Below are 57,062 nucleotides of genomic sequence, written 5' to 3' on the forward strand. Positions count from 1 at the left end.
GTGCCCGGCCGTCCGACCCGGCGGTCCCGGCCGGGCCGCCGACCTGCCGCCGGGTGCCCCCGCGGCCGCCGGTCCGCTGTCCCGCGCGCCCCGGACCCCCGGCCCTGCCGCCCTGCGGCTCCGTGACCTCGCCGCCCTACTGCTCCGCCGCCCGCATCGCCGCGCCCACGATGCCCGCGTTGTTCTGGAGCTGCGCGGGGACGATCTCGGCCCTGATGTGCTTGATGTGATGCAGGAACCTGTGGGCCTTGCGGCTGACGCCGCCGCCGATGATGAACAGCTCCGGGGAGAAGAGCATCTCGACGTGCGCGAGGTACTTCTGCACGCGGTGGGCCCAGTGCTCCCAGGACAGCTCGTGGTCATCCTTGGCCTTGCTGGAGGCCCGCTTCTCCGCGTCGTGGCCGTGCAGCTCCAGATGGCCCAGCTCGGTGTTGGGCACCAGCGCGCCGTCGATGAACACGGCGCTGCCGATGCCCGTGCCGAAGGTCAGCAGGATGACCGTGCCGCCGCGGTCCTTGCCGGCGCCGAAGTGCATCTCGGCGACCCCGGCCGCGTCGGCGTCGTTGACCACCGTCACCGGCAGGCCGCCGAGCCGGTTCCCGAACAGGGCGCGCGCGTCGGTGCCGATCCAGCTCCCGTCGACGTTGGCCGCGGTGCGGACCGTCGCTCCGCCGGTGACGACACCGGGGAAGGTGAGGCCGACCGGGCCGGTCCAGCCGAAGTGGTCGACGACCTGCCTGACGCCGTCGGCCACGCCGTCGGGTGTCGCCGGGTGCGGGGTGAGCACCTTGCGGCGTTCCTGGGCCAGGTCGCCCCTGTCCAGGTCCACGGGAGCGCCCTTGATCCCGGATCCGCCGATGTCCACGCCGAAGATCTGCATGACTCCACGTTACGACGGGCGACGGACGGTCACGTCCCGGCCGGACCGGCTCCGCCCCGCTCGGCGGCCAGGGAGGCGGCCTCCTCGCGCAGGTCCCGTCGCAGTTCCTTGGGCAGGGAGAAGGTGATGGACTCCTCGGCCGCCTTCACGATCTCGACGTCCTCGAAGCCGCGCTCGGCGAGCCACTCCAGCACCTGCTCGACGAGCACCTCGGGGACGGAGGCGCCGGAGGTGACGCCCACGGTCGTCACGCCCTCCAGCCAGGCCTCGTCGATCTCGTCGGCGAAGTCCACGAGGTGGGCCGCGCGGGCGCCGGCCAGCTTGGCGACCTCGACGAGCCGCTTGGAGTTGGAGGAGTTGCGGGAGCCGACGACGACGACCAGGTCGGCCTCGGCACCCATCTGCTTCACGGCGAGCTGGCGGTTCTGCGTGGCGTAGCAGATGTCGTCACTGGGCGGGGAGACGAGCTGCGGGAACTTGTCCTTCAGCGCGTCCACCGTCTCCATGGTCTCGTCGACCGAGAGCGTGGTCTGGGACAGCCACACGACCTTGGAGGTGTCGCGGACCTCGACCCCGGCCACGTCCTGGGGACCGTCGACGAGCTGGATGTGGTCGGGAGCCTCGCCGGAGGTGCCGATGACCTCCTCGTGGCCCTCGTGGCCGATCAGGAGGATGTCGTAGTCGTCGTTGGCGTACCGGATGGCTTCCTTGTGGACCTTGGTGACCAGCGGGCAGGTGGCGTCGATGGTGGCGAGCCGGCCGCGGCGGGCCTCCTCGTGGACGACGGGCGCGACGCCGTGCGCGGAGAACATCACGATGTTGCCCGGCGGCACCTCCTCCGTCCGCTCGACGAAGACGGCGCCCTTCTTCTCCAGGGTCTGCACGACGTACTTGTTGTGGACGATCTCGTGCCGGACGTAGACCGGGGCCCCGTACTGCTCCAGGGCCTTCTCGACGGCGATCACGGCGCGGTCCACACCCGCGCAGTAGCCCCGGGGGGCGGCGAGCAGGACACGGCGGCCAGGCGAAGCAGTCATGCTCCCCATCGTAAGGCCGCGTTCGGGGGTCCAGAGATCGCACGCCGGGCACGCCGCCGTGAGACTGGCGGTGATCCCGTCGGTGAGCCGCGGCGGGCCGGGGCGAGCCGGAAAGGGGTCCCTGATGTCCGGCACCGGTACGACGGCCCGGCGGGCGGCCGGCGCGGGGAAGGCGCTGCGGCGCAGCCTGGGTCTGCGCGACCTGGTCGTCTACGGGCTGCTGTTCATCGCGCCGATGGCGCCGGTCGGCGTGTTCGGCACGCTGGACGCCAGATCGCACGGCGCGGTGGCGCTGGTGTACGTCGTCGCCACGATCGCGATGGCGCTCACCGCCTTCAGCTACGCGCAGATGGTGCGGGTGGTGCCCCGGGCCGGCTCGGTCTTCTCGTACGCGCGCGCGGCGCTCGGGCGGGGGGCCGGATTCGTCGCGGGCTGGATGGCGGTGCTGGACTATCTGCTGGTCCCGGCGGTGGCGTACCTGTTCTCGGGCATCGCCATGCACGCCCTGGTCCCGCAGGTCTCCCGCTGGGTGTGGACGGCGTCGGCGGTGGTGGTGACGACCCTGCTGAACCTGTGGGGCGTGCGGGCGGCGGCCCGTGTGGGCTTCCTGGTGCTGGCGATGGAGGTCGCGGTGCTGCTGGTCTTCGTGGTCTCCGCGGTGGTCGTCCTCGTGGGCGACGGTGCCCGGCGCGGCTGGCTGTCGCCGTTCACCGGCGACGGCAGCCAGGGCTCGTTCGCGTTGTCGGCGGTGCTCGGCGCGGTCTCGGTCGCCGTTCTGTCGTATCTGGGCTTCGACGCGATCGCCGCGTTCGCCGAGGAGGTCACCGGGGGGTCGGCCGCGGTGGCACGGGCCCTGCTGTTCTGCCTGGCGCTGACGGGCGTGCTATTCACGGCGCAGACCTACCTGATCGCCCTGCTGGAGCCGATGTCGTCGGCGCAGCTGGCCGCCCGGCCCGGCGGGCAGGGATCGGCGTTCTACGACGCCGTGGACACCTCGGTCGGCGGCTGGCTGCACGATCTCGTGGCCGTCAGCAAGGCCCTCGGCGCCGCGTTCGCCGCGCTGGCGGGGCAGGCAGCGGCGGGGCGGCTGCTGTTCGCGATGGGCCGGGACCGGCGGCTGCCGGGCGCCCTGTCCCGCACGTCCGGCGGGGTCCCGCGCGTGGCGCTCCTGGTCGCCGCGGTGTTCACGCTGGCCGCCGCGGTGTGGGCGGCGCGTCGCGGCGACGGCATGGACCATCTGGTCTCGGTGGTCGACATCGGTGCACTGACCGCGTTCACGCTGCTGCACGCGAGCGTGGTGGGCTGGTTCGCGGTACGGCGCCGGAACGGCGGGCCCGTCTGGTGGCGGCATGTGCTGGCGCCCGTGGCGGGGGCGGCGATCACCCTCGCGGTGATCGCGTCGGCGTCGCGGACCGCCCAGCTGGTGGGCGCGGTCTGGCTGGTGATCGGGCTCGTGGTGCTGGTGACCCAGCGGGGGCGCTCAGCCGTGGGGCCTGCGGAGCCGGGGGGCGGACCGGTCGGCGCGGGGTGAGGGAGGGCGCCCGGCAGGCGTGCGCGTACCGCTCGCCGCCCCGTGCAGAACCGCGCGGCGGCCGGTCGGCCCGGGGGCCGCCACCGGAGCCGCGCCTCCCGCAGCGCTCCGACCGCATCGCTCTCACCGCTCGGGCCGTGCCCCTTCCCGCTCCCCTCACCCGCTTCCGCCATGCCGCCCGCCGTGACGACCGCGCGCGGCGGGGCCGGTGCCGGGCGCCGCGCGTTGTCGGTGCGGCCCGTTACGCTCGCGGGCATGGCTGTCAACACGTCCGCGGACACTCCGCTCCCCGTGGGGGAGGTCTCGCGGCTCATCGGCGGATGGATCGACCGGCTGGGCGCGGTGTGGGTCGAGGGACAGATCACGCAGCTGTCGCGGCGGCCGGGCGCGGGGGTCGTGTTCCTGACGCTCCGGGATCCGTCGTACGACATCTCGGTCGGGGTCACCTGCTACCGGCAGGTGTTCGACGCCGTCGCGGACATCGTCGGCGAGGGCGCCCGGGTCGTCGTCCACGCGAAGCCGGAGTGGTACGCCCCGCGCGGGCAGCTGTCGCTGCGGGCCGCGGAGATCCGGCCGGTGGGGGTCGGCGAGCTGCTGGCGCGCCTGGAGCAGCTGAAGAAGTCGCTCGCCGCGGAGGGGCTGTTCGCGCCGGAGCGCAAGAAGTCGCTGCCGTTCCTGCCGCAGCTGATCGGGCTGGTGTGCGGGCGGGCCTCGGCGGCCGAGCGGGACGTGCTGGAGAACGCGCGGCACCGCTGGCCCCACGTCCGCTTCGAGGTGCGCAACGTGGCCGTGCAGGGCGTGCACGCGGTGCCGCAGGTGGTGCAGGCCGTCAAGGAGCTGGACGAGATCCCCGAGGTCGACGTCATCGTCGTCGCGCGGGGTGGCGGCAGCGTGGAGGACCTGCTGCCGTTCTCCGACGAGCAGCTGGTCCGGGCGGTCGCCGCCTGCCGGACGCCGGTGGTGTCGGCGATCGGCCACGAGCCGGACAACCCGCTCCTCGACCACGTCGCCGATCTGCGCGCCTCGACGCCGACCGACGCGGCCAAGAAGGTCGTGCCGGACGTCGGCGAGGAGCTGGCGCGGGTGCGGATGCTGCGCGACCGGGCGCGGCGGTGCGTGGAGGGGTTCGTGGAGCGGGAGGAGCGCGGACTGGCCCACGCGCTGGCCCGGCCGGCGCTACAGGATCCGCATCGCATGATCGACGAGCGGGCGGAGCAGGTGGCGTCCCTGACGGACCGCTCCCGGCGCTGTCTCGGGCATCTCCTGGACCGCGCCGACTCGGAGCTGACGCACACGCACGCGCGCGTGGTGGCGCTGTCCCCCGCGGCCACGCTCCGGCGCGGGTACGCGGTACTGCAGCGGGCGGACGGGCACGTGGTGCGGGCTCCGGGCGAGGTCGCGCCGGAGGAGACGCTGCGCGCCCGGGTCGCCGAGGGTGAGTTCACGGTCCGGGCCGAGGGCCCGGCCGGACGTTGACGAATCGATGCATGGGTTGGGTGGATGACCGGCAAGGTGGACGAGGCGCTCGGGTACGAGCAGGCGCGCGACGAGCTGATCGAGGTGGTGCGGCGCCTGGAGGCGGGCGGTACGACGCTGGAGGAGTCGCTCGCGCTGTGGGAACGCGGGGAGGAACTGGCCCGGGTGTGCCGGCGCTGGCTGGAGGGCGCGCGGGCACGGCTCGATGCGGCGCTGGCCCGGGAGGAGGACGCGGCACGCGAGGAGGACGAGCCGGAGAAGGCCGGGTAACGCAGAGAGCACCGCAGGTCAGGCCAGGTGCGACGGCCTCAGCGGGGTGTGACGGCTGCCACCCCGCTCTGTCCGGATGGTGGTCGGCCTCGGCAAGCCGGGCGGGAACGCCTCACGCCCACGCGTCCCGTGCCCGGCCTGAGGCCAGGTCGTCACACCACGGTCCGGCACCCGCACGCACGCCGAAGGGCCCTTCGCCATGCCGTCACGTCATGCCGTCGCGTCACGCCGTCCTCAGCGCGGCGGCCATCTTCGCCAGCTGGTCGAACGGGGCCGTGCCCGCGACCACCGTCGTCGACCCGTCACCGTCGTCCTTCAGCACCAGGGCGTCGTACCGGCCGCCGGTGTACCGGGTCCAGGTGCGACCGGCGATCTCCTGGGTCACCTCGGTCTCCTCGGCGCCCTGACTGGCGGTGTCGATGAACTCCGAGCGCTTCTTGGTGGACTGCTCGACCGCCACGTACTCCCCGCCGGGGGCCTGGAAACCGAGGTGCCAGGCGTCGGAGTCGCTCCCCCTGAAGCGGACCGAGGTCGCCTTCCAGCTCTGCGGCAGGCCCTCGGGGGCGGCCACCGGGTAGGAGGCGGCGCGGCGCGCCGTGAGCAGTTCGACGCGGTAGTCGACCCGCTTGATGTCCGGTGCGTGATCGTCGTGCGGGATGAAGAGGTAGACCACCGCCGCCGCGATCATGATGAGGCCCAGGGAGAGGATCATGTCCCGGACCGTCTTCTGCTTGCCGTTCGAACCTGCCACGCCCCTATCGTCGCAGGTGCCCGTTGCGCTCATCCGTGGGGTCCCCTGCTCATTTTGTCGGACTGACGATAGAGTCATGGCCATTACCCTCATCCGGCCGTCGTCGTATCAGAAAGGTGCGCTCCGATGACCGAACACCACCATTTGCCGTCAGAGCTCGACGTCCCCTCCGAGGCCCCCGACCGCAACCTCGCCATGGAACTGGTCCGGGTGACCGAAGCCGCGGCGATGGCTGCGGGCCGCTGGGTCGGACGAGGCGACAAGAACGGCGCCGACGGCGCCGCGGTGCGCGCCATGCGGACCCTCGTCCACACCGTGTCGATGAACGGCGTCGTCGTCATCGGCGAGGGCGAGAAGGACGAAGCCCCGATGCTCTTCAACGGGGAGCGGATCGGCGACGGGACCGGCCCCGAGTGCGACATCGCCGTCGACCCGATCGACGGCACCACGCTGACCGCCAAGGGCATGCCCAACGCGATCGCGGTGCTGGCCGCCACCGAGCGCGGGTCGATGTTCGACCCGTCGGCCGTCTTCTACATGGACAAGCTGGTCACCGGCCCCGAGGCCGCGGACTTCGTCGACATCGACGCGCCCGTCGCCGTCAACATCCGGCGCATCGCCAAGGCCAAGAGGTCCACGCCCGAGGACGTCACCGTCGTGATCCTCGACCGGCCGCGCCACGAGGGCCTGATCAGGGAGGTCCGGGAAGCGGGTGCCCGCATCAAGCTGATCTCCGACGGCGACGTCGCCGGCTCCATCTACGCCCTGCGCGAGGGCACGGGCGTCGACCTGCTGCTCGGTATCGGCGGCACCCCCGAGGGCATCATCTCCGCCTGCGCGGTGAAGTGCCTCGGTGGCACGATCCAGGGCAAGCTGTGGCCCAAGGACGACGAGGAGCGGCAGCGGGCGATCGATGCCGGGCACGACCTGGACCGGGTGCTGACCACCGACAACCTGGTCTCCGGCGACAACGTCTTCTTCGCGGCGACCGGCATCACCGACGGCGAGTTGCTGCGCGGGGTGCGGTACCGGTCCGAAACGGCGCTGACCTCGTCGATCGTGATGCGTTCGAGGTCCGGCACGGTACGGCGGATCGACTCCGAGCACCGGCTGAGCAAGCTGCGGGCGTACAGCGCGATCGACTTCGACCGGGCGAAGTGACACTCGGAGGCGGCAGGTAGGCCCCGGTGGGACGGGGGCCGGGGCTGCGGCCCGATGCGCGGTGGGGGCACGGATCGTCGGCGGTTCGCCGGCGATCCGGCGCCCGTCACCACGGGGCCGTCCGTCACCGGGGACACCGGCTTCAGGGCCGTCCGTCGCCCGGCCGGCCGTTTTCAGGGCCATCCGTCGCCGGGAACGCCCCGGCCCGGCCGGCTCTCCTTCCCGTAGCACCGGCCCCTGCGGGGCGGACGGGCCCCCGGGCCACACCCCACCCCGGGGTCGGCCGTCCGCCACGGAACCACGCCCCCCCGTGCGGGGCCGCGCCCTGGCGCGGGACCGCACCCCACCGCGAAGGCGTCGGCCGCCGCGGGTACCCCGTGGCGGATCGCGCGGTTCCACGCGCCCCCCCCTGACGGCGCCGTCCCTCCGGCGTCGCACCGGCGGCGCCCCCGGTGCGGAGAGGGCGCCCGAGGTCACGTGAAGGGGGCTCAGCCCGCCGCCGCTATGCGGCCCGCGGCGCTGGCCGTCTTCTTCAGTTCCATCTCGCGGCGGCGGCGCCGGGCCAGGACCACGCGGCGTTCCGCTGCCGTCAGGCCGCCCCAGACGCCGTACGGCTCCGGCTGGAGCAGAGCGTGCTCCCGGCACTCCACCATGACCGGGCAGCGGGCGCAGACCCGCTTGGCGGCCTCCTCCCGGGACAGACGGGCGGCGGTGGGCTCCTTGGAGGGTGCGAAGAAAAGGCCCGCCTCGTCGCGCCGGCACACGGCCTCGGTGTGCCAGGGGGCGTCTTGGTCCCGGTCGCGCGCTGGCACCCGCTGGGCCGGAACGGCGGCTACCTGCAGGGACGAATGCGGCGGTTGCAGCACGGTCTACTCCTGACGACGGCTTCGCGAGCGAGCGACGATGCACCAAGGCCTACCCGCTGTACGCGCGCCTATGCACAGAGTTCCGAACCGGCATACCCACCCTTCACAACCGTCAACGGTCCAAGCGTTTGCGCAGTTTCCTGTCGACCTTGGCCTGCACGCGGTCGAGGATGTCCGCGACGCGCTTGCCCCGCCGGGGCCGCGCCTCGACATTGCCCAGCACGGCCCACCCGTCGACGTACACCACGGGGGCGTCCGGTTCGCCGGAATCGAGCGCGTCCACCTCGAAGTTTCCGAGGACGCCGCCGCCGGTGCCGTGCAGCGAGACGTTCTCCGGGACGCGGATCTCGACGTCACCGAAGACCGAGATCGCCTTGATCATGACCTGCTGGTACTCGAAGAGTGCCTCGCTGAGGTCGATCTCGACACTGCCGAAGACCGCGTACGCATGGATACGGCGGCCCGCTCGCCAGCGGCCCTTGCGGGAGGCGGAGCTGAAGACCGCGACCACGTTGTCGTCGGGGTCGACCGGGACCACGTCCGCGGCCGGGCGGCCGGGGGTGGCGGCACGCGCCGCGCCGGCCCGGTGCGCGGCGGGCAGGTCCCGGACGAAGACCTCCAACTCCCCGACGGTCTTGGCGGCGAGCACGCCCTCGACGCGCTCGGCGTGCTCCTCCGCGGTGAGGCGGCCCTCGGCGAGAGCCTCGCGCAGGATGTCGGCGATGCGGTCGCGGTCGGCATCGGAGGCGCGGATTTCGGCAACCGGCGCGCTCTGCTTCTGAAGGTCCACGGCAGCAGCGTAGCGAAACACGATAGATCGCGACAGTCCCCCGTCCGGGGGATCCGCGGAGCGGCCCGCCGGACTTCCCCCGACCGGCGCCGAGCCCCACCTCACAGACACTGAGCCCTACCTCACAGGCTCCGCGTCCGCCGCAGGTTCTACGCTGGAGGACGCTGCCAATGGAGGCCAGCCGCAGGCGAGTGCGCCTCGAAGATGCTGCCGAGTTGAGGAATGGGCGAGATGCCGCATAGTTCCCCCCCTGCCCGCCCCGCCGCCCCCGGGTTCGCGTACACCGAACTGCTTCCCCAGGGCGAGGACACCACCCCCTACCGGCTGGTGACCGCCGAGGGCGTGTCCACCGTCGAGGGACCGGACGGCCGCACGTTCCTCAAGGTGGAGCCGGAGGCGCTGCGCAAGCTGGCCGAGGAGGCCGTGCACGACATCCAGCACTACCTGCGCCCGGCGCACCTGGCCCAGCTGCGCCGCATCATCGACGACCCGGAGGCGAGCGCGAACGACAAGTTCGTCGCCCTGGACCTGCTGAAGAACGCGAACATCGCGGCGGCGGGCGTGCTGCCGATGTGCCAGGACACCGGCACGGCGATCGTCATGGGCAAGCGCGGGCAGAACGTCCTCACCGAGGGAGCCGACGACGAGCACCTCGCGCACGGCATCTTCGACGCCTACACCCGGCTCAACCTCCGCTACTCGCAGATGGCGCCGCTGACCATGTGGGAGGAGAAGAACACCGGTTCCAACCTCCCCGCGCAGATCGAGCTGTACGCCGCCGACGGCGGCGCGTACAAGTTCCTGTTCATGGCGAAGGGGGGCGGCTCGGCCAACAAGAGCTTCCTCTACCAGGAGACGAAGGCCGTCCTGAACGAGGCCTCCATGATGAGGTTCCTCGAGGAGAGGATCCGGTCCCTGGGCACGGCCGCCTGCCCGCCGTACCACCTGGCGATCGTGGTCGGCGGCACCTCCGCCGAGTACGCGCTGAAGACCGCGAAGTACGCCTCCGCGCACTACCTGGACAACATGCCGACCGAGGGCTCGCCGCTCGGCCACGGCTTCCGGGACAAGGAGCTGGAGGAGAAGGTCTTCGAGCTGACGCAGAAGATCGGCATCGGCGCGCAGTTCGGCGGCAAGTACTTCTGCCACGACGTGCGCGTGGTCCGCCTGCCACGGCACGGCGCGTCCTGCCCGGTCGCGATCGCGGTGTCCTGCTCCGCCGACCGCCAGGCACTCGCCAGGATCACGCCCGAGGGCGTCTTCCTGGAGCAGCTGGAGAAGGACCCGGCCCGCTTCCTGCCCGAGACGACGGACGAGCACCTCCAGGCGGACGGCGACGTCGTCCGCATCGACCTCAACCAGCCGATGGAGACGATCCTCACCGAGCTGACGAGGTACCCGGTCAAGACGCGCCTGTCGCTGACCGGCCCGCTCGTCGTCGCCCGCGACATCGCGCACGCGAAGATCAAGGAGCGGCTGGACGCCGGCGAGGGGATGCCGCAGTACCTCAAGGACCACCCCGTCTACTACGCCGGGCCGGCCAAGACGCCCGAGGGGTACGCGTCCGGATCGTTCGGGCCGACGACGGCCGGGCGCATGGACTCCTACGTGGAGCAGTTCCAGGCGGCGGGCGGCTCCAAGGTGATGCTGGCCAAGGGCAACCGCAGCAAGCAGGTCACCGACGCGTGCGGCACGCACGGCGGCTTCTACCTCGGCTCCATCGGCGGCCCGGCGGCCCGCCTCGCCCAGGACTGCATCAAGAAGGTCGAGGTGCTCGAGTACGAGGAACTCGGCATGGAGGCCGTCTGGAAGATCGAGGTCGAGGACTTCCCCGCCTTCGTCGTGGTCGACGACAAGGGCAACGACTTCTTCCAGGACCCGGCCCCGCAGCCGACGTTCACCTCGATCCCGGTCCGCGGCCCCGGCCTCGGCTGACCCGCCGCACGGCGACGAGGAGCCCCCGGCACGCCCGGGGGCTCCTCGCGTCGGTTCCGCGTTCCCGCAACGGCGCGGGGCCGTCACCGCGCCCGCCGGGGTCCGGATCACGGCCGGGCCTGCCACGACCGGCGCCGCCCGTCCTGCCGGTGAGCACGGCGGCGTCACCCTCCTCGGGAAGGCCCGCTCGCGGCCGGGCGCCGTGGCGGAACACGCCGGCCCGCGGCTCGAAGAGAACCGACTCCGGCCGTACGGCGAGTTCACGGGGGGAACACACGCCGCATCCCGGATGCTGTGTCACACGGAGGTGATCGGCAGTGGCCGACGAGGAGCAGGGGTACCGCATCGAGCACGACTCCATGGGCGACATCCGGGTGCCGGCCGGGGCGAAGTGGCGGGCCCAGACACAGCGGGCCGTGGAGAACTTCCCGGTGTCCGGGCAGCGGATCGAGCGTGCGCACATCGAGGCGCTGGCGCGCGTCAAGGGGGCGGCGGCCGAGGTCAACGCGCGGCTCGGGGTGATCGACGAGGACGTCGCCGGCGCGATCCGGGAGGCGGCCGACGAGGTCGCGCGGGGGCGGTGGGACGAGCACTTCCCCGTCGACGTGTTCCAGACGGGGTCGGGCACCTCGTCCAACATGAACGCCAACGAGGTGATCGCGACGCTCGCGAGCGAGCGCCTCGGCCGGGACGTGCACCCCAACGACCACGTCAACGCCTCGCAGTCCTCCAACGACGTCTTCCCCTCGTCCCTCCACATCGCCGCCACCTCGGCCGTGCTGCGCGACCTGATCCCGGCGCTCGACCATCTGGCCGGCTCCCTGAGCCGCAAGGCCGGGGAGTTCGCCGACGTGGTGAAGTCGGGGCGGACGCACCTGATGGACGCCACGCCGGTCACGCTGGGACAGGAGTTCGCCGGGTACGCGGCGCAGGTCCGCAACGGGGTGGAGCGGCTGAACGCCTCGCTGCCGCGGCTGGCCGAACTGCCGCTGGGCGGCACGGCCGTCGGCACCGGGATCAACACGCCGCCCGGTTTCTCCGCCGCCGTCATCGAGGAGGTGGCGCGGGCCACGGGGCTGCCGCTGACCGAGGCGCGGGACCACTTCGAGGCGCAGGGCGCCCGGGACGGGATCGTGGAGACCAGCGGGCAGCTGCGGACGATCGCCGTCTCCCTCACCAAGATCGCCAACGATCTGCGGTGGATGGCGTCCGGTCCGCGCACCGGGCTCGCCGAGATCTCCCTGCCCGACCTCCAGCCCGGCTCCTCGATCATGCCCGGCAAGGTCAACCCGGTCGTTCCCGAGGCGGTCCTGATGGTCGCCGCCCAGGTCGTCGGCAACGACGCGGCGGTGGCCACCGCCGGCGCGGCGGGCAACTTCGAGCTGAACGTGATGCTGCCGGTCATCGCGAAGAACGTGCTGGAGTCGATCCGGCTGCTGGCGAACGCCTCACGGCTGCTGGCCGACCGGACCGTCGACGGGATCACCGCCCACCGGGAACGCGCCCGCGAGTACGCGGAGTCGTCGCCGTCCGTGGTGACGCCGCTCAACCGGTACCTCGGGTACGAGGAGGCCGCCAAGGTCGCCAAGCGGGCGCTCGCCGAGCGGAAGACCATCCGGCAGGTGGTGGTCGAGGGCGGCTACGTCGAGCGCGGCGACCTGACGGCCGAGGAACTGGACGAGGCGCTGGATGTCCTGCGGATGACGCACCCGTGACATCGGGCGGCGCGCGTCGCACCGGGGTGTGAACCGTGACGCGGGCCGCAGCGTCGTACACCCGTGACACCTAATATCTGTGCATGGCGGACGGTGATGCGGTGACGGCGAACGCGGGCACGGGCGGAGCGGCGGCGTTCTGGGCGCCCGGGAGCCGGATCCTGTGGCGGTACCGCGAGAACGCCGGCGCGCGCTTCCACATCGCGCGGCCCGTCACCGTCGTCCGCGACGACCCGGAGGTCCTCGCCGTCTGGATGGCGCCCGGCACCGAGTGCGTCAAGCCGGTGCTCGCCGACGGCACCCCGGTGCACCTGGAACCGCTCGCCTCGCGCTACACCAGGCCCCGGACCGTGCAGCGCGACCGCTGGTTCGGCACCGGGGTGCTGAAAGTGGCCAGGCCCGGCGAGCCGTGGTCGGTGTGGCTGTTCTGGGAGCCGGGCTGGCGGTTCAAGAACTGGTACGTGAACCTGGAGGAGCCGCTGTCGCGCTGGGCGGGCGGTGTCGATTCCGAGGACCATTTCCTGGACATCTCCGTCCACCCCGACCGCAGTTGGCACTGGCGCGACGAGGACGAGTTCGCGCAGGCACAGCGGGACGGGCTGGTCGGGGCGGAGCTGGCCGAGCGGGTCGGGCGGGCCGGACAGCGGGCCGTGGAGGTGATCCGCGCCTGGGGCCCGCCGTTCTCGGACGGCTGGGAGCACTGGCGCCCGGATCCGTCCTGGACGGTTCCGCAGCTGCCGGAGGACTGGGACCGTACGCCCGCGCACATGTCCTCATGAGACCCTTGATGCGCCCCCGGGCACAAAACGTAGGATCGTCCTCCGCAAGGGCGCACGGCAGCAACTCCCGGCGCGGGCACCGAGTCTGACCCAACGTCACCGAGGGGGCGGCAGGACGTGAGCGAGGGGTACGAGGGCACCACCGGCCGGCATGTGCGCGGACGGCCCACCCGTGGCACGGGAACACCCCCTGTTCACGCCGGAATCCCGTTCCCGGAGCGCGGATTACGGGTATCGGCACTTCGGCGGGACGAACTGCACGCGCGGCGCGCAGTCGCAGACGGACGGATTCGACACGCGTGACGGAGCACCCCACCTCCTACGAGCGTCCCCAGCCGGGCGTCGACCCCGCGGATCCCCGCGGGGCGCTTCTGCGTACCTCCACGCCCGCGCCCCCGCCGGGCGCGGCGGCGCCCTGCGCGCAGGGCCGCGGCCCCGACGGCGGCACCGGCCCCGAGCACTCCCAGCCGACGGCCGCCGAGGCGATGGGGGCGCCGCCCGCGCGAGCGAAGCCGAGCGAGGGCGAGCACCGGCCGCGTCCGGCGCCCGAGGGCATTCCCGTGCAGCCGGGCGCCGCCGTGCCCGCCGGACAGGAACGGCGCACCGGGCAGGGCCCCGCTCCGGGGCAGCCGACGCCGATGCGGCGGGACGGGGACCGGCTGAGGTTCGTCGGCGCCGCGACCCGGCGGATCGCCCGGGGCCTGGACCTGGACGAGATCGTGATGGGCCTGTGCCGGGCGACCGTGCCGACGTTCTCCGATGCCATCCTCGTCTACCTGCGCGATCCGCTGCCGGTCGGCGACGAGCGGCCCACCGGCCCGCTGGTGCTGCGGCTGCGCCGCACCGACCGGATACCGGTGGACCGGGACGCCGAGGCCGGTTTCGCTCCGCTGCCGCAGCCGGCGGCGCAGCCCGAGCCGTGGGAGCTGGCGGAACTGTCCTCGGTGGCCGCGGAGTTGTGCGAGGTACGCGGCGGTGCGGCGCTCGCCGAGGTGCTGCGCGGGGTGCGCCCGGTCTTCGCCGACGCCCCGGCGGCCCGCGCCGCCCTGCCCGAACTGCTGGGCGCGGGCGGCGACCTGGTCGTGCCCAGCGGGCAGCGCGCGATCCTGGCGCCGCTGCGCGGCCGGCGCCGGGTGATCGGCGCCGCGGTGTTCCTGCGCCGCCCCGAGCGCGTCGCCTTCGAGGCCGACGACCTGCTGGTCGCCGCCCAGTTGGCCACGCACAGCGCGCTGGGCATCGACAAGGCCGTGTTGTACGACCGCGAGGCGTACATCGCCGACGAGCTCCAGCGCACGATGCTGCCGGAGACCCTGCCCCGGCCGACCGGGGTGCGGCTGGCCTCCCGCTATCTGCCGGCCGCGGAGACCGCGCGGGTCGGCGGGGACTGGTACGACGCCATCCCGCTGCCCGGCAGCCGGGTCGCGCTGGTCGTCGGTGACGTGATGGGGCACTCCATGACGTCGGCGGCGATCATGGGGCAGCTGCGCACGACCGCGCAGACGCTCGCCGGGCTGGACCTGCCGCCCCAGGAGGTGCTGCACCACCTGGACGAGCAGGCGCAGCGGCTCGGCACCGACCGGATGGCGACCTGCCTGTACGCGGTGTACGACCCCGTGGCGCACCGCATCACCATCGCCAACGCCGGCCATCCACCGCCGGTCCTGCTGCACCTGGGCGGCCGGGCCGAGGTGCTGCGGGTGCCGCCGGGCGCGCCCATCGGCGTCGGCGGTGTGGACTTCGAGGCCGTGGAGCTGGACGCGCCCGCCGGGGCCACGTTGCTGCTGTACACCGACGGACTGGTCGAGTCGCGGCTGCGGGACGTGTGGACCGGGATAGAGCAGCTGCGCGAGAAGCTCGCCGCGACGGCGCAGTTGACGGGCCCGGACCATCCACCGCCCCTGGAGGCCCTGTGCGACGAGGTGCTGGACATGCTCGGGCCGGGCGACCGGGACGACGACATCGCGCTGCTCGCCGCCCGCTTCGACGGGATCGCGCCGAGCGACGTGGCGTACTGGTTCCTGGCTCCGGAGGACGCCGCTCCGGGCAAGGCGCGCCGGCTGGCGAGGCGGGCCCTGGCCCGCTGGGGGCTGGAGGATCTGACGGACTCGGTGGAGCTGCTGGTCAGTGAGGTCGTCACGAATGCCGTACGGTACGCCTCCCGCCCGGTCACGCTGCGGTTGCTGCGCACCGATGTGCTGCGCTGCGAGGTCGGCGACGACGTGCCGCAGTTGCCGCGGCTGCGGCAGGCGCGCGCCACGGACGAGGGCGGGCGCGGGCTGTACCTGGTGAACCGGCTGGCGCGGCGCTGGGGCGCGACGCGGCTGAGCACCGGCAAGGTGGTCTGGTTCGAGCTGAACCGGACGTAGGTCCCTCGGTCTCACATGCGAGGAGGGCGCCCCGTGTTCACGGGGCGCCCTCCTGGCGCGGTCACCGCCCTGGCAGGAGCCCTACGGGTTCTGGTCGCGGACCTGCGGGTCGAGCGGGGGGTCCGGAGTCTGGCTCGTGGACTGTGACGGCGGCGGGGAGGACGACGGCGGCGTCTCGCTGGGCGTCTCCGTCGGCGCCTCGGTGGTCGGCGTCTCGGTCGGCGTCTCGCTGGTCGGCGTCTCGGTGGGTTCCTCGGTCGTCGGGGACTCCGAGGGCTCCTCGGACTCCGTCGGCGACTCGGACGGCGTCTGGGTCACGGGCGGTTCGACCGCCGCGCCCTGGTCGGTCTCCAGGTCGAACTCGGTGACCTTGGTCTGCACGTCGAACGTGTACTCGGCCCAGATCTTCGCCGGGACGTCACCGCCGTTGATGCGGGGCTTGCCGAGGGCGTGGTGGAGGGAGACGTGGCCGTGCGGGGGTTCGGGGTCCTCGCCGAACACGCCGACCGTGGTGACCAGGCTGGGCGTGTAGCCGTTGAACCAGGCGGTGACGTTGTTCTCGGCGGTGCCCGTCTTGCCCGCGACCTTCTGCCCGTTGCGGGCGGGGTTGTTGCGCACCGACACGCGGGCCGTACCGTCGTCGACCACGCCGGTGAGCACGGAGGTGACCGCGTCGGCGGCGTCGCGGCTGATGGTCTGGTCGCCGACGGCGTCGGGCAGGCTGACTGCGCGGCCGTTGGACTCGACGGACTTGATCAGGGTCGGGGTGACCTTCTTGCCGTGGTTGTCGAGGGTGGCGTAGACGCCCGCCATCTGCAGCGGGCTGGCGCCCATGGTGCCGAGTGTCTGCGCGGGCACCGCGTCCAGCTTCTCGGTGTCCATGCCGAGCTTGCCGCCGACGTCCAGCACCTTGCGCATGCCCACGTCGACGCCCATCTGGGCGAAGACGGAGTTGACGGACTTGTTCATGGCCGTCTGGACGGTGATGTCGCCGTAGTCCGCGTCGTCCTCGTTCTCGGGGGCGAAGCCGACCTTCCGGCCGTGGTCGACCACGGGCCGCCTGCTCTTGCCGTCGTAGAAGGTGTGCGCGCCGATCTGCTCGCCGTCCTGGGTCTCGGCGCCCTCCTCCAGGGCGGCGGCGAGGACGACCGGCTTGAAGGTGGAGGCGGGCTGGTAGTCGGTGCGGGTGGCGTTGTTCGTGTAGTGGTCGAAGTAGCTCACTCCGCCGTACATCGCGACGACCGCGCCGGTGCGGGGGTCGACCGACACCGCGCCGGCCTGGGCCTTGGTGTCGTCCGGGTCCTTCTTGTCGACCGCGTCCGTCAGCTGGTCCTTGACCGCTTTCTCCAGGGACGACTGCTTCTTCTTGTCGATGTTGAGGGTGATGGTCCAGCCGCCCCGCTTGATCAGCGCCAGGGCGTCCTTGGTGGTCTCCGCGCCGCCCTGCGCGACCAGCTGCCGGGCGAGTTCGGCGTTGGCCGCCTCCACCAGGTAGCCCTTCTGGCCGCCCAGTCCGGGGGTGGGCTTGGGGTCCTTGGGCACCGGGAACTTCATGGCGGCGCGCTCGCCCTGGTCCAGCCAGCCCTCCTCGACCATGTTGTTCAGGACGTACTCCCAGCGCTTCTGGACCAGTTCCTTGCCGGTCGCCGAGGCGATGGCCCAGTCGTACTGGTTCGGGGCCTGGAGGAGCGCGGCGAGGTAGGCGCCCTGCTCGACGGTGAGCTTGTCGGCGTCGACGCGGTAGTAGGCCTGCGCGGCGGCCTGGATGCCGTAGGCGCCGCGGCCGTAGTAGCTGGTGTTGATGTAGCCGGCGAGGATGTAGTCCTTCGACTTCTCCCGGTCCAGCTTCAGCGAGATCACCAGCTCCTTCAGCTTGCGGGAGACGGTCTGCTCCTGGCTGAGGTAGTAGTTCTTGACGTACTGCTGGGTGATCGTCGAACCGCCCTGGGCGCCCTTGCCGGAGAGGGTGTTGACCAGGCCGCGGGCGGTGCCCTTCAGGTCGACGCCGGAGTCCTTGTAGAACGTCTTGTTCTCGGCGGCGACGAAGGTCATCTGGACCTTCTTGGGCACGTGGGCGAGGTCGACGATCTCGCGGTTGCGCTCGCCGTCGCGGGTCATGACCGAGCCGTCGGCGTACTTGTAGATGTTGCTCTGGAGCTTGGCGTCGGCATTGCCCTCGGGGATGTCGATCATCATGTAGAGCACGATGAAGCCGCCGATCCCGAGCAGGCACAGGCCCAGGAACGTGCCGAGGATCTTCTTCCAGGTGAACAGCCGGCGTATGCCGCTCTTGCCGCCCGCCTGCGACGAGCGGCGGCGCCCGGGTGCCGCGCGGCGGCCACCGCGCTGCCGCGCTCGTCTCTCATCCGCTCGTCCCATGGTTCGGTTCGCTCCGCTTCGTCGTCGTCCGTCACAGGAGGGGTGCCCGGTGCAGGTCAGCTCAGAAAGCTAACACCGCTGTATGTGACAAAGGCCGCCCGATGCGGTCGTTACGGACGTGACAATGAGCACCCCTGCCACAGAGAACCGACGTGCGAACGGGGTTGAAAGTTGCCCCCACCGGGAAAAGTGTTATCACTTAGCTAGTTGCATGCAAGCATGAAACGGGGGGATCCCATGACCAAGAACGCCGACATACCCGAGATGCCCGCACCACGCGTGCGGGAGTTCGCCGCGCAGAGCATCGGCGGCGGACTGGCCCTGCTCCTGGGCCTGCTCGGCCTGCTGGCCGCGGTGGCGTCGTTCATCGCCTCCTCCGCCGTCGCCGCCGCGGGCGCGAAGGCCGGCCTGGCCGTGGGCGGCGTCCTGCTGCTCCTGGCCGCGATCATCGCGATGCGCGGGCTGAACATGGTGGCGCCGGGCGAGGCGCGGGTCGTGCAGCTCTTCGGCCGCTACCGGGGCACGGTCCGGCAGGACGGCCTGCGCTGGGTCAACCCCTTCACCTCGCGCCAGAAGATCTCCACCCGGGTGCGCAACCACGAGACCGCCGTCCTGAAGGTCAACGACGCGTACGGCAACCCCATCGAGCTGGCCGCGGTGGTGGTGTGGAAGGTGAACGACACCGCCCAGGCGACCTTCGAGGTGGACAACTACCTGGAGTTCGTCAGCACGCAGACCGAGGCGGCCGTGCGCCACATCGCCATCGAGTACCCCTACGACGCGCACGAGGAGGAGGGCCTGTCACTGCGCGGCAACGCCGAGGAGATCACCGAGAAGCTCGCCGTGGAACTCCACGCGCGCGTCGAGGCGGCCGGCGTGCAGATCATCGAGTCGCGGTTCACGCACCTCGCGTACGCGCCGGAGATCGCCTCCGCGATGCTCCAGCGGCAGCAGGCCGGGGCGGTCGTCGCGGCGCGCCGGCAGATCGTGGACGGCGCCGTCGGCATGGTGGAGGCGGCGCTCGCCCGGATAGCCGAACAGGACATCGTGGAACTGGACGAGGAACGGAAGGCGGCCATGGTGTCGAACCTGATGGTGGTGCTGTGCGGGGACCGCGCCCCGCAGCCGGTCCTCAACGCGGGGACCCTCTACCAGTGACGTCCGAGTCCGAGGGGGCGGCCCCGCGCCGTCGGCCGCAGCAGCGCAAGCAGGTGCTGCTGCGGCTCGACCCGCTGGTGTACGAGGCGCTCGCCCGCTGGGCGGGGGACGAGCTGCGCTCGGCCAACGCCCAGATCGAGTTCCTGCTGCGCAGGGCGCTGGCGGAGGCCGGACGGCTGCCGCGGGACACCGGCCCCCTGCCGCGGCGGGGGCGTCCGCCTGTTTCGGAACCGTGACAATCGGCTCCGACCTGCCGCTCCACACATCACGCCACGGGCTGCGCACTCCGCGTATACACGCGATGTATACACGGAGCGTAGAGTCGTGCCATGTCCATCGGTCACACCCTTCTGGGACTCCTTGAGTCCGGGCCACGCCACGGCTACGACCTGAAGCGGGCCTTCGACGAGAAATTCGGTCACGACCGGCCGCTGCACTACGGCCAGGTCTACTCCACGATGTCCCGCCTGCTGAAGAACGGGCTCGTGGAGGTCGACGGCATCGAGGCCGGCGACGGTCCCGAGCGCAAGCGGTACGCCATCACCGAGGCCGGCGTCACCGACGTCGAACGCTGGCTCGGCACGCCGGAGAAGCCCGAGCCCTACCTGCAGTCGGCCCTGTACACCAAGGTCGTCCTGGCGCTGCTCACCCACCGCGACGCGGCCGACATCCTCGACACCCAGCGTGCCGAGCACCTGCGCAGCATGCGCATCCTCACCGACCGCAAGCGCAAGGGCGACCTCGCCGACCAGCTGATCTGCGACCACGCCCTGTTCCACCTGGAAGCCGACCTGCGCTGGCTGGAGCTGACCGCCGCCCGCCTCGACAAGCTGCGGCAGGCGGTGGTGTCCCCGTGACCGCCCCCGCCGGTTCCCTGCTCGCGGCCCAGGGCCTGCGCAAGGCCTACGGTCCCACCGTCGCCCTCGACGGCGCCGAGTTCTCCATCCACCCCGGCGAGGTCGTCGCCGTCATGGGCCCCTCCGGGTCCGGCAAGTCGACGCTGCTGCACTGCCTGGCGGGCATCGTCACCCCCGACGAGGGGTCGATCACCTATGCCGGGCGGGAGCTCGCGACCATGAGCGACGCCCAGCGCAGCGCGCTGCGCCGCTCCGAGTTCGGGTTCGTCTTCCAGTTCGGCCAGTTGGTGCCGGAGCTGACCTGCGTGGAGAACGTCGCCCTGCCGCTCCGGCTGAACGGCGTCTCCCGCAGGGAGGCCGAACGGACCGCGGTGGGCTGGATGGAACGGCTGGAGGTCGACGACCTGCGCAGGAAGCGGCCCGGCGAGGTCTCCGGCGGGCAGGGCCAGCGGGTCGCCGTCGCCCGCGCCCTGGTCACCGGCCCGCGGGTGGTCTTCGCCGACGAGCCGACCGGCGCGCTCGACTCCCTGAACGGCGAGCGTGTGATGGAACTGCTCACCGACGCCGCCCGCTCGGGCGGCACCGCCGTCGTCCTCGTCACCCACGAGGCGCGGGTCGCCGCCTACTCCGACCGCGAGATCGTCGTGCGGGACGGCAGGTCCCGGGACATGGAGCGGGCCGTATGAGTGTCCGTCAGTGGTCGCGGGACCTGTCCATGGGGGTGCGGTTCGCCTTCGGCGGCGGGCGGGAGGGCTGGACCCGGGCCCTGCTGACGGCCGTCGGCGTCGGGCTGGGCGTGGCCCTGCTGCTGCTGAGCACCGCTGTCCCGAACGCGCTCGCGGTGCGGCACGACCGCGACAAGGCCCGGGCGGACCACACCTTCAGCCAGCCCGACCGGCCGAAGGCCGACAACACGCTGATCGTCGCGGACGCCAACACGATGTTCGGCGATCGGGACGTGCGCGGCCGGCTGCTGGAGCCGGAGGGCCCGCGGGCGCCCCGGCCGCCCGGCGTGGACCGGTTGCCCCGAGCCGGGGAGATGGTCGTCTCCCCTGCCCTGAAGGACCTCCTCGCCTCCCGCGACGGCAAGCTGCTGCGCGAGCGCCTGCCCTACCGGATCAGCGGCACCATCGGCGAACCCGGCCTGGTCGGCTCCCACGAGCTGTCCTACTACGCCGGCGCCGAGGGGCTGTCCGCGCGCCTCGGCCGCGGCTCGGTGGCCCGCATCACCGCCTTCGGCGACACCGTCGCCGTGACCGCCGAGCGCACGGACCCGGTCCTGATCATGCTGATCCTGGTCGTGTTCACCGTGCTGCTGATGCCGGTGGCCGTGTTCATCGCCGCCGCGGTGCGGTTCGGCGGCGAACGACGCGACCGACGACTCGCCGCGCTGCGCCTGGTCGGCTCCGACAGCCGCACGACCCGGCGGATCGCGGCCGGCGAGGCGCTCGGCGGCTCCCTGCTCGGCCTGGTCCTCGGCGCCGGGTTCTTCCTGATGGCACGTCAGGCGGCCGGCTCGGTGGAGCTGATGGGCGTGAGCGCCTTCCCGAGCTACCTCACCCCCTCCCCCGCGCTCGCCCTGCTGGTGGCCGTCGCGGTACCGGCGGCGTCGGTACTGGTCACCCTGTTCACCCTGCGCGGTGTCGTCATCGAACCGCTGGGCGTGGTGCGCACGGCGAAGCCCGCGCGCCGCCGGCTGTGGTGGCGGCTGCTGCTGCCGCTGGCCGGCCTGGCGATGCTCTACCCGATGCTCGGGCAGGGCCGGGACAACGGCTACTTCAACCAGTACCTGGTGATCGGCGGCGTCATGCTGCTGCTGGTCGGGGTGACCGCGCTGCTGCCGTGGGCCGTGGAGGCCGTCGTCGGCCGGCTCGGCACCGGCGGCCTGTCCTGGCAACTGGCCGTACGCCGGTTGCAGTTGAGCAGCGGAACGGCGGCCCGCACCGTCAACGGCATCGCGGTGGCCGTGGCCGGGGCGATCGCGCTGCACATGCTGTTCTCCGGGGTCGAGGGCGACTACTCCCAGCCCACCGGCCAGGACCTCCGGCGTGCCCAGATGCAGGTGTCCCTGGACCGCGGCGCCATCGGCGCCGCCGGGAGGTTCCGCTCCACCGAGGGCGTGCGCTCGGTGACCCAGCTCTCCGGCATCGATGTCGGCGACCGGCGCCTCGACCCCGATCAGGGCGTTCCGCTCACCATCGGGGACTGCACGGCCCTGCGCGAGCTGGCGGCGCTGCCCTCGTGCCACGACGGTGACGTCTTCGCGGTGACCGGCGCCGAGCCCGACGAGTCCTGGACCTCGCTGGCCCGGCCGGGCCGCACCCTGTACCTCGATCCGTCCTACGAGGGCTCCCCCGGCGAGGCGATCGCCTGGAAGGTTCCCGGGACGCTCCGGCACGGGACGTCCGTGGACGGGCTGCTCGGCTTCCGCAGGGGCGGCCTGATGATGACGCCGGCCGCGCTGCCTCCCGGCGCCGCGGAACGGGCCACCACCCAGCTCTATCTGCGGCTCGACCGGTCGGTGCCGCACGCGGAGGAGTACGTCCGCAACACGACCGCCGGGATCGACCCGATGGCGGACGCGACACTGTGGTCGTCCACCAGGGAGTCCACGAGGTTCGCCTCGATCCGCACCGGCCTGTTCGTGGGCGCCGCCTGCGTGCTCGGGCTGATCGGCGCGAGTCTGCTGGTGGCGCAGTTGGAGCAGTTGCGCGAGCGCCGGAAGCTGCTGTCGTCCCTGGTCGCCTTCGGCACCCGGCGGCGCACGCTGAGCCTGTCGGTGCTGTGGCAGACGGCGATCCCGATCGCGCTGGGCCTGTTGCTGGCCTCGGCGGTGGGTCTCGGGCTGGGCGCGCTGCTGCTGCGGATGGCCGCCACCCCGGTGCGGGTGGACTGGGCGAGCGTGCTGGCGATGTCCGGGATCGGCGCGGGCGTGGTCCTGGCGGTGACCCTGCTCAGCCTGCCGCCGCTGCTGCGCCTGATGCGCCCGGAGGGCCTGCGCACGGAGTGAGCCGCGGGCCCGCCACCCCACGGGGTGACGGGCCCGCCCGCCGTCAGAGGGTGTACTCCTTCACCACCCTCCGCACCTGGGCGAACAGCATGCCCACGTTCACCGACTTGCGGCAGACCACCACCGCGATGACGTCCTGCTGCTCGTTCAGGCGGACGAACAGGTGGGTGAGGTTCTCGCTGTTGACGAGGATCTCCTGGAAGAAGTGGTTCTCGGAGCTGATGCCGCGGCGTTCCTTGAAGATGTCCTCGATCATGACGACCGTGCGCCCCTGGAACAGGTCGAGCGTGGCACCCGCGAGCAGGTCCAGCACCTCGGGCGGGTGGTTGTCGACGGTCTCGTACGACAGCAGCATCCCGGTGGACATGTCGACGACCCCCGCGGCGACGCAGTCGGGCGCCTCCGCACGCAGGGACTTGACGAGGCCGATCACCTGGTCGGAAAAGCCGGGGGACATACGCTTGGTGGCCATCGGGTCACACTCCTTCGGGGGCGGGGGCGGTCAGGATCGCGCCGATGCGGTCCAAGTGCGGACGGCTCGCGCGGTGCAGGCGGTCGACGTCCATGCCCTCGTCTCCGAGGACGACCATCAGCGCCGTGTCGCCGACCGCGTAGAACGCCGCGCAGCCGTGGCTGCCGTAGGTCACCGTGCGGCTGAGGGTCCCGCGGTCGGTGACGCTCGCAGTGCGCCGGGCCAGCCCCAGCCCCGCCGCCGCGAGCGCGGCCAGGGACTCGGGGTCGATGGAGTCGGCGGTGTCGGCCGCGATGAGCAGCCCGTCGGCGGCTGCCACCGCCGTGTCGGTGATCCCCGTCACCTGTTCGCGCAGGCCGCGCATCTCCAGCGCGAGGGCCTTGTGGTCCATGGGCTCAACTCCCGAATTTTCTGTTCGCACGCGCTCGGCGTGGTGGTTCATGTGGTGGTTCCTGTGGTGGTCGCGCGCCCTTACTGCGCGGTCGTGTTCCGCAGCCGGAAGAACTCCTTCCAGCTCGCCCCGGTCCGCCGCGACGCCAGCTCGTCCGGCTCGTCCCCGGCGGGGACACCGGGGACACCGGGGACACCGGGGACACCGGGGAGCGGTCCCGGTGGGTCGGCGGAGTCCGCCGCGACCCCGCGGCGCGGTCTGAGTGTCTCGGTGATGCCGCTCGCCCCGGGCCGGCGGCGTGGCAGCGCCGTCGGCCCGGCGGGCCGCCACGGCGGCACCGACGGCGGGGCGGGATCCCGGGGTTGTACGCCCCGGGATCCCGGCGGCAGCCGGACCGGTATCGGCAGAGGCGCGTCGGGGCACTCCAGCAGCCCCTCACCGAGCATCCGGGCGACTTCCACGGTCACCGCGTACACCGCCCGCCCCGTACGGAAGGCCAGGTCGCGGGCGGTGCGACGGCCGTCGGCATGGGTGAGCAGCTCACGCTGGAGCATGCCGAGCCGGTAGCCGGCGCGGGAGAGCTGCGCCGGCACGGGGCGTTCACGTTCGGGACCGACGGGATAGGGCAGCGCGACGACGGCGGCCAGCCGGCGGACCGCTTCCTCCAGCACCCGCGCGGGCGGCTCACCGACGGTGAGCGGCGCGCGGGGGGCGACGCCGTCGACACGTTCGAAGGAACCGATCCGTCCCGCGACGACGGCGAAGGCGGCGTCCCGCAGGGCCAGCGCGCACACCAGGCGCAGCTGCGCGGCACCGGCCAGACCGTGCGCGGCCAGCGCATCGGCCGGCCAGCTCGAACCGCCGGACTGCCGCACCAGTTCGGCCCATTCCTCGGCGCTGATCCGGCCCGAGCGCAGCAGCAGCGCGTCGGGGCCGGGCGCTCCGGGCGACTCGACCGCCACGAGGAGCCCGTCCCTGAAGTGGAAGGTTCCGCCGGGCGAGCCGGACACCCGGAGCGCGCCGGTGAACTCCTCGCGCGCGCACCCGGCCAGTGCCCCGGCCAGGACGTCGTACCCGATCTGGCCGAGGCGGCCCCGAGTTCCCTCCCCGATGCCCGCCATCACTCCCCTTGGACTTCGCACACACGCCTGACGCGTCACTCCGAGGGGGCATGTGTATCAACGGGGAGGCGGAGTTCGGCCGATTGTTCCCTACCTGCCGCTACCTGACGGAAGTTGAGACGTCCGGCTGCGCAAACGATCTGTGTGCGGTGACCATTTGACCGCTGGGAGCGCTTTCGGGAAAGGCGCTCAGGAGGGTGTGCCGAGCACCCGCACCGGCAGCGGCTCCATCGCCTCGCGCAGCGCGGCGGCCAGTTCCCCGTACTCCGCGCCGCGCGCCGCGCCCGTCCGCATGGCCAGGGCGATCCGCCGGGTCGGCGCCGGATGGGCGAAGGAACCGGTGAGCAGCCCGCTGCTGCGAGTGGTCTCCAGCCTCAGGGCCGTGCGCGGGAGCAGGGTGCAGCCGAGACCGCCGGCGACGAGCTGCACGAGCGTGGACAGCCCGGCGGCCGTGGTGGTGACCGGGGCGTCCTCGCGTCCGGCCTCCCGGCAGATCTCCAGGGCCTGGTCGCGCAGGCAGTGCCCTTCGTCCAGCAGCAGCAGGTTGAGCTCCTTCAGCGCCTCGCGGGCAATGCCCTCCCGCCCGCCCAGCCGGTGGCCCAGAGGCGTGACGAGGACGAAGTCCTCGTCGAACAGCGGCAGTTCGGCGATGCCGGGCACGCCGAGGGGCACGGCGAGCAGCAGCAGGTCGAGGCGGCCGCTGTGCAGCCCGTCGACGAGGCTGGCGGTCTGCTCCTCGTGCACCTGGAGGTCGAGGTCGGGGTAGCGCTCGTGGACGAGCCCGAGCACGGTCGGCAGCAGGTAGGGGGCGACCGTGGGGATCACCCCGAGCCGCAGCGCGCCGGTGAACGGCGCCCGGACCGCCTCCGCCTCCTCCAGCAGCGCGCCCACCTCGTCGAGCACGGCCTTCGCCCGTACCGCGAGCCGCTCGCCCGCCGGCGAGAGCAGCACCTTGCGCGTCGTACGCTCCAGGAGGGTGACACCGAGTGTCTCCTCCAGTGCGGACACGGCACCGGAGAGGGCGGGCTGACTCATCCCGATCGCGGCGGCCGCGTCCCGGAAGTGGAGATGCTCGGCCACCGCCGCGAATGCGCGGAGCTGGGAAAGGCTGGGCTGCCGCCGCTTGCTGCCGATGCTCACTCGACCCTCACTGATAGCTACGTCCGATCAACACGACCGAGTGTAGCTATTTCACTAATCAATGCACCCTGTGCCAACATCAACATCGTCCAACCCATGGGAAACACCGCCAAAAGCGGTGTTTCCCCGCTGCAAGGAGAGCGCGTGCTCACTGTCGGTGACAAGTTCCCCGAGTTCGAACTGACGGCCTGTGTCTCGCTGGAGACGGGCAAGGAGTTCGAGAAGATCGACCACAAGACCTACGAGGGCAAGTGGAAGGTGATCTTCGCTTGGCCCAAGGACTTCACCTTCGTGTGCCCCACCGAGATCGCGGCCTTCGGCAAGCTGAACGACGAGTTCGCCGACCGCGACGCCCAGGTCCTCGGCTTCTCCGGCGACTCCGAGTTCGTCCACCACGCCTGGCGCAAGGACCACGACGACCTGCGCGACCTGCCGTTCCCGATGTTGGCGGACTCCAAGCACGAGCTGATGCGCGACCTCGGCATCGAGGACGAGGACGGCTTCGCGCAGCGTGCCGTCTTCATCGTCGACCCGAACAACGAGATCCAGTTCTCCATGGTGACCGCGGGCTCCGTCGGCCGTAACCCCAAGGAGGTCCTGCGGGTCCTGGACGCGCTCCAGACGGACGAGCTGTGCCCGTGCAACTGGAAGAAGGGCGACGAGACCCTCGACCCGGTCGCGCTGCTGGCCGGTGAGTGACGCATGTCCCTCGACAGCCTCAAGGCCCGTGTACCGGACTACGCCAAGGACCTGAAGCTCAACCTGGGCTCCGTCATCGGCAACTCCGACCTGCCCGAGCAGCAGCTGTGGGGCACCGTGCTGGCGACCGCCATCGCCTCACGCTCCGCGATCGTGCTGCGTGAGCTGGAGCCGGAGGCGAGGGCCAGCCTCAAGCCGGAGGCCTACACGGCGGCCAAGGCCGCCGCCGCGGTCATGGCGATGAACAACGTCTTCTACCGCACCCGCCACCTGCTGTCGGACCACGAGTACGGCAACCTGCGCGCGGGCCTGCGGATGAACGTCATCGGCAACCCCGGCGTCGACAAGGTCGACTTCGAGCTGTGGTCCTTCGCGGTCTCCGCGGTCAACGGCTGCGGCATGTGCCTGGAGTCGCACGAGCAGATCCTGCGCAAGGCCGGCCTCGACCGCGAGGTCGTCCAGGAGGCGTTCAAGATCGCCGCGGTGATCCAGGCGGTCGGCGCGACGCTGGACGCGGAGGCGGTCCTGGCCGAGTCGGCCGAGTAACCCTCCCGGCCCCGCCACGGCCCCCGTACGCCCGACCACCCTCCGGGCGCACGGGGGCCGCTGCCGTCCCTCCGACCCCACGTGCGCGACCGGCGTGACCGGGGACCGCTCACCCCGGCCCGCAACGTCCGGTGCGGTGCTCCGCGGGCCGGGACGCGCCCCTCGTCGCGGACGTGCCCGGGTCGTGCGGCGGCGCGCCGCGACGGCCCTGCCGGACGCCGCGTGCCGCCGCCCCCTCCCCGTACGGCACTACGCTGGGAGAGGGGAAGCCAGCGTCACCCAGGAGAGGCCGGCCATGAACGGACCCGAGGAGCAGACGCAGCGGCGGACGCCGTCCGGCCGTCCGGACCGGGTCACCGTGGTCGCCGCGGACGAGCGCCGTCCGGGACCCGGGACGCCGGGGATGGAGCGGCAGGAGGCCTTCGCCACGGACGGCATGTGGTCGGGGCTGGTGCGCACCGAGCCGGGCACGGTCTCCGGCTGGCACCACCACGGCGCGTACGAGACCGTCGTCTACCTGCTGTCCGGCGCGATACGCGTCGACTTCGGCCCGGACGGCGCCGAGAGCGTGACCGCCCGCCCCGGCGACTTCCTCCGGGTACCGGCGGGAACGGTGCACCGCGAGGGCAATCCGTCCGCCGAGCCCGCCGAGGCACTCGTGATCCGGGCGGGCACCGGTCCGTCCACGTTCAACGTCGACGGACCGCCGCCCGCCTGAGACCTGCCAAGACCTGCCACGGGCTCCGGCCCGTCACCCGGCCGCGGACGCCCCGCCCCGCGGACGCCCCGCCGGCCGCCCGACGCGACCTGCGGCACACCGGCACTGCGGGCCGGTCCGGTCCGAGCCGGTGCGGCTACCGCTCGGTGACCGGCACGCTGCCTACCCGTCCCCCGCTGCTGCTGCCCCCGCCACCGGTGTGCCCGCCACCGGTGCCGGTCCGGGGGCCGCGTCCGAGGAGGTGGCGCCCCTCGGGGGCGGGGACTGTCGCAGGGCGGGTCCACGGGAGTAGGCCCGCAGATAGCCGACGACGGTGTTGGTCACCGCCACCAGCGGCACGGCGACCACCGCGCCGCCGATGCCCGCCACCATGCCGCCGGCCGTCACGGACAGCACCACGGCCAGCGGATGGACCCGAACGGCCCGGCCGAGGATGAACGGCTGGAGGATGTGCCCCTCGATCTGCTGCACCGCCAGGACGACCACGAGCGTCATCACGGCCGTGAACACGCCCTGCGTCACCAGCGCCACGACCACCGCGAGCGCACCGGAGGCGACCGCGCCGACCAGCGGGATGAAGGCGAACAGGAAGATGAAGACGGCGAGCGGGACGGCCATCGGCACGTCCAGGAAGTAGATGCCGAGCCCGATGAAGATCGCGTCGATGAGGGCGACGATCACCGTGCCCCGCACGTACGCCGTGAGCGTGGCCCAGGCACGCGGTCCGGCACCGGCCACGCCCGGCCGGGCGGCGGCGGGGACCAGCTTCAGCGTCCACTCCCAGATGCGCCGGCCGTCGTAGAGGAGGAACAACGTGCAGAAGACGGCCAGCAGGATGCCGGTGAGCGCCTCGACGACGACCTGGACACCCTCCAGCCCGGCGGAGGTGATCTGGTCGGTGTTGGCGCCGATCGCGTCGCGCAGGTTCTTGGCGATCTGGTTGATCTGCTTGTCGGTGACGTGGAAGGGGCTGTTGAGCAGCCACTTGCGCAGCTCGTCGATGCCGTCCTGGACCTGGTCGGAGAGGTTGTCGATGTTCTCCATGACCTGCCAGGTCACGAACCAGCCGATCAAGCCCATGATGACGAAGCCGAGTATGGCGGTGAGCGCCGTGGCCGGCCCGCGCGGTACACCGACCCGCCGCAGCCGCGCCACCGTCGGCTGGAGCAGCGCGGTGATCAGCAGCGCGGCGACGAAGGCCAGGACGACGAGCTGGACGGCGCTGATCACCCGCATCAGGACCCAGACCGTGCCCGCCAGGACCAGCAGCCGCCAGCCGGCCTCGGCGGCGACCCGGACGCCCCAGGGGACCGCCCGCGCGGGGTCGGGGCGGTCGGCGACCGCGGGGGTGTGGTCCGGCGGCGGGGGCACCACGTGCTCGGGCGGCGGTACCGGCTCCGGCTCGGTGTGTTCCCGCTCGACCTCGGCGCGTCGCTCGTCGAGCCGCTCGCCCATCTCGGTCAGCCCGGCACCGAGCCGACCGAGCCACCCTGGCACTCGAGACATGATCCGTCCTCTTCCCCCGTCTCTCCCCACCACTCCCCCCAGGAGTCGTCTGCCTCAGACGGTACAGGGCGTGCGGACGATCACACGGCCGCAGCCCCTCCCCCTAGGACGGGGAGGGGCTGCGCACGGTTTGAGAACGGCGCCGCGGGAGGCGGTCCCGGGGCTGCCGGGGGCTCCTCAGTACCAGTGGTTGGCCTGCCAGAACGACCAGGCGGCACAGGGGCTGCCGTACCGGCTGTTCATGTAGTTCAGGCCCCACTTGATCTGGGTGGCCGGGTTGGTCTGCCAGTCGGCGCCGGCGGAGGACATCTTGGAGCCGGGCAGGGCCTGGAAGAGGCCGTAGGCGCCGGAGGAGGGGTTGACGGCCCGGTAGTTCCAGCTGGACTCGTGGTTCACGATGTTGCTGAAGCACTGGAACTGGCCGCTCGACACCACCTGGCGCGCCATGGACTGGATCTGCGCGATGCTGTAGGAGCTCTGGACGGGGAAGTCGGCGGAGCTGCGGCTGGCGGCCAGCTTGGCCTCGGCGCGTTCCTTGGCCTCCTCGGCCGCCTTCTCGGCGGCCTCCTTCTTCTTCGCGACCGCGGTCTCGGCAGCCGCCCGGCGGGCCGCCTCCTCGGCGTCCTTCTTGGCGGTGGCGTCCGCGGCGATGGCCTGAGCGTCGGCCTGCTGCGTCAGGGACGCGGTCTGCACCTGGGCCTGCTCGCCGGCGGGTATGTCCGCGAGGAGTGTCGCGTCGGCTGCCGCCGCTTCGGCGTCGTTGTTCTGGGCGGCGGTGCTGCCCGAGGCAACGCCGACGACGCTTCCGACAGCGGTGACCGCGGTGGCCGAGGCCACTGCGAATCCCCGGACCGAAATCCGGCTCACACGGTTTCCTTCCAGCATCGCCCGCTTCGGTGACCCTGGCGGACGCAATCGTGCCCCTGGCACTGGCCTCCCCAACTGCGGGTCACGGAAGGCGCGGGCCCGGTGGGCAACTCCCGGCACGGGAGAGCCGCGTGGTGCTCGGGCGGCATACGACGATCAGTATGGAATTGGGTGGTTCTTCTGGTGTGCCGTACCGCTGGGGGCACAGCTGTGTCGTATGCGGGGCCTGACAGGAGTGAGACTCTGCCGCAACCCGATGCCGCAAGGCAATTCTGCGTTGCGTGTGAAAGCTCACATCCCGTTTGGCCCTGGGGATTTCGGAGAAACGCCACGCGCGAAGGCGCCGCCGGACTACGCTCGCTTCCTTCGTCCGACGGCGCCAACTGACGCGTAACCCCTGTGAACTTGACAGAGCCGGTCAGGCCGCTCAGATGTGCCCTTCCTCCAGCATTTCGGTCACAAGTGCGGCGATCTGGGACCTCTCGGACCGGTTGAGGGTGACGTGCGCGAAGAGCGGGTGCCCCTTCAGCTTCTCCACGACGGCGACGACACCGTCGTAGCGGCCCACCCGCAGATTGTCCCGCTGTGCCACGTCATGGGTGAGGACGACCCGTGAGTTGGCACCGACCCGGGACAGAACGGTCAGCAGCACGTTCCGTTCCAGCGACTGCGCCTCGTCGACGATCACGAACGCGTCGTGCAGGGAGCGCCCCCGGATGTGGGTGAGCGGCAGGACCTCCAGCATGCCGCGCGCGGTGACCTCCTCGATGACCTCGCGGCTGGTGACCGCGGAGAGCGTGTCGAAGACGGCCTGCGCCCACGGGCTCATCTTCTCGGCCTCACTGCCGGGCAGGTATCCGAGTTCCTGCCCGCCGACGGCGTACAGAGGCCTGAAGACCATCACCTTCTGGTGCTGGCGGCGCTCCAGCACCGCCTCCAGGCCCGCGCACAGCGCCAGCGCCGACTTGCCGGTGCCGGCCCGGCCGCCCATCGACACGATGCCGACGTCCGGGTCGAGCAGCAGGTCCAGTGCGATGCGCTGCTCGGCGCTGCGGCCCTTGATGCCGAACGCCTCCCGGTCGCCGCGCACGAGGCGGACGTTGCCCTCGGCGGTGACCCGGCCCAGGGCCTTGCCCCGCTCGGACTCGATGGTCAGGCCGGTGTGCACGGGCAGGTCGGCCGCGTGGGGGACGTACACGTGTCCTTCCTCGAAGAGGATGTCCACCTGTTCACCCGGAAGGGTGAGTTCGGACATGCCCGTCCAGCCGGAGTTCTCCGTGATGGCGAGTTCGGCCCGGTACTCCTCGGCGAGCAGACCGACCGAGGACGCCTTGATCCTCAGCGGCAGGTCCTTCGAGACGACGGTGACGTCGAACCCCTCGGCCTGGAGGTTGCGTGCGACCGCGAGGATGCGGGAGTCGTTGTCGCCCAGGCGGTAGCCGGTGGGCAGCACGCTGGGATCCGAGTGGTTGAGCTCGACCCGTACGGTCCCGCCGAGGTCCCCGATCGGGATGGGGGAATCGAGGCGGCCGTACCGCACCCGGTAGTCGTCCAGCAGGCGCAGCGCCTGCCGGGCGAAGTAGCCGAGTTCGGGATGGTGCCGCTTGGCCTCCAGCTCCGTGACCACGACGATCGGGAGCACGACCTCGTGCTCGTCGAAGCGGTTCAGGGCGTTGGGATCGGCCAGCAGGACGCTGGTGTCGAGAACATAGGTGCGCCGGTCGGGCTTGTGGCGCTTTGTGCTGGTCACCACGGAAGGACGTACCCCCTCGGATGAGGTCGGGGAGCGACGGGACGGAACTGGACCGGTGTCCGGCCCTCGCGCACGGCGGGCCGGACACCGGCCCTCCGCGGCTGCTTCCGTGCGGTGATCGCACGGTGGGGCTGGTGCAAAGGGCCTCCCGGGCGGACGGCCCCGTGCCGTCCGCTGAGATCCGACACCCGTGGTTCGGGCGTCGACCTGGTTGCTTTATGCCCTCGAACGTGCGATGCCATGCCGATACGCATGACGGCACACCGGTGAACTCCGTGTGACGTCCGGACGCCGGGGGCGGCCGGGGTGCTCCTCACGGGACACGTGAGGATGTTCGCGCGAGACCGGGGACCCGCCCTCCGGGTGCCGGAGGCGGTCGTGCCGCGCCGTGCTCCCGGGGCCCTGCACGGCCGGAACCCCGCGGCCGTCCTCCGGCCGGTCCGCCCGCGCCCGCGGGCCGCCGCGGCAGGGCCGGTGCACTGCGCCCGCCGCTGCACGGCGGTGCGTGTCAGCCGCCGTAGCGGCGGTGGCGTGCGGCGTAGTCCCGGAGCGCGCGCAGGAAGTCGACCTTGCGGAAGGCCGGCCAGAAGACCTCACAGAAGTAGTACTCGGAGTGCGCCGTCTGCCACAGCATGAATCCGGACAGCCGCTGCTCGCCGCTGGTGCGGATGACGAGGTCGGGGTCGGGCTGAGCGCTCGTGTACAGGTGCCGGCCGATCATGTCGACGTCGACGGTGTCGGCGAGGTCCTCCAGCGAGGTGCCCTTCTCCCGGGCGTCCAGGAGCATCGAACGGACGGCGTCGGCGATCTCCTGCCGCCCGCCGTACCCGATGGCGACGTTGACCAGTATCCCCTCGACGTGCGCGGTGGCCTCCTCGGCCTCCTTCAGGGTGCGTCGCATGCCGTCGGGCAACAGATCGGTCGCGCCGACGTGGTGGACACGCCAGCGCCCGTCCGCGGCGAGGGTGCGGACCACGTCCTCGATGATGCCGAGGAGCGGAACCAACTCCTCCTGCGGACGGTCGAAGTTGTCCGTCGACAGCAGCCAGAGGGTGACGACCTCGACGTCGGTCTCGGAGCACCAGCCGAGGAACTCCTCGATCTTGTCGGCACCGGCCCGGTGACCCTGCGCGGCGGTGGAACCCGCGGCCTTCGCCCATCGCCGGTTGCCGTCCATGATGACGCCGATGTGTTTGGGTACCTGAGCGTGGTCCAGGTGGCCTTCCACCCGGCGCGCGTAGAGCCCGACCAGCAGGCCGCGCAGTTTGTCGCGCAGGTTCACGTGATTGTCAGCCCCTCCGTGCGGAACAGACCAGAGAGCGGTCCCCAGGGCGGAAGCGTACCGCTGTTCCCGGCAGGTGAGGCCAACGGGTACGAGGCCCGGCCGGGGCTCGCGGGGCGGGTGTCCGTAAGGGATCGGGGGCGTGCGCGGCGCCCTCGGAGGTGAAGGGAGCGAGGGTGGGGTGGGAGGCGGGGCGGGGCGGCGCGCGCCGTGGTGCCCGCGCGGAACCCTTGCCGAAACCTCTGCCCGGACAGACGTTCGACGGGGTCCACGCCCGGCACGGGCGAAAAGGGAACGGGCGAGTCCACCAGAGAAGAAACGGGCCGGTCCGTGGGGGGGAGACGGACCGGCCCGAGGGGGGGTTTCCACCATAACCCTTCGTAAGGGCAGATGCGTGCATCGGCGTGCCACAACTACTCTCCGAAATCGGACGGCGACGCGGTGCCGCGGAGATCGAACGGCCCCGCAAGGTCGCGGAACTGCGATTTCCCGAGAATCGAAGGCGACCGGGCGGGTCCTCACCGGTCCGGATCACATCCGCCCGGGGTCCCCCCGACGGGCTACCCCGCCCCGGGGCGCCCGCTTGACGGCGCCGGCACCGCGCAGCCCCCTCCACCGCGCGGTACCGACCGCGCAGCTTTGCTCACGCGAATTACCTTGGTCTGAACCTATGTGATCCAGCAGGTCGAAGGCCAGCCATCGCCGATAACGATGTGGAAACCGCGGAAAGGACGGGGGAACCGCCGGCGTCCTCAGCCGCCGGGCCTGCGAACGTCGAAGAGGTGCCGTGTGCTGTGCGCCACGAACGGCCCATCGGCCTCGATCCGCTCGTGCAACGCGCGCAGTCGGGGCTCGTACTTCTCCACCGTGAACCCCGGGACCATCCACACCACCTTGCGCAGGAAATGGACGACCGCGGCGATGTCGTGGAACTCGATGCGCAGCCTCTCGGCCCGAAGACCGACGATCTCCAGCCCGGCGGCCTCGGCGTCGGCGCGTTCCCGCTCGGGACGGCGGGCGCCGACCACTTCGTCGGGCAGCGGTCCGAGGAAGTACTCCACCAGTTCGAAGACGCTCGCGGGCCCCACGTGCTGGGCGAAGTACCTGCCGCCGGCCTGCAGAACCCGCGCGATCTCGTTCCACTGCGGGCGCACGGGATGCCGGCTCACGACAAGGTCGAAGGCGCCGTCCGTGAACGGCAGCCGCGCGTCCTCCTCAGCCGCGACGACGGCGACACCGCGCGGCCGGAGCAGGGCGGTGGCCTTCGCGACGTTCGGCGGCCAGCCCTCGGTGGCCACGGTGACGAGAGGCCGGCGTGCCGCACGCCGCAGCGCGAAGTCGAGGACCTCCCCGCCGCCGGTCTGGAGGTCGAGCGCCGCCTCGGCCCCGGCCAGCCGGTCCGCCAGGGACACGGCGTACCCCCACGAGGGCCGTGCCTCGGTCGCCCGGCCCTCGAACCAGGAGAAGTCCCAGCCCTCGGTGGGGACGGCGACGCCTTCGGCTACGAGTTCTTCGAACGTGCGGGTGGAGTCGGGGGTGGGCTGCATGGTGCCGATGATCGCAGGCTGATGTCAGTGGGCGCTGCTAGTTTCCGCGGCATGACGACCTCCGAGACCCCGCCCGGTGCAGGAATGCCGTACCAGGGCGACGAGAAGGACACCCTGCGGGCGAGCCTGGACCGGCACCGTGACGCGGTGCTGTGGAAGCTCGACGGCCTCGACGACGACAGCCTGCGCCGCCCCATGACCCCGTCCGGCACGAGCCTGCTGGGCCTGGTGAAGCACCTGGCGTCCGTGGAGTACGCCTGGCTGGTCGAGACGTTCGGCCGCGAGGGGGAGCCGCTGTGGTTCGACCCCTGGGAGAACGAGGACATGCGGGCGACCCGGGACGAGACGGCGGAGCGACTGACCGCCTTCTACGCCCGCGCCCGCGCCGCCGCGGACGCGGTCATCGCCGAACTGCCGCTGGACGCCGTCGGCAGACCGTCGTGGCACGCCGGCCGCACCGTCTCCCTGCGCTGGGTCCTGGTCCACATGATCGAGGAGACGGCACGGCACGCGGGCCACATGGACATCGTCCGCGAACTGATCGACGGCGCGACGGGAGACCACCGGCCCACCTGAACCCCTGCCCGGCCCCTCGCGACGAGGGGCCGGGCCGCCTCACGCACGCTCCACCGGAACTCCTCGCCGCAGGACTCGTCATCGGCCGGATCCCGTCGGCTCCCGCGCTCCGGGGTCACGCCCGGGTCCCTCGGCACTCGGTCGCGGCACGGCAACGTGCGAGTAGGCGAGTTGCGGGGAACAGCAGCCCAGTGCCCTCATACGGACCGGCCATCAGCCTCCACCGCACCTCACCGGTACGATCCGCCCTGGTCGTGCGGGCCGCCGCCGTGCGGTGTGCCGTCGTGACCGGGCCGGGTGAACTGCCGGTTGCCGTGAGGAGGCTGGTGCATGGGGGCGCCGGGCGGTGGCGGTGGCGTGGTCCGATGACGGCGCCTACGGGTGACGGCCGCTCCGGCGGCGGCGAGGACTGCCGCCGCACCGACGCCGAGTACGACCCACAGGGTGCTGCTGCCGGAGTCCTCTGCGGCCGAGGTGTTGGAGCCGGTGCCGTCATCGCCATCGCCCCTGGCCGGCGCTCCTCCGCCCTGCGCCTCGGACGCGCTCGCCGACGGGACCGGTGACTTCTCCGCTGCCGCCTTGAGATCGGGGAGGGGGTAGACGTCCGCCGGGCCGGGATCGCCGGGGTTCTGCAGGGCGATGCGGGGACGGACGATGCCGTAGCCGATGGAGTCGTTGCGCTTGGCTCCGTCGGTGGGCGCGCCGATCGTGTTCAGCATGACGCGCAGGATCTGGTTGTTCGTCCAGGTCGGATGCTTGGACCAGATCAGGGCTGCGCTCGCGGAGGCCAGGGCGGTGGCGTCACTGGTGCCGTCCCCCTTGCACAACCCGGTCTTGCCGCCGCATGCATGGACCATTTCCTCCCCGGGAGCGGCCATGTCCACCTGCGAGCCATACTCGGAAAAGGAACTGCGCCGGAGGTTCTTGCCGATCGAACCAACACCCACGACACCGGGGGTTGCGGCCGGATAGAGAACAGGGTTTCCTTCGTCTCCGCTGTTGCCCACCGCTCCGAACACCAACGAGCCTTGCTCCAAGGCGTACTTCACCGCGTTGCTCAAGCTTGCATCGTTGTAGGAAGTACCCATGGAAATGTTGACGACTTTGGCACCGTGGTCGACTGCATAGCGGATCCCGTCCGCGAAGCTCGAAGCCGACAGGAACGGGTTGTACTCGCCTCGGCCCGGCACCCGAATCGGGAGGATCTTGGTGCCTGGCGCTAGTCCGAATGCACCCTTTCCCCCTCCGTAAGCACCCGTACCGGCGATGAGTCCGGCCATGCTTGTGCCGTGGCCGTCCAAATCCGTGTGCTCGTCACCTGATGCCTCAGAAGGAGCCAGGTCGAGGCCGTCAAGAATTCGTCCCTTGAGATCCGGATTGGTCGGGTCGACCCCGCTGTCGATGACTGCAACCGTGACACCCTTGCCCGTGCTGGTCCGCCACATCTCGTCGGCATGCATGGCATCCAGGTGCCACTGCAGCGACCGGGTCGTGTCCGCTTGAGCCAAGGCGGCCGAACTGCCCACCAGCAGAAGAGCAGCAAGTGCTGAAGCGGCGGTCCGGAACCGACCGCGCCCTGTTCTGATGGTGGGCATGTACGTCCCTCTCCTGTGTCTGTCGTACGTCAGTCGGCAGCCGACGAGGGGTTGCGGCGATCAGTCTGCTGCTTCTTGCGCTGCTGAGCTCCACTGGTCGAACCAGTGACGCTGCGGGCACCACTACGATCGCGGCTGTCGCTGGGCGTGCCGCCGGAGATGCCTCCGCGTGTGGGTGCGGACGGTACCGGCGCACCGGGGCGAGCGGGAGCGCGTCCCGTTTGCTGCGGCGCCCCGCCGACCACGCCGCTCTGCGGGGTGGACATGGGACGTCCCGTGTTCGTCGTGCCTCCGGGGCGTGCAGTCGTCGGCGACCCGCTCGGTCGTGCCGTGGACGAGCGCCCAGCCGTCGCCCCACGGTTGCCGGCGGCTTCTCCCCCGACGACCGTCCCACCCGGCAAGCGGCTCGACGGTCGGCCCGCAGCAGGCGTGGCGCCCGGACGGCCTCCGGCGATGCCCTGATTGCTCGGGCGTCCGCCCGTGACGCCGGAACCCGACGGGCGTCCGCCCGAAGCTCCGAGACCGCTTGAACGGCCTCCCGTGACACCTGGATTGGTCGGGCGGCCGGCTGCGCCTCCGTTGGCAGACGGAACGCCGCGCCCCAGGTTCTGGCCGGGAAGCGCCCTGCCTCTGGCTGTGCCGGATGCCGGTCCATGGGGGAACTGGCCCGTTCCCCCGGTGCTGCGACCACGCGGGAGCCCTGTGTTTCCCTGGCCGGGCGCAGTAGCAGTGCGACCGCTTGTGACCTGCTTTCCAGTCCCGCCCGAAACTGATGGCATACGCCCGTTTCGGCTGGAGTTGGGCGGGACCCCGGTCGCAGGCAGCGGAAAGGGTGTTTCGGGACGAGCAGGTGTGGGCTGCCCTGATGACGGCACAAGACCGGTTCCTGGAGCGGGACGCTGAGTCTCCGAAAGAGTGCCCACAGAATCGATCTCGACATGCGCTGGTCTGTCGATACTGACCGGCCGATGAGTATCGGCCGGAATCGGGCCCGCGGGACGCATTTCACTGGTGTGTCCCGGTGTCGCGACGTGTCCCGGCACACCTGCTGCTGAGCTGCCGGCACTCGCGGCTGCCGCGCCCGTCCCCGCGCCGCCCGTTCCTCCACTCCCAGGGCGGGTCAGATCCTCGGGCTTCTCCAAGCTCAGACCCGACGGCGGCGGTGGGAACTTGGGCCGGTGCAAGCCGTTCATCTCCCGGGAGGACACGTCGTACGCGGAGGTCAGCTTTCGCATCTCGACGGCCGCCTCCTGGCGGGTCTTCTCCTTGCTCGCCGCCAGTGCCGCGAGATCCGCGCTGGCCCTGGACCCGACGGCGGCGGCGTCGGGGTCGTTGTGGTGGGCGCGGGCCGCGGCCAGGTTGGCCGAGGCACTCGGCTCGTCGCGGGGGATGGACACCTTCGCCGTGGCGATGGCGACCGAGGCGTGGGACATCCACGTCGCGGAGTCGTCACTGAAGTCGGCGAGTCGCAGGGCGGAGTTGGCGAGGTCTGCGGCCCAGGTGCGGAAGGCGTCCGCGCCGTCGCCCTTCCACTCCACCCACTGCGGACGGAACTTCAGCTCCGTCGCGATCTTGCGGATTTCCGTCGCCGCCTTGGTCAGCTTGTCAGCGGCGCCCTGGACCGTGCCGCTGTTGGCCTGGTCCAGCCACGCCAGCATCTGCTCGTGGCTCATCCCGTCGAAGGACGTGCCCTCACCGGACCCGTTGCCTGCCATCAGCTGTCTCCCCGTTCCCGTCGTCCGTGCATCCGCGTCAGATCGTGCCGCCCGGGTCGCCGGCCGGCGGCTTCTCACCGCCGCCACTGCCCCCGCCCTGGGCGCCGTGGTTCTTGGCGTGCTCCGGGTCGTACGAGCCGCCGTAGTGCTTCGTCATCTCCACGTCGATCGCAGCCATGCGATTGCGAACGTCCTCGTCCATGTTGTCGTAGCCCTTGTGCGAGGCGAGGACCGCGATGGACATCGCCTCCATGCAGTCCGAGAACAACTTGGAGAACGTCTCCAGGTCGGCGATGACCTGCGCGTACGACCTGTGGAGGGCTGCCGCCTCGACCCACGATCCGTCGCCGCCGCCGAACTGGTGGCGCACGACCTGGTCCTGTCCCACTCGCTTGGCGCCGGCCTGCGACTCCTTGAGATCGCGGACGAGTTCGTCGATCCGCTGCCGGAACTTCGTGAACGACGTGAACTCGACCTCGATGTCGTGAACCGCGTGCTTCGCTGTGTCGAAGACGTTGGACAGCCAGGGCCAACCCGTCGCACCCGACGATCCGCCGCTGTCGCTCGGCAGCACTGGTACCTCCCCGTTCCCCGTTCGGTCTTCGGATCAGACAAGACCGCGCTCATTACTTTAGCGATCAGCTGTGACAGACGTGTGGCGGGTGCTGTGGTGAGCGGTGAGCATTCGGCCACCACGGTCGAGTTCCGGCTCCTCCACACCAGGTCTACCAGTGAGGGCGCACCGCCGTGACGAAGTGACTACGGTCGACAAGTGGCCGGTGCAGGAAGGGGGCGGTGGGCTTGCCGCGGCAATGGCTCGACGGGCAGGGCACGTTGGTGGTCGAAGCGGGCGGCGCGGGGGCGGTGTGCGAGGTCCCGCTGGAGATCGCGGCCTCGTACCGGGCGCGCACCAAGGGGCTGCTCGGACGGACTTCGGTCGACGGGGCGATGCTGCTGTCGCCGGCGAACAGCGTGCACACCTTCCGTATGCGGATGCCGATCGACGTCGCCTACCTCGACCGCCACCTGAGCGTCGTCGCCGTGCGGACGATGCGGCCCGGGCGGCTCGGGCTGCCCCGGCTCCGGGCCCGGCACGTGCTGGAGGCGGAAGCGGGGGTCATGGCGGGGTGGGGGGTGCGCGTCGGGGCGCGGGTGCGGGTCGAAGCCGTTCGGCCGCGCTGAGGGGCGTTCTGCTTCTGCTGTGCGGGGGCGGCTGCCCGCGTTCGCGGGCTGCGGGAGCATGCGGGCCCCTGACGGGTTCCCCGGTTCGCTCGGGCCGTCCGCTCAGGACTAGGTGCGCGGGAACGTGACCTCCACCCTGCGGTTCTTCCTGCGGCCCTCCTCCGTCGCGTTCGAGGCGATCGGGTACTGCTCGCCGTAGCCACGGACCTCGAAGGTGATGCTCGGGGCGTTCAGGTCGTCGTCGAGAGCGTCCTGCACGGCATTCGCGCGCTGCTTGGACAGGACGTCGCCGTGGGCGGAGGAACCCAGGTTGTCGGTGAAACCGAAGACCCTGATGCGTGACGCGTTCTGCTTCTTGATCTCCTCCGCGATCGCCCTGATCCTCGCCCGCGCCTGACCGCCCAGCTTCGCGCTGTCCTTGCCGAACAACACCTCCGCCTGCAGGGCGAACTTCACGTCGGCGTTGGTGTCCTCGCGGCGTTCGTCGCCCGACTGGTCCTCGACGACCGACTTGATGTCCAGCACCTTCGGCTCGGCGAGCGTGGCCCCCTCGGGGAGCTTCAGATCCGGGTCCGTGGGGTCGACCTTCACGGGGGCGGCGGCGCTCGGTTCCGTGCCCGGGGGAACGCCGGGGGTGTCGTCGGCGTGGGCGGGGGTGGTGCCGCCGTAGAGGGTGGCGGTGAGGAGGAGGGTCGCGGTCACGCCCAGGGGGACGGTACAGGTGCGGGTCATTCCCAGCCTCACCCGCTGATCTGAACGGGGGCGGATGCGAACATCGGCAGCTCGAAGGTGACTTCGGTGACGTTCGACGGCGGAGCCGGGAACTGCATGAATACCGGAAGCGACTCACCGGACCTGACGGTTGCGATGCCGGTGGTGGTGAGGGGGCGGCCATCCGTGTCACGCAGCACGTAGTAGCGCTTCTTGCCCTTGGAATCCACCAGGGTCGCCCCGCCCAGGGACCGGCCGTGGCGTAGCACTTCCGTTTCATTGCCGCTCAACTGTGCTGGAATGACGGCTGACTTGCCGCTGTCGTTCTTCAGGTTCCCGCTGACGGTGACGAAGCCTCCCGAGTCGCGCGCGACGGACGTAATCTGCAGGAGCAGACCGGTCGGCCCCTTCACCTCTGCGAGAGGAACGTCGGACTGGCCTTCTTGGGTACTTGGTTTGGATCCTGTGTCCTTGGAAGCGGATGCGGCCTTCTGCGGCTTCTCGTCGTCACCACCCCCGCTGCCGCAGCCGGCCACTCCGAGGGCCAGACCGGTCGCAACAGCCAGCGTGACCACCCCCCTGCGGGCCTTCGCAGTGAACCGAATGCTCATTGCTCAGCTTCCTTCTTCCCTCGTGATGGTGCGTTCGTCAGCCGACCAAATGGACGTCGAACAGGTCCTGTGGCTCGGGGAGCAGTCCGGTGTCTTCGGGATCAAGATCCCAGTCTCCGTCCTCGCATGCCAGCCGGGGCAGCGTGTCGGGTTCTGCGTCCGGCTCCGGGAGTTGGAACGCGCAGAGTGGCTGGATGACGGCGGTGGCCCATGCCTGAGCATGCTGGCGTTCCGTGCCGGGGACGATCGATTTGCCGACTGCCTTGGCGTTCTCGACCTCCACCCTGTAGCCGAGAGGACCCGTCGGTTCGCAGTTCCGCACGCGTGCGCCGTTCTGGCCGGCCAACTGGTGGGCCCGCCAGCACGACGGGGCCACAGTTACGTTTCCGTCGAAGATCTTCTGCCACTTGCCGGGGTCACCCAGGTTGGTGCGCCATTGAGCAGCGAGTTGATCCCTGGTGTCCTGAGCCGCCGCGAGCGCCGCGGCGTCGGCGGCGGTTTGAGCGCCGTTCCGGTTGGCCGCGGCCTGGCCGACGGCGAAGTAGGCCAACGCAAGCAGGAGCAGGCCCCCCACCACGGTGATGTAGATGGGAAAGGCCTGCCCTTGGTCGCCGAACCGGCCCGGGGGCGTCAGCCGTTGCCGATGACCTCGTTGATCTTGTCCGTGATGGCGTTGAAGATCGTCTGACCGATGTCCGTCCCCGTGATGGCCAGCACGATCGCGACGACCACCGCGATGATCCCCAGATACTCCACCGCGGTCTGCCCCGCGTCCTCGCGGGCGGCCCGGGTGGTGCGCGCGGCGTGGGTTCGCAGGTAGGTGACCGTGGAGTTGATCCAGTTGCTCATGGTGTTCCCCTCCGGGTGTCTCGGCTTGCGCACCGTAGGCGGGGAGTCGGGTGGGTGTCGAGGGTCCCCGGGCCCAAAGGCGGGCCCAGTGCCGGGGGTTGCGGGGCGTGCCGCGGTTGCCGTTCACGTCCTCCTCACCCCCGTGCCGTTCCGAGCCACTTCGCGGTCGCCTGGGCGCGGCTGGCGCTGTCGAGCTTGGCGAAGATGCGGTTGATGTGGTTCTTGACGGTCTTTTCGCTGATGAAGCAGGCGGCGGCGATCTGCTGGTTGGTCATGCCGGAGGCGATGAGGTCCATGATCTCCGCCTCCCTCGTGCTGAGTTGTCCCCGGATCCTGCTCGACGACTGTCCCACAAGTCGTTGCATTAGCGAAAGCGGTTTGAGGGAAGTGGCTACCCCTAACGAATCTGACTGGATGTCAATGTGTGCAGTTGCACTGCGGTCGTCTCTCAGGTGGGTCAGGAGTGCCAGGGTCGCGGTGGGGGTGACGTGGGGGCGGCCCTGCGCCACGTCCCGTACCGCCGTGATCAACTGGTCCTCCGTGAACTCGCCGTGCACCAGGTAGCCCCCGGCACCCAGGCGGAGGGCCTCCCGGACGGTGTCCGACTCGCCGCTGTAGGTCAGCATCAGGACCGGGGCGACGGATGTCAGGTGGGGCAGGGCGGTCAGACCGTCCGTGCCGGGCATGCGGACGTCGAGGAGGACCGCGTCGGGGCGGTGGCGGTCGGCTGCCCGGCAGGCCTGGTGACCGTCCGCGGCCTCGGCCACGACCGTGAGGCCGGCGTGGGCGGAGAGCAGGGCGGTCAGGCCCGCGCGGACCACGGGGTTGTCGTCGGCGACGACGACCCTCAGGGGCGGCTGGGCGCTCATCGGAGGTCTCCTTCTCGGGAGGGCAGGGGGAGTTCCAGGCGGACTTCCGTGCCCGTGCGGCGCCGGCCGGGGCCGATGCGGATGCGCGCGCCCACCGAGGCGGCGCGTTCGACCATGCCCAGCAGGCCGAAGTGGCCCGCCCGGCGGAGTTGGTCGAGGGTGGTGCCGGTCGGCAGGCCGCGGCCGTCGTCGTGCACGCTGATGTGGAGGATGCCGTTCTGCACGCCTGCCGTGACGTCGACGTGTGCCGGGGCGGCGTGGCGGTGGGCGTTCTCCAGAGCCTCCCCGGCGATGGTGAGGAGCTGGCGGGTGACGCCGGGCGGGAGGCGGGGTGCAAGTTCCGCGCCGGTGAGGTGGTAGGTCGCCGGTACGCCCGTGGTGGAGGTGAAGCGGCGGGTGAGGGTGGCCAGGCGGTGCAGGACGTCGGGATCGGCGAGGTGTGCCGCGGCGTCGTGGGCGGTGTCCGTGCGCAGGTCCCTCAGCAGGTCCCTGGCCTCTGCCGCCGCGCGGCGGGCGGAACCGGCGATGACGCGGGCCTGCTGCTCCACCCCGGCCGGGTCCATGCGGTCGGCGGAGGCCGCGAGGCCCTCCGCCGCCAGTGCGACGCCGTGGAGGGTCTTGGCGACCGAGTCGTGCATCTCGCGGGCGAGCCGGGCTCGTTCGGCGCTCACGGCCTCGGTGACCGCCAGGCGGGACTGCACGGCCGTGAGGGCCTGGGTCGCGGCGCCGAAGCGGAGCAGGAGGTTGCGCAGGGTGGAGCCGAGCGCGCCCGTGATGACGCACAGACCGGGCAGGAGCAGGGCCTCGGCCGGTGCCGCCGTCCCGCCCTGCACGCCGTGGACCAGCAGGAGGATGAGCGCCTGGAGGGAGGCGAAGCAGGCCGCGCCCCGCCAGCTGTAGACGATGCCGGCGAGGAGGGGGGTGCAGACGCTGACGTAGGCGAGGGTCGTGTCGGGGCCCGCGGAGATCAGCAGCAGGGAGCCGAGGAGGGTGTCGACGGCGAGGAGGGTGGGGTGGCGAAGGAGCAGGGGCCCGAAGCGCTCCCAGTCGCGGAAGAGGGCGTACGAGGCCATGAAGGTGACGACGACCGCCGCGGCCACCAGGCGGACGCCGAGGCCCGGGGCGGCGTTGAGGAGAGCGGAGGGGGCGGCCAGGGCGATCATGGCCAGGCGGAAGCCGAAGACCTGGCGGCACATCGCCTGGAGGGCGTTGCGTTCGGGGTGCGGCGCCCTGCCCACCGTCGCGGGGGGTGCGGGTGGCCGGAGGTCTTCGGCGCTGTCCGGGGTGCCGTCCCCGCCCTGCGTGTCGGTGTGCCGGACGGGTGCGTGCGGCCCCTGGGGGGCCCGTCGGCCCCCGGTGGTCCTCCCGGGGCCACGCGGTGGCCTCGCCACGGTCAGTGCCATCTCCCCTCCCCCTACTCCCCGGTGATGGACCCGAAGTCGGTGCCCGATCCCAGCAGGAGCCCGGCGCCGAGCAACAGCATCGTCGCGGGGACCATGAACGTGGTGATCATCAGCGTGGCGCGCGGGACGGCACGGGCTGCTTTGCGGCGGGCGTTCTGTGCGTCGGTGCGGCGCATGTCCCTGGCCAGGGAGACCAGTGTCTCGACGATGGGTGCACCGAGTTCCTCGCCCTGTTGCAGGGCGGTGACGAACATCGCGACCTGCTCGGAGTCGTTCCTGCGCCTGAGTTCGGCGAAGGCCTGGCGGCGGCTCATGCCGAGGTCCATCTGGCGGAGGGTGATGCGGATCTCGTCGGCCCAGGGACCCTCGTAGTGGGAGGCCACGCGGTCCAGGGCCTGGCGGAAGCCGAGGCCGGCGCTGACCACGACCGCGAGGACGTCGAGGAAGTCGGGCAGGGTGCGTTCGATGACGTCCTTGCGGACGCGGACGGCCGCCCAGATGCCGACCTCGGCCCAGAACACCCCGAAGGCCAGGAGGAGCAGCGCCACCAGGTAGTTCCCGCGCAGGAGGAACACCAGGAAGCCCACCGCGCCCAGGGCTCCGTACACGGCCCTGCGGGCCGCGTAGCGGTCGATGGTCAGGCCGCCGGGGTTGCCCGCCCGGTCGATGCGGCGGCGGACGCGGGCCACCAGTTTCGGGCCCATCAGGCGCTGTACGGCGGGGGCGTAGCGCATTCCCATGCGGTCGATGAGCGAGTCGACGGCGCCCGTGCGGGTGGCGCCGACCTCCAGTGCGAGTGCCAGGTCGCTGGGGAGTCTGACGTCCGCCCGGTACATGCGGATGCCGGCGAAGACGCCCCACACGCTCAGGCCCATCAGCAGTGCGAGCAGCAGGCCCACCGTTCCCAGGTCCATGTCCGTCCTCCCCCGTCAGACGTCGATCCGCGACATGCGGCGGATCAGCACGAAACCCACCGTGTACAGGGCGAACGCCACGATCACGCAGGCCTGGCCGACGGGCGAGCCCGTCATGCGCGCCAGGGCGCCGTCCTTGACGCCGTCCATCAGCAGCAGCGACCCGATGCCGAGCACGGGGACGGCGTACGACGTCATGCTGACCTGGGAGAGCTGGGTGCGGATCTCCCTCCTGGTCTCCTTGCGTTCCTCCAGTGTCTGGGTGAGGTTGCGCAGGGCGCCGACGACCTGGCCGCCCGCCCGGTTGGACAGGACCAGGGTCGTGACCAGGACGACCAGTTCGCGGGAGGGGAGGCGGTCCGCCAGCTCTCCCAGCGCGTCGTCCATGGGGACCCCGATCGCCAACTGGTCGGCGACCTTGCCGAGTTCCTCTCCGGCCGGGGCCTCCAGCTCCTCCGCGGCCATGCCGACGGCGGTGCGCAGGGCGAGGCCGGCCTGGGTGGCGTTGGCCAGGATGCGGGCCAGTTCGGGGAGTTGGTTGATGAACTTCTCGATACGTTTCTGGCGCTGCCAGTTGAGGAACTGGACGGCCGCCCCCAGTCCGAGCAGGCCGGCGATCGGGCCGAAGAAGGGGGCCAGTGCCGCATGGCCGATCAGCCACAGGGCGGCGACCGCGGTGAGCACGGCGACGACGAACTCGGCCGGGGTCGCGTCCAGGCCGGTGGCTGCCAGCTTCAGTTCGAGCTTCCGGCCGAGCCGCGTGCGGCGCAGCCTGCGGTCCAGGTGGCGGAAACGGCGTCGGCGGCCGGCGGGCGGGAGTGGGTGGGTGTGGGTGAGGCGGTCCACCAGGGCCGCCTGCCGGGCCCGGCCCTGGGCGTAGGTGTGCACGCCCAGGACGGCGAGCAGGCAGGTCAGCAGGGTGACGCCGGTGGTCAGCGTGATCAGGGTCTGAAGGTCCATGGTGGGTGTCCGTCCTGCCTGTCCTACCTGGCCTCGCGCAGGGCCAGCTCGTCCGGGGAGTGCGCCACTCCGAAGGCCTGCGCGACGGGCTGGCCCGCCAGGAAGAGGCGGTCCGCGGTGCGGCGCGGGAGGGGGAAGTGGCGGAAGGCGCCGTGCACGCGCCCGTCGTGCGTCATCGGCTGCGCCTCGAACCGGGCCACCGTGGCCAGGCGGTACGGCTCGCCGCCGTGGCTGTCGAGCAGGGCGATCTCGGTGATGCGGCGGGCGCCGTCGGGGAAGCGGGTGAGCTGGGCGATCACGTCGACGGCGCTGTTGATCTGGTCGTGCAGGGCGGCGAAGGGGATCTCGACGTCGGACATGGAGGCCAGGGTCTGGAGGCGGGTGAGCGCGTCCTCGGCGCTGTTGGCGTGGACGGTGGCGAGGGAGCCGTCGTGGCCGGTCGACATGGCCTGGAGCATGTCCAGCGACTCACCGCCGCGGACCTCGCCGACCACGATCCGGTCGGGGCGCATGCGCAGCGAGTTGCGGACCAGGTCGCGGATGCTGATCCGGCCCTGGCCCTCGACGTTGGGCGGACGGGACTCCAGGCGGATGACGTGGTGCTGCTGGAGCTGGAGCTCGGCGGAGTCCTCGATGGTGATGATCCGCTCGCCGTCGGGGATCAGCCCGGACAGGGCGTTGAGCAGGGTCGTCTTTCCGGTGCCGGTGGCGCCGGAGACGATCACGTTGAACCTGGCCTGCACCAGGCCGGCCAGCAGGAACAGCATGTGCTCGTCGAGCGAGCCGAGGCCGATCAGCTCCTGGAGGGTGAAGGAGCGGGGGAAGCGGCGGATCGTGAGGATCGGCCCGGTCAGCGACAGCGGCGGGATGATGACGTTGACGCGTTCGCCGGACGGGAGGCGTGCGTCGACCATGGGGTTCGATTCGTCGACGCGCCGGTTGACGGTGGAGACGATGCGTTCGATGGTCTGCATCAGCTGGTCGGCGGAGGCGAAGCGGAGGGGCAGCTGCTCGACCCGGCCGGCCCGCTCCACGAAGATCGCGTCCGGTCCGTTCACCATGATCTCCGTGACGGAGGCGTCCTCCAGCAGCGGTTCGAGGATGCCGAGCCCGAGCGCCTCGTCGACCACCCGGCGGATCAGCTGGGCGCGTTCGACCGTCGACAGGACCGGGCCCTCGCGGCTGATGATGTGGCCGAGGACGCGTTCGAGCCGGGCCCGGCGCTCGGCGGCGGCCAGCGCGCCCATCTCCGCGAGGTCGATCTCCTCCAGGAGCTTGGCGCGGTAGGAGGCGACCAGGTGGCCGTCCTCGCCCCGGCTGCCCTGCTCCTCGGGGGAGTTGATGCGTGCCCGCAGGCTCATCCGTCCGGTCCTCCTCGGTCGGTGGTCGGGGGTCGTGGTGGGGGTCGGCGGTCCTGGCCGTCGGCCGGGGGCAGGGGGCGGGTTCGTCGGCCTCCCGGCCGCCGGGCGGCACGTCCGGGGTCAGTGGTCGAGCGGCATGGTCGCCGTCCGGTGGGCCTGCCCGAAGCTCCAGCCGGGGACCAGGGAAGGGATGTCGACGTCGGCGGTGACCTGGACCTCCTCGCCCAGTTCGGCGGCGGAGCACTGGGTGCCGTCGGCGAGCCAGCCGCTGACGGCCCGGGTGCAGCCCTGCTGGGCGCCCTGGTGGAGGGACGCGCTGCGGGCGCCGGAGCGGGCCGCCGTACCGGCCTGCTGGGCGGCGTAGGCGATCAGGCCGAGCTGGACGCCGGCGAGTGCGACGAGCAGCAGGACGGGCACGAAGCCCAGGTACTCCAGGGCGACCTGCCCCCGGTCCCCTCCGCCGCGCACGAGCCGGGCGGTGCGGCGCCGCAGCAGCATGTGCCCGCGGCGCGGCCCGCCGGGGCGGCCCCAGCGGTGCGAGGCACGGTCCGGGGTCCGGGCGGTGCGGCGCCTCAGCCGGGCGCCGCCGCCCCCGCCGGGGATCCCCGCGCTCCGGTCCCCGAGTCCCGCGGCCCGGGTCCGGGTCCGGGGTCGGTGTCGGTGTCGGTGTCGCCCGCCGCGCGGTTCGGCGCTCCGGCCGCGCCGCGGCACCGTCCGCTCCGTTTCCTCCGCTGCCTCGTCAGGCGCCATTTCGGTCGGTCACCTCCTCCACCGCTCCCGCCGAGCCGTGCACGGTGAACGGGAAGCCGATCACGCCCGGGAAGAGAACGGGAACTCTCAGGGAGACGGAGGCCTTCACATAGCCGCCGCCGGTCGTGCAGGTCACCTGTGCGTCCCCCCTCCAGGCCCCCGACAGCGTGTCGAGGCCCGCCCGCTCGCACGCTCCCTCGCGCGCCCCCGGTTCGGCGGCCGTCGCCGCGCGGACCGCCTCGTCGGCAGCGTTCCCCGCGAGCGTGAAGGTGTACCCCACGAGCACGAACTGCCACAGCAGCACCAGGGTGACGACGATCAGCGGGATCATGCCGAGGAACTCGACGGTGACCTGGCCCCGGTCGGTCGGCGGGCGCCTCATCCCCCGCCCTCCCTGCGCCGCCGGAAGCCGCCCGCGGATCGGTCGCCGCGCAGCCGTCCCCCGGCACGGTGGCCCTCCGGGGACCTGACCAGGCCGAGTTCACCGGCGAGCGTCCACAGAGCCTGCTTGACCGTGCCCTTGTGGTCGAGTTCGTGCAGGCGGCCGGCGTCCACCGCGGCCTGGAGTTCCTTGTAGGCGGCGGGGACCGCGGTGCCGGCGATGCCGGTGCCGGTGATCTTCTGGACGAGCGGCGGCTGGATCTCCGTACCGCGGGTGTGGCGGTTGACGACGACGGTGGTCTCCTCGGCCTTGCGGATCTGGAGCCGGTCCCACATGCGGACGACGCGTTTGGCGCCGCGGACCGCGACGACGTCCGGGGTGGTGACCAGCAGGGCCCGGTCGGCCATCTCGACGGCGGTTGCGCCGGCGCCGCCCAGCTGGGCCCCGCAGTCGATGACGACGACCTCGTAGCGGGAGCGCAGTGCGGTGACGAGGTGGCGGGCGGCGCGGTCGGTGACCTCCTCGCCGCGTTCGCCCTCGGCGGGTGCGAGGAGGAGGGCGACGCCGGTGTCGTGCTGGAAGACGGCGTCGGCCAGGACGCGGGGGGTGATGTCGGTGATGGTGGCGAGGTCGACGACCGAGCGGCGGAACTGGACGTCCAGGTAGGAGGCGATGTCGCCGGTCTGGAGGTCCAGGTCGACCAGGACGGTGCTGTGGCCGGAGGCCTGAGCGGCGAGGGCGAGCTGGACGGCGGTGACGGTGGCGCCGACGCCTCCCTTGGCGCCGCTGACGGTGACGACGGTGCCGCCGGCGCCGGTGAACACGTCGCCGCCGTGGCCGAGATGGCGCCGGACGCCCGCCGACCACTGGGCGACGGCCTGGACGCGGCTGGCGAGTTCGTCGTAGGACAGCGGCAGGGCGACCAGGCCGCGGGCGCCGGAGTCCATGGCGGCGGAGAACAGGCCGGGTCCGGCGTCGGCGGTGACGAGGATGACGCCGACGGCCGGGAAGCGGACGGAGACCTCGCGGATCAGCTCCAGTGCGGGCACCGGGCCGATCCGCTCGTGGACGACGACGACCTCGGGCAGCTCGCCCACCGACTCGGCGGCGAGCCGGGCGAGGGTGTCGACGAGCTGGGTGGAGTCGACGACGGGGGCGAGGGGTTCGACGTCGGGCAGCTGGCCGAGCAGGGTGGTGATGGACCGGACGGCGTCCGCGTCGCCGACCGCCGGGAGGATCCTCGTGGTCATGCGGGCCTCTCACTTGTCCTTGGCGAGTTCGTACGTCCGGTCCTGTGCGGGGACGCCGCCGTCGCCGCCGGGTGCGACCAACGCCAGGCGGACCCGCTTGGCGAACGACTCGGCGTAGGTGATGCGCTGGGCGTCGATCGCGGACAGCGCGAAGGTGATGGGGACGGCCTCGGTGGGCTGGGTGCGGCGGTCCGCGTCGGGTTCGAGGGCGGTCAGCCTGCCGACGTCGAGGACGTGGGCACCGGTCACGATGACCCGGGACTGGTCGGGCTCGCCCTTCTTGTCGCCCTCGAAGGTGGCGTAGACGTTGACGGTGGCACCCGGGGTGATCTTGCCGGCCACGCCGGTCGCCGCGTCGATCATGATGGCGACCTCCTGTTGACCGGGCTGGAGGGCGGGCCGGTCGACGATCATGTCCCGCTGGAGCAGGGACCCGGCGTGCAGGGTGGTGACGGCGGTCTTGCCGCGGATCTCGGACAGGTCGGTGACGGCGGTGTCCGACAGCCAGCGCTCGGGCATCTCGATCTGCTTGAACTGGTCCGCGCTGAGTACGGTGTAGGGCTTGATGTTGCTCTTGAGCCGGTAGGCGGTGACCTCGGGACCGACCTTGGACTTCACGTCGCTGATGACGGAGAGCACGCCGGCGAACGCGCCGAGGGCGCACAGGACCGACAGGAGCAGGAGGATCACGCCGCGGCGCTGACGGGAGTTCATGGACCGTGCAACCTCATCGGGGGTGGGCGGGGCGGGGACGGGGCGCGATCAGCCGACCGGGAGCCGGCGGCCGTACGGCTGCGGGCCGCCGTAGGGCTGGAGTTCGCCGAGGACGGGCGGCGTGGCGGAGCAGAAGACGCAGCGGTCGCCGATGACGTCGAGGCCGCACCAGTGGCAGGGGTTCTGGCGCACGGAGGCGACGAGTTGGTAGAGGACGGGCAGGTCGGGCAGGTAGGCGCAGAACTCGATGGCCTTGCCGGTGCCCCACCAGTCGGCGGACTCGGCGGGCAGCGGTGCCTCGCGCAGGCCGCGTGCCTGCCAGGCCGGGGCGAGGGTGCTGCCGACCCAGTCGGACTGGAGCTGCCCCCGCGCGACGAGCAGGGAGGTGGCGAAGTCGGGGCCGGGCAGGGCGGCGTCCGGGGTGCCGAGCCGTACGACGCGTGGTTCGGGGTGGGCGAGGACGGCGAACTGGCTGCCGGGCACCCAGGAGCGGGCGTGCGCCTTGAGGTCGACGGGGATGCGGTCGAGGCGGGTGAGGGAGCCGAGCAGGGCGCCGGCGTGGAGGTAGTGGGTGAGGAGCCGGCCGGCGGAGGCGAGGACGCCGGGGCCGAGGTCGCAGGAGGCGAGCTGGCGCAGCTGGCGGGCGAGGACGGCGACGGCCAGCGGCGGCAGGTCGGGCCGGAGGAAGGCGATGCGGTCGCTCTCCAGCAGGGAGCGGATGGTGCGAAGTCTGCGCTCCACGCCGGGCGGTGTCGCCCCCGAGTGCACGACGACGACGTGCCCGTGCTGTTCGACGAGGTTCTGCACGGCGCGGAGCGCCTGCTCCAGCGGCTGTCGGTCGATGTCCCCCAGGACGGCCGCGGGCAGGGTTCGCTCGTCCTGCGCCGGCAGTGCCAGGTCGGCACCGGTCACGGCAATGGCAGTTGGCACGCGCAGCTCCCCATCCACGCCTGTCGGTGGCCGGGTGTGACACCGGCGCACCGAGATGACTTCACTGCGTGACTACCTGAGCACTGTAACCACGCGTCTGTGACCGGAGAACAGCCTTTCCGCAGCTCCGCGCGAAACACCGCCGCACAAGTCGCTTCAAATCAGGACAGGTTGCGCAGACGTCCGCCGCGATGTCGGTTCGGCGGGCGGATTCGGCCCGGACTCTTGACAGTTGAATTGGTCTGGACCAACTTGATACGTCGACGGTGGCCACCGTGTCCCTACCCCCCTCTCCCTCCCCGGAGGCACCAGTGGACCGCGCACCAGCCCTGCCCAGACGCGCCTGGGCGGGAACCCTCGTGGCAGCCCTCGCCCTCTCCTTCGCGGGCGCGGGCCAGGCCTCGGCCGCCGACGTCAACAACGTGAAGAACGCGGGCTTCGAGTCGGGCCTGGCCGGCTGGACCTGCTCCGCGAGCAGCGGCACGACCGTCTCCTCCCCCGTGCACGGCGGCGCCGGCGCACTGAAGGCCACCCCCGGCGGGCAGGACAACGCCCGGTGCACCCAGACGGTGGCCGTCCAGCCCGACTCCGCCTACACGCTGAGCGCATGGGTGCAGGGCGGGTACGCCTACCTGGGCGTGACGGGCACCGGCACGACGGACGTGTCGACCTGGACCCCCGGCACCCCGGCCTGGAAGCAGTTGACGACGAGCTTCACCACGGGGGCGGCCACGACCTCGGTCACGCTCTACACCCACGGCTGGTACGCCCAGGCCCCGTACTACGCCGACGACATCTCCGTCCACGGCCCCGACGGTGGTTCCGGCGGCGACCCCGCCCCGACGGTCCCGGCCGCTCCCACCGGCCTGGCGGTCGCCGGAACGACGTCCTCGTCGGTGTCCCTGTCCTGGAGCGCGGTGCCGGACGCGGCGTCCTACAACGTCTACCGCGACGGCACGAAGGTGGCGTCGGTGACGAGCGCCTCGGCGACGGTGACCGGCCTGGCGGCCTCGACCTCGTACAGCTTCCGGGTGACGGCGGCGAACGCGGCGGGCGAGTCACCGAAGTCCGCGCCGGTGACGGCCACGACCGCGGCGCCGGGCGGCGGTGGAGGGGGCGGTACGGATCTGCCCGAGCACGCCGTGACCGGCTACTGGCAGAACTTCGACAACGGGGCGACCGTCCAGGAACTGTCGGACGTGCAGCCGGCGTACGACATCATCGCGGTGGCCTTCGCCGACGCCACGACGACCCCGGGGGCCGTCGCCTTCCACCTCGACACGGCCGGCCTCGGCGGCTACACCGTCGACCGGTTCAAGGCGGACATCAGGGCCAAGCAGGCCGCCGGCAAGAAGGTCGTCGTCTCGGTGGGCGGCCAGAACGGCACCGTCTCCGTCAACGACCCCACCTCCGCGGCGAACTTCGCGAACTCCGTCTACACGCTGATGCAGACGTACGGCTTCGACGGCGTCGACATCGACCTGGAGAACGGACTCAACGCGACCTACATGACGCAGGCGCTGCGCTCCCTGTCGGCGAAGGCGGGCCCCTCCCTGATCCTGACGATGGCCCCGCAGACCATCGACATGCAGTCGACGTCCAACGCCTACTTCCGGACCGCCCTGAACCTCAAGGACATCCTCACGGTCGTCAACATGCAGTACTACAACAGCGGTTCCATGCTGGGCTGCGACGGCAGGGTCTACAGCCAGGGTTCGGTCGACTTCCTGACCGCGCTCGCCTGCATCCAGTTGGAGGGCGGCCTCTCCCCCTCCCAGGTCGGCCTGGGCCTGCCCGCCTCGACCCGCGGCGCGGGCAGCGGCTACGTGTCACCGTCCGTGGTCAACGCCGCCCTGGACTGCCTGACCCAGGGCACCGGTTGCGGCAGTTTCAAGCCATCGAAGACGTACCCCGGCCTGAGGGGCGCGATGACGTGGTCCACGAACTGGGACGCCACGGCGGGCAACGCCTGGTCGAACGCCGTCGGCACGCACGTGCACGCGCTGCCGTAGCCACCCCGGCCCGACGCGGCACGATCCGCCCCGGACGCGCCCCGTTCCGGCCCGGCGCGGGGCCCCGGCCGACCTGACCCGGCCGAGGCCCCGCGCCGCCACGCACCGCGGGGTTCGGTCCGCCGTGAGACTCCCGGCATCCCGCACGGACCGGCCCCGCGGGCGAGGCCGGCAGGGGGCGGGCCGGCGGCAGGGGCGGACCCGGACGAGGGAGGAGGTGGCCGGAGGGAACCGGCCCCGCGGCGTCAACCGCCGCCGGGCGAAACGAAGAGGAGCGCGGTGATCAGGCGGCGGTCGCCGGAACCACGTCCGTCTCCTTCGGGTTCGGGCCGTACTCGTTGGGGCCCGGCTTGCTGTCCAGAACCGCGAAGACGAACAGGGTGATGTCGCCGACCAGCGGGACCAGCCCGAACAGGATCCACCAACCGGAGCGGCCCGTGTCGTGCAGTCGGCGGACGCCGACGGCCAGGTAGGGGATCAGGATCGCGACGAAGAAGACGATCGCGAGAACCTGGAAGGCCGTAACCTCGGCCCCGTTGCCGATACCCATCAGCACGCTGTAGATGACCCAGACGAACAGCGCGAAGCTCCAGTACTCCTTGCGGCGCGCGCGCCCGCTGAACACCGCGTACTTCTTCAGCGGCTCGATGAACCAGTTCATGGTGTCTCCCCCAGGGTTCGACGGTTCCGATGATCCGGAATGGATCAATCCAGGCGCAGACCGTAAAGGGTTGGCCTGAACTCGTCAATCAGGCACTCGATCCCTCCCCGTCGCGGCGAACACCCTCCGTAGCCGCACCGCACCCGCCTCAGTTGGCTCAATTCCGGACAGATTCACCGTCGACGGCGAGCAGTTCGGCGACCGGTCGGCACCCGTTCCCCGGATCGAGTTGTTTCCGTTGCCGAACCGAAGACGTACCGATGCCGGTCGGTGGCCGATTCGAGGCTGGAACTAGCCCGTTCCGTTGCCGACTCGACCGTGCCGGTGCCGAAGGATTCCCACCCCCGCGCCCACCCGCGACACATCCGGCGGCCACCGGGGACCCCGACGGCGACCGGCCCGGAGTCGCACGCCCCGGAGGGAAGGCCCCCGGGAGCCGGGCTGTACCGTACGGCGTCGTCCGGGGGCGCCGTCCAGGTGCGCACCCGTGCGTCGCCCCTGACCGCGTGCCCCGAGAAAGGTCCGTCGATCGTGAACCACGCCCCGTCCGAGAACGAACTGCCGCCGCCCCGGATGCCCGACACCGGGGCCGCGGCCCGTCCCCGGCCGGTCGCGACGCGTGGCGCGCACGAGGGGCGGACTCGATGAAGACGCGGCGCGCATGGCGCATGTCCGCCCGGAAGACCCCACCTCGGTCCGGTGCGACGGCACGTCGGCTGCTGCGGACGGCGGGCTCGGCACTGCGCGGCCGACGCGGCCTTGCCGTGACCGGGGCGGTGGCCGTCACACTGGCGCTCCTCGGGGTGCGTGCCTTCACCGGGGATGAGAAGCCGGCGCCCCCGGATCCCCGGGCGCGGCAGTACCGGGACTTCGACGCCTGCCTGCTCACCGACGACAAGGGCATCACGGCCGGGGCCCCCGCCGCCCCCGTCTGGGCGGGGATGCAGGAAGCCTCCTCGGACACCCGCATACGGGTGACCTACGTTCCCGTGATGGGCGACCAGTCGGAGGCGGCCGTCCGCCCCGTGTTCAACGGCCTGGTGCAGCGTCGGTGCGAGGTGATCCTCGCCGCCGGCAGCACCGAGGTGAAGGTCGCCCAGGAGGAGGCCGCACGCAACCCCGAGGTGAGGTTCGTCCTGCTCGACGGCACGCGCGAGGCCTCCAACATCACGAACGTGCGGTCCGGGGAGGCGACCGAAAAGGGCGTCTCGGACGCGATCCGACGAACCGTCGACGCAGGTGACGCCTGAGGCCGGACGCGCGCGGGCGGTTCGGCAAACGAACAGCAAAACCAGCTACCCCGGCTCAAATTCCAGTTCGAAGATCGGGCAGGCTCACGGGGGTTCACATAAGTCCCGTGTAAGTAAAGGCTGTCCATGTTCAAACGCTGGGACCGTGGTCCCCGCTTCTTCGCACCGGGTCGCACCGGCAGGCGAAGAGCGCGGATCACGGCATTGTCCGTCCTCGTCTCCCTCTCCTGCGCGCTGTCCACGGAGACCGCCATGGCCACCGGGGCCAGGCTGGAACCGGTGAGCCTGCCCGGGTTCTCTCTCTCGGGGCTCTGGGACCGGGCACACGAGGACCCCGTCCACACCCCCGAGCAGCAGGGCGGTACGGCCCGCGGCAAGGGTCACCACGCCACGGCGGGGAAGACCAGCCACGAGGGCTCCGCCGGCCGCGCGCCCGGCAGGGGCAAGGGCGAACTGGCCCCCTATCAGCGCCAGTCCGACCGCCCCCACACCGTGACCACGGGTCCCGCCGCCGGGTCGGGCGACGGTTTCGACCCGCGTACCAGCAAGCGGGACGCCAGGAAGTCCACGGCGACCTCCGACTACTACGCCAACGACGACGGTTCGGCGACCGTGCGCCACTACACGGGCCGGGCCAACTTCAAGGGCACCGACGGCGCCTGGAAGCCGATCGACACCACCCTGGAGAAGGACGGGAGCGGCAGGCTCGAAGAACGCGCCAACTCGCTCGGCGTGGACTTCGCCCCGAAGGCCTCCGACCACCGCCTGGCCTCGGTGGACTTCGGCTCCGGCAAGCGGCTCTCGTACTCCCTGAAGGGTGCCGCCGAGGCCGAACCCTCGGTCGCCTCCGACGGCACCGTGACCTACCCGGGCGTGCTGGCCGACACCGACGTCCAGATGGTGCCGCTCGCCGAGGGGTTCAAGGAGAACCTGGTCCTGCGGTCGCCGGACGCACCGAACTCCTGGGACTTCCTGCTGGACGCCGAGGAGCTGACCCCGCGCATCACGGCCGCCGGTGACGTGGAGTTCACCGACGCCAAGGGCACGGTGGCCGCGACCGTCCCGCACGCGTTCATGGCGGACTCGAAGATCGACCCGCGCTCCGGTGACGCCACCGCGTCCCGGGCCGTCGACTTCACACTGGTCCGCTCCGGCGGCTCGACGGTCCTGCGGATGACCGCCGACCGGGCATGGCTGGACGCGCCCGAGCGGGTCTACCCGGTCACCGTCGACCCGACCATCACCGCCAGCAACACCACCTACGTCCAGAACAACTACAGCGCCGACCGGTCCACCGAGAACGTCATCAAGGTCGGTTCCTACGACTCCGGGACGAACAAGGCGAACTCCTTCCTGCAGTTCTC

At 71.7% G+C, this 57,062-nt stretch carries 53 protein-coding genes (1 of these 53 running past the window's edge); 21 read left to right on the forward strand and 32 right to left on the reverse strand.

Translation table 11 applies throughout. The features are described 5' to 3' along the window. Positions 1-136: 136 nt before the first annotated feature. Together ppgK and I3F54_RS10125 are read right to left on the reverse strand one after the other, a co-directional pair. Positions 137-880 (reverse strand): polyphosphate--glucose phosphotransferase, encoded by a 744-nt coding sequence (gene ppgK, locus I3F54_RS10120; protein ID WP_240118332.1) that lies wholly within the window; start codon positions 878-880, stop codon positions 137-139. Between the two features lie 29 nt (positions 881-909). Then, positions 910-1,926, reverse strand: coding sequence for a 4-hydroxy-3-methylbut-2-enyl diphosphate reductase (locus I3F54_RS10125; RefSeq protein ID WP_240118333.1), 1,017 nt, complete (start codon positions 1,924-1,926; stop codon positions 910-912). Between the two features lie 115 nt (positions 1,927-2,041). On the opposite strand from I3F54_RS10125, the gene I3F54_RS10130 reads away from it, so the two are divergent. From I3F54_RS10130 to I3F54_RS10140, 3 genes are all read left to right on the forward strand, one after another. After that, positions 2,042-3,448, forward strand: a complete 1,407-nt coding sequence (locus I3F54_RS10130) for an APC family permease (protein WP_240118334.1) — start codon at positions 2,042-2,044, stop codon at positions 3,446-3,448. A gap of 255 nt (positions 3,449-3,703) precedes the next feature. Continuing rightward, a complete protein-coding gene (xseA, locus tag I3F54_RS10135) occupies positions 3,704-4,924 on the forward strand; it encodes an exodeoxyribonuclease VII large subunit (RefSeq protein WP_240118335.1) in 1,221 nt (406 codons plus the stop codon). A 24-nt stretch (positions 4,925-4,948) separates the two neighbouring features. Next, positions 4,949-5,194 carry an exodeoxyribonuclease VII small subunit gene (locus I3F54_RS10140; protein ID WP_240118336.1) on the forward strand — a complete coding sequence of 82 codons (246 nt, stop codon included), beginning with the start codon at positions 4,949-4,951 and terminating at the stop codon, positions 5,192-5,194. A 223-nt stretch (positions 5,195-5,417) separates the two neighbouring features. On the opposite strand, the gene I3F54_RS10145 is transcribed toward I3F54_RS10140, so the two are convergent. Further along, complete coding sequence (locus I3F54_RS10145; protein ID WP_240118337.1) at positions 5,418-5,945, reverse strand: DUF4245 domain-containing protein; 528 nt, start codon at positions 5,943-5,945, stop codon at positions 5,418-5,420. A gap of 126 nt (positions 5,946-6,071) precedes the next feature. Between I3F54_RS10145 and glpX the strand changes: the two genes are divergently transcribed. Beyond that, positions 6,072-7,106: a class II fructose-bisphosphatase gene (gene glpX, locus I3F54_RS10150; RefSeq protein ID WP_240118338.1), complete on the forward strand. Its 1,035-nt coding sequence runs from the start codon at positions 6,072-6,074 to the stop codon at positions 7,104-7,106. Positions 7,107-7,594: 488 nt separating this feature from the next. Here glpX and I3F54_RS10155 read toward each other — a convergent pair whose 3' ends face one another. Together I3F54_RS10155 and I3F54_RS10160 are read right to left on the reverse strand one after the other, a co-directional pair. Further along, positions 7,595-7,972, reverse strand: a complete 378-nt coding sequence (locus I3F54_RS10155) for a WhiB family transcriptional regulator (protein WP_240118339.1) — start codon at positions 7,970-7,972, stop codon at positions 7,595-7,597. 112 nt (positions 7,973-8,084) lie between these two features. After that, the gene (locus tag I3F54_RS10160) at positions 8,085-8,762 is read right to left on the reverse strand and encodes a DUF1707 domain-containing protein (protein ID WP_240118340.1); all 678 of its coding nucleotides are present in this window, start codon (positions 8,760-8,762) and stop codon (positions 8,085-8,087) included. 222 nt (positions 8,763-8,984) lie between these two features. Between I3F54_RS10160 and I3F54_RS10165 the strand changes: the two genes are divergently transcribed. From I3F54_RS10165 to I3F54_RS10180, 4 genes are all read left to right on the forward strand, one after another. Beyond that, the gene (locus I3F54_RS10165; RefSeq protein WP_374205885.1) at positions 8,985-10,697 is read left to right on the forward strand and encodes a fumarate hydratase; all 1,713 of its coding nucleotides are present in this window, start codon (positions 8,985-8,987) and stop codon (positions 10,695-10,697) included. Positions 10,698-11,014: 317 nt separating this feature from the next. Beyond that, complete coding sequence (locus tag I3F54_RS10170) at positions 11,015-12,412, forward strand: class II fumarate hydratase (protein ID WP_308373340.1); 1,398 nt, start codon at positions 11,015-11,017, stop codon at positions 12,410-12,412. 83 nt (positions 12,413-12,495) lie between these two features. Beyond that, the gene (locus I3F54_RS10175) at positions 12,496-13,191 is read left to right on the forward strand and encodes a DUF402 domain-containing protein (protein ID WP_240118342.1); all 696 of its coding nucleotides are present in this window, start codon (positions 12,496-12,498) and stop codon (positions 13,189-13,191) included. A 299-nt stretch (positions 13,192-13,490) separates the two neighbouring features. Then, the gene (locus I3F54_RS10180; RefSeq protein WP_240118343.1) at positions 13,491-15,557 is read left to right on the forward strand and encodes an ATP-binding SpoIIE family protein phosphatase; all 2,067 of its coding nucleotides are present in this window, start codon (positions 13,491-13,493) and stop codon (positions 15,555-15,557) included. Between the two features lie 81 nt (positions 15,558-15,638). On the opposite strand, the gene I3F54_RS10185 is transcribed toward I3F54_RS10180, so the two are convergent. Further along, positions 15,639-17,936 carry a transglycosylase domain-containing protein gene (locus I3F54_RS10185; protein WP_240118344.1) on the reverse strand — a complete coding sequence of 766 codons (2,298 nt, stop codon included), beginning with the start codon at positions 17,934-17,936 and terminating at the stop codon, positions 15,639-15,641. 237 nt (positions 17,937-18,173) lie between these two features. On the opposite strand from I3F54_RS10185, the gene I3F54_RS10190 reads away from it, so the two are divergent. The 5 genes from I3F54_RS10190 (at position 18,174) to I3F54_RS10210 (ending at position 22,961) form a co-directional block, all read left to right on the forward strand. Beyond that, a complete protein-coding gene (locus tag I3F54_RS10190) occupies positions 18,174-19,094 on the forward strand; it encodes an SPFH domain-containing protein (RefSeq protein WP_374205886.1) in 921 nt (306 codons plus the stop codon). Continuing rightward, positions 19,091-19,330 carry a hypothetical protein gene (locus I3F54_RS10195; protein WP_240118346.1) on the forward strand — a complete coding sequence of 80 codons (240 nt, stop codon included), beginning with the start codon at positions 19,091-19,093 and terminating at the stop codon, positions 19,328-19,330. The genes I3F54_RS10190 and I3F54_RS10195 overlap by 4 nt, the downstream gene beginning before the upstream one ends. Positions 19,331-19,423: 93 nt before the next feature. After that, entirely contained in the window at positions 19,424-19,951 is a 528-nt protein-coding gene (locus I3F54_RS10200; RefSeq protein WP_240118347.1) for a PadR family transcriptional regulator, read from the forward strand. Continuing rightward, the gene (locus tag I3F54_RS10205) at positions 19,948-20,637 is read left to right on the forward strand and encodes an ABC transporter ATP-binding protein (protein ID WP_240118348.1); all 690 of its coding nucleotides are present in this window, start codon (positions 19,948-19,950) and stop codon (positions 20,635-20,637) included. The genes I3F54_RS10200 and I3F54_RS10205 overlap by 4 nt, the downstream gene beginning before the upstream one ends. Next, entirely contained in the window at positions 20,634-22,961 is a 2,328-nt protein-coding gene (locus I3F54_RS10210; RefSeq protein WP_240118349.1) for an ABC transporter permease, read from the forward strand. The genes I3F54_RS10205 and I3F54_RS10210 overlap by 4 nt, the downstream gene beginning before the upstream one ends. Positions 22,962-23,004: 43 nt before the next feature. Here the strand turns inward: I3F54_RS10210 and I3F54_RS10215 are convergent, their stop codons facing one another. The 4 genes from I3F54_RS10215 to I3F54_RS10230 all read right to left on the reverse strand — a co-directional run bounded on the left by I3F54_RS10215 (position 23,005) and on the right by I3F54_RS10230 (position 26,079). After that, on the reverse strand, positions 23,005-23,433 hold the full coding sequence (locus I3F54_RS10215) for a hypothetical protein (protein WP_240118350.1): 429 nt from the start codon (positions 23,431-23,433) through the stop codon (positions 23,005-23,007). 4 nt (positions 23,434-23,437) lie between these two features. Next, positions 23,438-23,824, reverse strand: coding sequence for a roadblock/LC7 domain-containing protein (locus I3F54_RS10220; RefSeq protein WP_240118351.1), 387 nt, complete (start codon positions 23,822-23,824; stop codon positions 23,438-23,440). Between the two features lie 80 nt (positions 23,825-23,904). Beyond that, complete coding sequence (locus I3F54_RS10225; protein ID WP_240118352.1) at positions 23,905-24,945, reverse strand: DUF4388 domain-containing protein; 1,041 nt, start codon at positions 24,943-24,945, stop codon at positions 23,905-23,907. A 189-nt stretch (positions 24,946-25,134) separates the two neighbouring features. Further along, entirely contained in the window at positions 25,135-26,079 is a 945-nt protein-coding gene (locus I3F54_RS10230; RefSeq protein ID WP_240118473.1) for a LysR substrate-binding domain-containing protein, read from the reverse strand. Between the two features lie 150 nt (positions 26,080-26,229). On the opposite strand from I3F54_RS10230, the gene I3F54_RS10235 reads away from it, so the two are divergent. From I3F54_RS10235 to I3F54_RS10245, 3 genes are all read left to right on the forward strand, one after another. Further along, a complete protein-coding gene (locus tag I3F54_RS10235) occupies positions 26,230-26,784 on the forward strand; it encodes a peroxiredoxin (protein ID WP_240118353.1) in 555 nt (184 codons plus the stop codon). 3 nt (positions 26,785-26,787) lie between these two features. Continuing rightward, positions 26,788-27,330, forward strand: coding sequence for an alkyl hydroperoxide reductase (locus I3F54_RS10240; protein ID WP_240118354.1), 543 nt, complete (start codon positions 26,788-26,790; stop codon positions 27,328-27,330). A 295-nt stretch (positions 27,331-27,625) separates the two neighbouring features. After that, a complete protein-coding gene (locus I3F54_RS10245; RefSeq protein WP_240118355.1) occupies positions 27,626-28,048 on the forward strand; it encodes a cupin domain-containing protein in 423 nt (140 codons plus the stop codon). 162 nt (positions 28,049-28,210) lie between these two features. Here the strand turns inward: I3F54_RS10245 and I3F54_RS10250 are convergent, their stop codons facing one another. The 5 genes from I3F54_RS10250 to I3F54_RS10270 all read right to left on the reverse strand — a co-directional run bounded on the left by I3F54_RS10250 (position 28,211) and on the right by I3F54_RS10270 (position 35,003). Beyond that, on the reverse strand, positions 28,211-29,554 hold the full coding sequence (locus tag I3F54_RS10250) for an AI-2E family transporter (protein WP_240118356.1): 1,344 nt from the start codon (positions 29,552-29,554) through the stop codon (positions 28,211-28,213). A 177-nt stretch (positions 29,555-29,731) separates the two neighbouring features. Beyond that, a complete protein-coding gene (locus I3F54_RS10255) occupies positions 29,732-30,421 on the reverse strand; it encodes a transglycosylase SLT domain-containing protein (protein WP_240118357.1) in 690 nt (229 codons plus the stop codon). 427 nt (positions 30,422-30,848) lie between these two features. Next, positions 30,849-32,174, reverse strand: a complete 1,326-nt coding sequence (locus tag I3F54_RS10260; RefSeq protein WP_240118358.1) for a PhoH family protein — start codon at positions 32,172-32,174, stop codon at positions 30,849-30,851. Between the two features lie 508 nt (positions 32,175-32,682). Further along, positions 32,683-33,456, reverse strand: a complete 774-nt coding sequence (locus I3F54_RS10265; RefSeq protein ID WP_240118359.1) for an isoprenyl transferase — start codon at positions 33,454-33,456, stop codon at positions 32,683-32,685. A 752-nt stretch (positions 33,457-34,208) separates the two neighbouring features. Next, the gene (locus I3F54_RS10270; RefSeq protein WP_240118360.1) at positions 34,209-35,003 is read right to left on the reverse strand and encodes a methyltransferase domain-containing protein; all 795 of its coding nucleotides are present in this window, start codon (positions 35,001-35,003) and stop codon (positions 34,209-34,211) included. A gap of 51 nt (positions 35,004-35,054) precedes the next feature. Here I3F54_RS10270 and I3F54_RS10275 point away from each other — a divergent pair, with 51 nt between their 5' ends. Further along, positions 35,055-35,579 carry a DinB family protein gene (locus I3F54_RS10275; protein WP_240118361.1) on the forward strand — a complete coding sequence of 175 codons (525 nt, stop codon included), beginning with the start codon at positions 35,055-35,057 and terminating at the stop codon, positions 35,577-35,579. A 230-nt stretch (positions 35,580-35,809) separates the two neighbouring features. Here the strand turns inward: I3F54_RS10275 and mycP are convergent, their stop codons facing one another. Both mycP and I3F54_RS10285 read right to left on the reverse strand, forming a co-directional pair. Beyond that, positions 35,810-37,174, reverse strand: a complete 1,365-nt coding sequence (mycP, locus tag I3F54_RS10280; protein WP_240118362.1) for a type VII secretion-associated serine protease mycosin — start codon at positions 37,172-37,174, stop codon at positions 35,810-35,812. A 1,752-nt stretch (positions 37,175-38,926) separates the two neighbouring features. Beyond that, positions 38,927-39,463, reverse strand: coding sequence for a hypothetical protein (locus tag I3F54_RS10285; protein ID WP_240118363.1), 537 nt, complete (start codon positions 39,461-39,463; stop codon positions 38,927-38,929). Between the two features lie 227 nt (positions 39,464-39,690). Between I3F54_RS10285 and I3F54_RS10290 the strand changes: the two genes are divergently transcribed. Beyond that, positions 39,691-40,071, forward strand: a complete 381-nt coding sequence (locus I3F54_RS10290; protein ID WP_240118364.1) for a DUF192 domain-containing protein — start codon at positions 39,691-39,693, stop codon at positions 40,069-40,071. A gap of 108 nt (positions 40,072-40,179) precedes the next feature. Here the strand turns inward: I3F54_RS10290 and I3F54_RS10295 are convergent, their stop codons facing one another. The 14 genes from I3F54_RS10295 to I3F54_RS10360 all read right to left on the reverse strand — a co-directional run bounded on the left by I3F54_RS10295 (position 40,180) and on the right by I3F54_RS10360 (position 51,775). Continuing rightward, complete coding sequence (locus I3F54_RS10295; protein ID WP_240118365.1) at positions 40,180-40,803, reverse strand: OmpA family protein; 624 nt, start codon at positions 40,801-40,803, stop codon at positions 40,180-40,182. An 8-nt stretch (positions 40,804-40,811) separates the two neighbouring features. Beyond that, a complete protein-coding gene (locus I3F54_RS10300) occupies positions 40,812-41,393 on the reverse strand; it encodes a hypothetical protein (RefSeq protein ID WP_240118366.1) in 582 nt (193 codons plus the stop codon). 37 nt (positions 41,394-41,430) lie between these two features. Continuing rightward, a complete protein-coding gene (locus I3F54_RS10305) occupies positions 41,431-42,027 on the reverse strand; it encodes a pilus assembly protein TadG-related protein (protein WP_240118474.1) in 597 nt (198 codons plus the stop codon). Next, entirely contained in the window at positions 42,024-42,242 is a 219-nt protein-coding gene (locus tag I3F54_RS10310; protein WP_240118367.1) for a Flp family type IVb pilin, read from the reverse strand. The genes I3F54_RS10305 and I3F54_RS10310 overlap by 4 nt, the downstream gene beginning before the upstream one ends. 134 nt (positions 42,243-42,376) lie before the next feature. Then, positions 42,377-43,111 carry a response regulator transcription factor gene (locus tag I3F54_RS10315; protein ID WP_240118368.1) on the reverse strand — a complete coding sequence of 245 codons (735 nt, stop codon included), beginning with the start codon at positions 43,109-43,111 and terminating at the stop codon, positions 42,377-42,379. Further along, positions 43,108-44,307, reverse strand: coding sequence for a sensor histidine kinase (locus I3F54_RS10320; protein WP_240118475.1), 1,200 nt, complete (start codon positions 44,305-44,307; stop codon positions 43,108-43,110). The genes I3F54_RS10315 and I3F54_RS10320 overlap by 4 nt, the downstream gene beginning before the upstream one ends. Before the next feature lie 218 nt (positions 44,308-44,525). Beyond that, complete coding sequence (locus I3F54_RS10325) at positions 44,526-45,413, reverse strand: DUF5936 domain-containing protein (protein WP_240118476.1); 888 nt, start codon at positions 45,411-45,413, stop codon at positions 44,526-44,528. Between the two features lie 30 nt (positions 45,414-45,443). Further along, on the reverse strand, positions 45,444-46,388 hold the full coding sequence (locus tag I3F54_RS10330) for a type II secretion system F family protein (RefSeq protein ID WP_240118369.1): 945 nt from the start codon (positions 46,386-46,388) through the stop codon (positions 45,444-45,446). Positions 46,389-46,411: 23 nt separating this feature from the next. Then, the gene (locus I3F54_RS10335) at positions 46,412-47,749 is read right to left on the reverse strand and encodes a CpaF family protein (protein ID WP_240118370.1); all 1,338 of its coding nucleotides are present in this window, start codon (positions 47,747-47,749) and stop codon (positions 46,412-46,414) included. Positions 47,750-47,869: 120 nt separating this feature from the next. Next, a complete protein-coding gene (locus I3F54_RS10340) occupies positions 47,870-48,247 on the reverse strand; it encodes a TadE/TadG family type IV pilus assembly protein (RefSeq protein ID WP_240118371.1) in 378 nt (125 codons plus the stop codon). A 241-nt stretch (positions 48,248-48,488) separates the two neighbouring features. Then, positions 48,489-48,881, reverse strand: a complete 393-nt coding sequence (locus I3F54_RS10345; RefSeq protein ID WP_240118372.1) for a TadE family protein — start codon at positions 48,879-48,881, stop codon at positions 48,489-48,491. Then, positions 48,878-50,131: an AAA family ATPase gene (locus I3F54_RS10350; protein WP_240118373.1), complete on the reverse strand. Its 1,254-nt coding sequence runs from the start codon at positions 50,129-50,131 to the stop codon at positions 48,878-48,880. Before I3F54_RS10350 ends, I3F54_RS10345 begins: the two co-directional genes overlap by 4 nt. A 9-nt stretch (positions 50,132-50,140) precedes the next feature. Further along, positions 50,141-50,845: a Flp pilus assembly protein CpaB gene (gene cpaB, locus I3F54_RS10355; protein WP_240118374.1), complete on the reverse strand. Its 705-nt coding sequence runs from the start codon at positions 50,843-50,845 to the stop codon at positions 50,141-50,143. Between the two features lie 48 nt (positions 50,846-50,893). Continuing rightward, on the reverse strand, positions 50,894-51,775 hold the full coding sequence (locus tag I3F54_RS10360) for a hypothetical protein (protein WP_240118375.1): 882 nt from the start codon (positions 51,773-51,775) through the stop codon (positions 50,894-50,896). Between the two features lie 311 nt (positions 51,776-52,086). On the opposite strand from I3F54_RS10360, the gene I3F54_RS10365 reads away from it, so the two are divergent. Continuing rightward, complete coding sequence (locus I3F54_RS10365) at positions 52,087-53,787, forward strand: chitinase (RefSeq protein ID WP_240118376.1); 1,701 nt, start codon at positions 52,087-52,089, stop codon at positions 53,785-53,787. A gap of 283 nt (positions 53,788-54,070) precedes the next feature. Here I3F54_RS10365 and I3F54_RS10370 read toward each other — a convergent pair whose 3' ends face one another. Continuing rightward, positions 54,071-54,448 carry a DUF805 domain-containing protein gene (locus I3F54_RS10370; RefSeq protein WP_240118377.1) on the reverse strand — a complete coding sequence of 126 codons (378 nt, stop codon included), beginning with the start codon at positions 54,446-54,448 and terminating at the stop codon, positions 54,071-54,073. Positions 54,449-55,092: 644 nt separating this feature from the next. Between I3F54_RS10370 and I3F54_RS10375 the strand changes: the two genes are divergently transcribed. After that, a complete protein-coding gene (locus tag I3F54_RS10375) occupies positions 55,093-55,698 on the forward strand; it encodes a BMP family ABC transporter substrate-binding protein (RefSeq protein WP_240118378.1) in 606 nt (201 codons plus the stop codon). A gap of 204 nt (positions 55,699-55,902) precedes the next feature. Then, positions 55,903-57,062, forward strand: partial view of a LamG-like jellyroll fold domain-containing protein gene (locus I3F54_RS10380; protein WP_240118379.1) — the 5' end (the start) only. Its footprint extends 9,472 nt past the window's final position; only the first 1,160 of its 10,632 coding nucleotides appear in the window; the start codon lies at positions 55,903-55,905; its stop codon lies beyond the right edge, outside the window.

Origin of the sequence: Streptomyces sp. MUM 2J (assembly GCF_022414535.1) — a bacterium.
In the GTDB taxonomy this organism is placed as follows: Bacteria; Actinomycetota; Actinomycetes; order Streptomycetales; family Streptomycetaceae; genus Streptomyces.

Bases quoted from the DNA above. Each gene is read 5' to 3' on its own strand.
- ppgK (WP_240118332.1), bottom strand. From the start codon at position 880: ATGCAGATCTTCGGCGTGGACATCGGCGGATCCGGGATCAAGGGCGCT.
- I3F54_RS10125 (WP_240118333.1), bottom strand. From the start codon at position 1,926: ATGGGGAGCATGACTGCTTCGCCTGGCCGCCGTGTCCTGCTCGCCGCC.
- I3F54_RS10130 (WP_240118334.1), top strand. From the start codon at position 2,042: ATGTCCGGCACCGGTACGACGGCCCGGCGGGCGGCCGGCGCGGGGAAG.
- xseA (WP_240118335.1), top strand. From the start codon at position 3,704: ATGGCTGTCAACACGTCCGCGGACACTCCGCTCCCCGTGGGGGAGGTC.
- I3F54_RS10140 (WP_240118336.1), top strand. From the start codon at position 4,949: ATGACCGGCAAGGTGGACGAGGCGCTCGGGTACGAGCAGGCGCGCGAC.
- glpX (WP_240118338.1), top strand. From the start codon at position 6,072: ATGACCGAACACCACCATTTGCCGTCAGAGCTCGACGTCCCCTCCGAG.
- I3F54_RS10165 (WP_374205885.1), top strand. From the start codon at position 8,985: ATGGGCGAGATGCCGCATAGTTCCCCCCCTGCCCGCCCCGCCGCCCCC.
- I3F54_RS10175 (WP_240118342.1), top strand. From the start codon at position 12,496: ATGGCGGACGGTGATGCGGTGACGGCGAACGCGGGCACGGGCGGAGCG.
- I3F54_RS10185 (WP_240118344.1), bottom strand. From the start codon at position 17,936: ATGGGACGAGCGGATGAGAGACGAGCGCGGCAGCGCGGTGGCCGCCGC.
- I3F54_RS10190 (WP_374205886.1), top strand. From the start codon at position 18,174: ATGACCAAGAACGCCGACATACCCGAGATGCCCGCACCACGCGTGCGG.
- I3F54_RS10200 (WP_240118347.1), top strand. From the start codon at position 19,424: ATGTCCATCGGTCACACCCTTCTGGGACTCCTTGAGTCCGGGCCACGC.
- I3F54_RS10210 (WP_240118349.1), top strand. From the start codon at position 20,634: ATGAGTGTCCGTCAGTGGTCGCGGGACCTGTCCATGGGGGTGCGGTTC.
- I3F54_RS10215 (WP_240118350.1), bottom strand. From the start codon at position 23,433: ATGGCCACCAAGCGTATGTCCCCCGGCTTTTCCGACCAGGTGATCGGC.
- I3F54_RS10220 (WP_240118351.1), bottom strand. From the start codon at position 23,824: ATGGACCACAAGGCCCTCGCGCTGGAGATGCGCGGCCTGCGCGAACAG.
- I3F54_RS10225 (WP_240118352.1), bottom strand. From the start codon at position 24,945: ATGGCGGGCATCGGGGAGGGAACTCGGGGCCGCCTCGGCCAGATCGGG.
- I3F54_RS10240 (WP_240118354.1), top strand. From the start codon at position 26,788: ATGTCCCTCGACAGCCTCAAGGCCCGTGTACCGGACTACGCCAAGGAC.
- I3F54_RS10245 (WP_240118355.1), top strand. From the start codon at position 27,626: ATGAACGGACCCGAGGAGCAGACGCAGCGGCGGACGCCGTCCGGCCGT.
- I3F54_RS10250 (WP_240118356.1), bottom strand. From the start codon at position 29,554: ATGTCTCGAGTGCCAGGGTGGCTCGGTCGGCTCGGTGCCGGGCTGACC.
- I3F54_RS10270 (WP_240118360.1), bottom strand. From the start codon at position 35,003: ATGCAGCCCACCCCCGACTCCACCCGCACGTTCGAAGAACTCGTAGCC.
- I3F54_RS10275 (WP_240118361.1), top strand. From the start codon at position 35,055: ATGACGACCTCCGAGACCCCGCCCGGTGCAGGAATGCCGTACCAGGGC.
- mycP (WP_240118362.1), bottom strand. From the start codon at position 37,174: ATGCCCACCATCAGAACAGGGCGCGGTCGGTTCCGGACCGCCGCTTCA.
- I3F54_RS10295 (WP_240118365.1), bottom strand. From the start codon at position 40,803: ATGACCCGCACCTGTACCGTCCCCCTGGGCGTGACCGCGACCCTCCTC.
- I3F54_RS10300 (WP_240118366.1), bottom strand. From the start codon at position 41,393: ATGAGCATTCGGTTCACTGCGAAGGCCCGCAGGGGGGTGGTCACGCTG.
- I3F54_RS10310 (WP_240118367.1), bottom strand. From the start codon at position 42,242: ATGAGCAACTGGATCAACTCCACGGTCACCTACCTGCGAACCCACGCC.
- I3F54_RS10315 (WP_240118368.1), bottom strand. From the start codon at position 43,111: ATGAGCGCCCAGCCGCCCCTGAGGGTCGTCGTCGCCGACGACAACCCC.
- I3F54_RS10320 (WP_240118475.1), bottom strand. From the start codon at position 44,307: ATGTGCCGCCAGGTCTTCGGCTTCCGCCTGGCCATGATCGCCCTGGCC.
- I3F54_RS10330 (WP_240118369.1), bottom strand. From the start codon at position 46,388: ATGGACCTTCAGACCCTGATCACGCTGACCACCGGCGTCACCCTGCTG.
- I3F54_RS10335 (WP_240118370.1), bottom strand. From the start codon at position 47,749: ATGAGCCTGCGGGCACGCATCAACTCCCCCGAGGAGCAGGGCAGCCGG.
- I3F54_RS10340 (WP_240118371.1), bottom strand. From the start codon at position 48,247: ATGCTGCTGCGGCGCCGCACCGCCCGGCTCGTGCGCGGCGGAGGGGAC.
- I3F54_RS10345 (WP_240118372.1), bottom strand. From the start codon at position 48,881: ATGAGGCGCCCGCCGACCGACCGGGGCCAGGTCACCGTCGAGTTCCTC.
- I3F54_RS10350 (WP_240118373.1), bottom strand. From the start codon at position 50,131: ATGACCACGAGGATCCTCCCGGCGGTCGGCGACGCGGACGCCGTCCGG.
- cpaB (WP_240118374.1), bottom strand. From the start codon at position 50,845: ATGAACTCCCGTCAGCGCCGCGGCGTGATCCTCCTGCTCCTGTCGGTC.
- I3F54_RS10370 (WP_240118377.1), bottom strand. From the start codon at position 54,448: ATGAACTGGTTCATCGAGCCGCTGAAGAAGTACGCGGTGTTCAGCGGG.
- I3F54_RS10375 (WP_240118378.1), top strand. From the start codon at position 55,093: ATGAAGACGCGGCGCGCATGGCGCATGTCCGCCCGGAAGACCCCACCT.